This is a genomic window from Sphaerochaeta sp. (assembly GCA_022482495.1).
Lineage (GTDB): Bacteria > Spirochaetota > Spirochaetia > Sphaerochaetales > Sphaerochaetaceae > RUG023.
The window spans coordinates 172,039-228,764 of record JAKVPA010000004.1 but is presented as its reverse complement, the minus strand read 5'-3'; the positions used below and the strand labels follow the sequence as shown (position 1 = coordinate 228,764).

At 57.6% G+C, this 56,726-nt stretch carries 59 protein-coding genes and 4 pseudogenes (1 of these 63 running past the window's edge); 48 read left to right on the top strand and 15 right to left on the bottom strand.

Features of this window, described 5'->3' with window-relative positions:
• Both LKE28_06550 and LKE28_06545 read right to left on the bottom strand, forming a co-directional pair.
• A protein-coding gene (locus LKE28_06550; protein ID MCH3907897.1) for a branched-chain amino acid ABC transporter permease crosses the window boundary here: on the bottom strand, positions 1-126 show its start. Its footprint begins 750 nt before the window's first position; only the first 126 of its 876 coding nucleotides appear in the window; the start codon lies at positions 124-126; the stop codon falls past the left edge of the window.
• A gap of 135 nt (positions 127-261) precedes the next feature.
• Complete coding sequence (locus tag LKE28_06545; GenBank protein ID MCH3907896.1) at positions 262-1,278, bottom strand: ABC transporter substrate-binding protein; 1,017 nt, start codon at positions 1,276-1,278, stop codon at positions 262-264.
• 473 nt (positions 1,279-1,751) lie between these two features.
• Here LKE28_06545 and LKE28_06540 point away from each other — a divergent pair, with 473 nt between their 5' ends.
• The 20 genes and pseudogenes from LKE28_06540 to LKE28_06445 all read left to right on the top strand — a co-directional run bounded on the left by LKE28_06540 (position 1,752) and on the right by LKE28_06445 (position 17,217).
• On the top strand, positions 1,752-2,279 hold the full coding sequence (locus tag LKE28_06540; GenBank protein ID MCH3907895.1) for a GNAT family N-acetyltransferase: 528 nt from the start codon (positions 1,752-1,754) through the stop codon (positions 2,277-2,279).
• A gap of 82 nt (positions 2,280-2,361) precedes the next feature.
• Positions 2,362-2,616, top strand: a complete 255-nt coding sequence (locus LKE28_06535; protein MCH3907894.1) for an iron-only hydrogenase system regulator — start codon at positions 2,362-2,364, stop codon at positions 2,614-2,616.
• A 165-nt stretch (positions 2,617-2,781) separates the two neighbouring features.
• Positions 2,782-4,007, top strand: a pseudogene (gene hydF / locus LKE28_06530) ([FeFe] hydrogenase H-cluster maturation GTPase HydF).
• On the top strand, positions 3,991-5,262 hold the full coding sequence (locus LKE28_06525) for an aspartate ammonia-lyase (GenBank protein ID MCH3907893.1): 1,272 nt from the start codon (positions 3,991-3,993) through the stop codon (positions 5,260-5,262). Before hydF ends, LKE28_06525 begins: the two are co-directional and overlap by 17 nt.
• Entirely contained in the window at positions 5,259-5,750 is a 492-nt protein-coding gene (locus LKE28_06520) for a hypothetical protein (protein ID MCH3907892.1), read from the top strand. Before LKE28_06525 ends, LKE28_06520 begins: the two co-directional genes overlap by 4 nt.
• Entirely contained in the window at positions 5,686-5,946 is a 261-nt protein-coding gene (locus tag LKE28_06515) for a hypothetical protein (GenBank protein MCH3907891.1), read from the top strand. Before LKE28_06520 ends, LKE28_06515 begins: the two co-directional genes overlap by 65 nt.
• A complete protein-coding gene (locus LKE28_06510) occupies positions 5,943-6,323 on the top strand; it encodes a hypothetical protein (GenBank protein ID MCH3907890.1) in 381 nt (126 codons plus the stop codon). The genes LKE28_06515 and LKE28_06510 overlap by 4 nt, the downstream gene beginning before the upstream one ends.
• Entirely contained in the window at positions 6,317-7,081 is a 765-nt protein-coding gene (locus tag LKE28_06505) for a nitrogenase iron protein NifH (protein MCH3907889.1), read from the top strand. Before LKE28_06510 ends, LKE28_06505 begins: the two co-directional genes overlap by 7 nt.
• A complete protein-coding gene (locus LKE28_06500) occupies positions 7,075-8,127 on the top strand; it encodes a nitrogenase component 1 (GenBank protein MCH3907888.1) in 1,053 nt (350 codons plus the stop codon). Before LKE28_06505 ends, LKE28_06500 begins: the two co-directional genes overlap by 7 nt.
• On the top strand, positions 8,043-8,405 hold the full coding sequence (locus LKE28_06495; protein MCH3907887.1) for a hypothetical protein: 363 nt from the start codon (positions 8,043-8,045) through the stop codon (positions 8,403-8,405). The genes LKE28_06500 and LKE28_06495 overlap by 85 nt, the downstream gene beginning before the upstream one ends.
• Positions 8,402-9,556 carry a nitrogenase component 1 gene (locus LKE28_06490; protein ID MCH3907886.1) on the top strand — a complete coding sequence of 385 codons (1,155 nt, stop codon included), beginning with the start codon at positions 8,402-8,404 and terminating at the stop codon, positions 9,554-9,556. Before LKE28_06495 ends, LKE28_06490 begins: the two co-directional genes overlap by 4 nt.
• Positions 9,553-10,314: pseudogene (locus tag LKE28_06485) on the top strand (nitrogenase iron protein NifH). The gene LKE28_06490 and the pseudogene LKE28_06485 overlap by 4 nt, the downstream one beginning before the upstream one ends.
• The gene (locus LKE28_06480) at positions 10,307-11,578 is read left to right on the top strand and encodes a nitrogenase component 1 (protein ID MCH3907885.1); all 1,272 of its coding nucleotides are present in this window, start codon (positions 10,307-10,309) and stop codon (positions 11,576-11,578) included. Before LKE28_06485 ends, LKE28_06480 begins: the two are co-directional and overlap by 8 nt.
• A complete protein-coding gene (locus tag LKE28_06475) occupies positions 11,575-12,618 on the top strand; it encodes a hypothetical protein (protein ID MCH3907884.1) in 1,044 nt (347 codons plus the stop codon). Before LKE28_06480 ends, LKE28_06475 begins: the two co-directional genes overlap by 4 nt.
• A pseudogene (locus tag LKE28_06470) lies at positions 12,615-13,713 on the top strand (Sua5/YciO/YrdC/YwlC family protein). Before LKE28_06475 ends, LKE28_06470 begins: the two are co-directional and overlap by 4 nt.
• Positions 13,714-13,797: 84 nt before the next feature.
• Positions 13,798-14,934 carry a hypothetical protein gene (locus LKE28_06465; GenBank protein MCH3907883.1) on the top strand — a complete coding sequence of 379 codons (1,137 nt, stop codon included), beginning with the start codon at positions 13,798-13,800 and terminating at the stop codon, positions 14,932-14,934.
• A gap of 23 nt (positions 14,935-14,957) precedes the next feature.
• Entirely contained in the window at positions 14,958-15,167 is a 210-nt protein-coding gene (locus LKE28_06460) for a HypC/HybG/HupF family hydrogenase formation chaperone (protein ID MCH3907882.1), read from the top strand.
• Complete coding sequence (hypD, locus tag LKE28_06455; GenBank protein ID MCH3907881.1) at positions 15,164-16,219, top strand: hydrogenase formation protein HypD; 1,056 nt, start codon at positions 15,164-15,166, stop codon at positions 16,217-16,219. The genes LKE28_06460 and hypD overlap by 4 nt, the downstream gene beginning before the upstream one ends.
• Positions 16,212-17,114, top strand: a complete 903-nt coding sequence (hypE, locus tag LKE28_06450; protein ID MCH3907880.1) for a hydrogenase expression/formation protein HypE — start codon at positions 16,212-16,214, stop codon at positions 17,112-17,114. The genes hypD and hypE overlap by 8 nt, the downstream gene beginning before the upstream one ends.
• Positions 17,065-17,217: a hypothetical protein gene (locus LKE28_06445; GenBank protein MCH3907879.1), complete on the top strand. Its 153-nt coding sequence runs from the start codon at positions 17,065-17,067 to the stop codon at positions 17,215-17,217. Before hypE ends, LKE28_06445 begins: the two co-directional genes overlap by 50 nt.
• A 2-nt stretch (positions 17,218-17,219) precedes the next feature.
• Here the strand turns inward: LKE28_06445 and LKE28_06440 are convergent, their stop codons facing one another.
• Positions 17,220-17,564 (bottom strand): helix-turn-helix transcriptional regulator, encoded by a 345-nt coding sequence (locus LKE28_06440; protein ID MCH3907878.1) that lies wholly within the window; start codon positions 17,562-17,564, stop codon positions 17,220-17,222.
• A gap of 116 nt (positions 17,565-17,680) precedes the next feature.
• On the opposite strand from LKE28_06440, the gene LKE28_06435 reads away from it, so the two are divergent.
• A complete protein-coding gene (locus LKE28_06435; protein ID MCH3907877.1) occupies positions 17,681-18,316 on the top strand; it encodes an NAD(P)-dependent oxidoreductase in 636 nt (211 codons plus the stop codon).
• Here the strand turns inward: LKE28_06435 and LKE28_06430 are convergent.
• Complete coding sequence (locus LKE28_06430) at positions 18,297-18,896, bottom strand: DNA-3-methyladenine glycosylase I (GenBank protein ID MCH3907876.1); 600 nt, start codon at positions 18,894-18,896, stop codon at positions 18,297-18,299. The two genes, LKE28_06435 and LKE28_06430, sit on opposite strands and share 20 nt — an antisense overlap.
• 248 nt (positions 18,897-19,144) lie before the next feature.
• Between LKE28_06430 and LKE28_06425 the strand changes: the two genes are divergently transcribed.
• From LKE28_06425 to LKE28_06365, 13 genes and pseudogenes are all read left to right on the top strand, one after another.
• Entirely contained in the window at positions 19,145-19,924 is a 780-nt protein-coding gene (locus LKE28_06425) for a nitrogenase iron protein NifH (GenBank protein ID MCH3907875.1), read from the top strand.
• A gap of 77 nt (positions 19,925-20,001) precedes the next feature.
• The gene (locus LKE28_06420; protein MCH3907874.1) at positions 20,002-20,814 is read left to right on the top strand and encodes a nitrogenase component 1; all 813 of its coding nucleotides are present in this window, start codon (positions 20,002-20,004) and stop codon (positions 20,812-20,814) included.
• A gap of 22 nt (positions 20,815-20,836) precedes the next feature.
• A complete protein-coding gene (locus LKE28_06415) occupies positions 20,837-21,199 on the top strand; it encodes a hypothetical protein (GenBank protein MCH3907873.1) in 363 nt (120 codons plus the stop codon).
• Positions 21,196-21,411 carry a hypothetical protein gene (locus tag LKE28_06410; GenBank protein ID MCH3907872.1) on the top strand — a complete coding sequence of 72 codons (216 nt, stop codon included), beginning with the start codon at positions 21,196-21,198 and terminating at the stop codon, positions 21,409-21,411. Before LKE28_06415 ends, LKE28_06410 begins: the two co-directional genes overlap by 4 nt.
• On the top strand, positions 21,390-21,749 hold the full coding sequence (locus LKE28_06405) for a hypothetical protein (protein ID MCH3907871.1): 360 nt from the start codon (positions 21,390-21,392) through the stop codon (positions 21,747-21,749). The genes LKE28_06410 and LKE28_06405 overlap by 22 nt, the downstream gene beginning before the upstream one ends.
• A gap of 35 nt (positions 21,750-21,784) precedes the next feature.
• Positions 21,785-22,363, top strand: coding sequence for a hypothetical protein (locus LKE28_06400; GenBank protein MCH3907870.1), 579 nt, complete (start codon positions 21,785-21,787; stop codon positions 22,361-22,363).
• A gap of 35 nt (positions 22,364-22,398) precedes the next feature.
• Positions 22,399-23,193, top strand: a pseudogene (locus LKE28_06395) (iron ABC transporter permease).
• Positions 23,194-23,254: 61 nt separating this feature from the next.
• A complete protein-coding gene (locus LKE28_06390; protein ID MCH3907869.1) occupies positions 23,255-23,377 on the top strand; it encodes an iron chelate uptake ABC transporter family permease subunit in 123 nt (40 codons plus the stop codon).
• Positions 23,374-24,159: an ABC transporter ATP-binding protein gene (locus LKE28_06385; protein ID MCH3907868.1), complete on the top strand. Its 786-nt coding sequence runs from the start codon at positions 23,374-23,376 to the stop codon at positions 24,157-24,159. Before LKE28_06390 ends, LKE28_06385 begins: the two co-directional genes overlap by 4 nt.
• A gap of 212 nt (positions 24,160-24,371) precedes the next feature.
• The gene (locus tag LKE28_06380) at positions 24,372-24,809 is read left to right on the top strand and encodes a hypothetical protein (GenBank protein ID MCH3907867.1); all 438 of its coding nucleotides are present in this window, start codon (positions 24,372-24,374) and stop codon (positions 24,807-24,809) included.
• A complete protein-coding gene (locus tag LKE28_06375) occupies positions 24,751-25,365 on the top strand; it encodes an ABC transporter substrate-binding protein (GenBank protein ID MCH3907866.1) in 615 nt (204 codons plus the stop codon). The genes LKE28_06380 and LKE28_06375 overlap by 59 nt, the downstream gene beginning before the upstream one ends.
• Before the next feature lie 126 nt (positions 25,366-25,491).
• Positions 25,492-25,824, top strand: a complete 333-nt coding sequence (locus LKE28_06370) for a hypothetical protein (protein ID MCH3907865.1) — start codon at positions 25,492-25,494, stop codon at positions 25,822-25,824.
• Positions 25,818-26,450 (top strand): hypothetical protein, encoded by a 633-nt coding sequence (locus LKE28_06365; protein MCH3907864.1) that lies wholly within the window; start codon positions 25,818-25,820, stop codon positions 26,448-26,450. The genes LKE28_06370 and LKE28_06365 overlap by 7 nt, the downstream gene beginning before the upstream one ends.
• Here LKE28_06365 and pgmB read toward each other — a convergent pair whose 3' ends face one another.
• From pgmB to LKE28_06335, 6 genes are all read right to left on the bottom strand, one after another.
• The gene (gene pgmB / locus LKE28_06360) at positions 26,451-29,363 is read right to left on the bottom strand and encodes a beta-phosphoglucomutase (GenBank protein ID MCH3907863.1); all 2,913 of its coding nucleotides are present in this window, start codon (positions 29,361-29,363) and stop codon (positions 26,451-26,453) included.
• Positions 29,360-29,620 carry a hypothetical protein gene (locus tag LKE28_06355; GenBank protein MCH3907862.1) on the bottom strand — a complete coding sequence of 87 codons (261 nt, stop codon included), beginning with the start codon at positions 29,618-29,620 and terminating at the stop codon, positions 29,360-29,362. The genes pgmB and LKE28_06355 overlap by 4 nt, the downstream gene beginning before the upstream one ends.
• Positions 29,532-30,206 carry a carbohydrate ABC transporter permease gene (locus LKE28_06350; GenBank protein MCH3907861.1) on the bottom strand — a complete coding sequence of 225 codons (675 nt, stop codon included), beginning with the start codon at positions 30,204-30,206 and terminating at the stop codon, positions 29,532-29,534. Before LKE28_06350 ends, LKE28_06355 begins: the two co-directional genes overlap by 89 nt.
• Complete coding sequence (locus LKE28_06345; protein ID MCH3907860.1) at positions 30,203-31,084, bottom strand: sugar ABC transporter permease; 882 nt, start codon at positions 31,082-31,084, stop codon at positions 30,203-30,205. Before LKE28_06345 ends, LKE28_06350 begins: the two co-directional genes overlap by 4 nt.
• A gap of 64 nt (positions 31,085-31,148) precedes the next feature.
• Positions 31,149-32,375, bottom strand: coding sequence for an ABC transporter substrate-binding protein (locus tag LKE28_06340; GenBank protein MCH3907859.1), 1,227 nt, complete (start codon positions 32,373-32,375; stop codon positions 31,149-31,151).
• 155 nt (positions 32,376-32,530) lie between these two features.
• A complete protein-coding gene (locus LKE28_06335; protein ID MCH3907858.1) occupies positions 32,531-33,550 on the bottom strand; it encodes a LacI family transcriptional regulator in 1,020 nt (339 codons plus the stop codon).
• A gap of 329 nt (positions 33,551-33,879) precedes the next feature.
• Here LKE28_06335 and LKE28_06330 point away from each other — a divergent pair, with 329 nt between their 5' ends.
• Both LKE28_06330 and LKE28_06325 read left to right on the top strand, forming a co-directional pair.
• Entirely contained in the window at positions 33,880-34,797 is a 918-nt protein-coding gene (locus LKE28_06330) for an omptin family outer membrane protease (protein ID MCH3907857.1), read from the top strand.
• Between the two features lie 161 nt (positions 34,798-34,958).
• The gene (locus tag LKE28_06325; GenBank protein MCH3907856.1) at positions 34,959-35,630 is read left to right on the top strand and encodes a hemolysin III family protein; all 672 of its coding nucleotides are present in this window, start codon (positions 34,959-34,961) and stop codon (positions 35,628-35,630) included.
• Here the strand turns inward: LKE28_06325 and LKE28_06320 are convergent, their stop codons facing one another.
• Positions 35,631-36,140, bottom strand: a complete 510-nt coding sequence (locus tag LKE28_06320; GenBank protein MCH3907855.1) for a hypothetical protein — start codon at positions 36,138-36,140, stop codon at positions 35,631-35,633.
• 200 nt (positions 36,141-36,340) lie between these two features.
• Here LKE28_06320 and LKE28_06315 point away from each other — a divergent pair, with 200 nt between their 5' ends.
• Positions 36,341-38,119 carry a peptide ABC transporter substrate-binding protein gene (locus tag LKE28_06315; GenBank protein MCH3907854.1) on the top strand — a complete coding sequence of 593 codons (1,779 nt, stop codon included), beginning with the start codon at positions 36,341-36,343 and terminating at the stop codon, positions 38,117-38,119.
• A 92-nt stretch (positions 38,120-38,211) separates the two neighbouring features.
• The gene (locus LKE28_06310) at positions 38,212-38,802 is read left to right on the top strand and encodes a GDSL-type esterase/lipase family protein (protein ID MCH3907853.1); all 591 of its coding nucleotides are present in this window, start codon (positions 38,212-38,214) and stop codon (positions 38,800-38,802) included.
• Here LKE28_06310 and LKE28_06305 read toward each other — a convergent pair.
• Complete coding sequence (locus LKE28_06305; GenBank protein MCH3907852.1) at positions 38,744-40,051, bottom strand: purine/pyrimidine permease; 1,308 nt, start codon at positions 40,049-40,051, stop codon at positions 38,744-38,746. The genes LKE28_06310 and LKE28_06305 overlap by 59 nt on opposite strands.
• A 225-nt stretch (positions 40,052-40,276) precedes the next feature.
• Between LKE28_06305 and LKE28_06300 the strand changes: the two genes are divergently transcribed.
• The 10 genes from LKE28_06300 (at position 40,277) to LKE28_06255 (ending at position 50,111) form a co-directional block, all read left to right on the top strand.
• Positions 40,277-41,113 (top strand): BMP family ABC transporter substrate-binding protein, encoded by an 837-nt coding sequence (locus tag LKE28_06300; protein MCH3907851.1) that lies wholly within the window; start codon positions 40,277-40,279, stop codon positions 41,111-41,113.
• A 67-nt stretch (positions 41,114-41,180) separates the two neighbouring features.
• Positions 41,181-42,698, top strand: a complete 1,518-nt coding sequence (locus LKE28_06295; GenBank protein ID MCH3907850.1) for an ABC transporter ATP-binding protein — start codon at positions 41,181-41,183, stop codon at positions 42,696-42,698.
• A gap of 1 nt (position 42,699) precedes the next feature.
• Positions 42,700-43,788 (top strand): ABC transporter permease, encoded by a 1,089-nt coding sequence (locus LKE28_06290; GenBank protein MCH3907849.1) that lies wholly within the window; start codon positions 42,700-42,702, stop codon positions 43,786-43,788.
• Complete coding sequence (locus LKE28_06285; protein ID MCH3907848.1) at positions 43,785-44,729, top strand: ABC transporter permease; 945 nt, start codon at positions 43,785-43,787, stop codon at positions 44,727-44,729. Before LKE28_06290 ends, LKE28_06285 begins: the two co-directional genes overlap by 4 nt.
• A 73-nt stretch (positions 44,730-44,802) precedes the next feature.
• Positions 44,803-45,093, top strand: coding sequence for a DUF2188 domain-containing protein (locus LKE28_06280; GenBank protein MCH3907847.1), 291 nt, complete (start codon positions 44,803-44,805; stop codon positions 45,091-45,093).
• On the top strand, positions 45,090-46,088 hold the full coding sequence (locus tag LKE28_06275; protein MCH3907846.1) for an FAD:protein FMN transferase: 999 nt from the start codon (positions 45,090-45,092) through the stop codon (positions 46,086-46,088). Before LKE28_06280 ends, LKE28_06275 begins: the two co-directional genes overlap by 4 nt.
• Positions 46,089-46,216: 128 nt before the next feature.
• Positions 46,217-46,807: a hypothetical protein gene (locus tag LKE28_06270; protein ID MCH3907845.1), complete on the top strand. Its 591-nt coding sequence runs from the start codon at positions 46,217-46,219 to the stop codon at positions 46,805-46,807.
• Between the two features lie 28 nt (positions 46,808-46,835).
• Positions 46,836-48,098 (top strand): 3-phosphoshikimate 1-carboxyvinyltransferase, encoded by a 1,263-nt coding sequence (aroA, locus tag LKE28_06265; protein MCH3907844.1) that lies wholly within the window; start codon positions 46,836-46,838, stop codon positions 48,096-48,098.
• A gap of 1 nt (position 48,099) precedes the next feature.
• Positions 48,100-48,876 (top strand): EFR1 family ferrodoxin, encoded by a 777-nt coding sequence (locus LKE28_06260; protein ID MCH3907843.1) that lies wholly within the window; start codon positions 48,100-48,102, stop codon positions 48,874-48,876.
• Between the two features lie 2 nt (positions 48,877-48,878).
• A complete protein-coding gene (locus tag LKE28_06255; protein ID MCH3907842.1) occupies positions 48,879-50,111 on the top strand; it encodes an aminotransferase class I/II-fold pyridoxal phosphate-dependent enzyme in 1,233 nt (410 codons plus the stop codon).
• Positions 50,112-50,113: 2 nt separating this feature from the next.
• On the opposite strand, the gene LKE28_06250 is transcribed toward LKE28_06255, so the two are convergent.
• Genes LKE28_06250 through LKE28_06240 form a run of 3 tightly spaced genes read right to left on the bottom strand, consistent with a single transcriptional unit; the run spans position 50,114 to position 56,714 of the window.
• Complete coding sequence (locus LKE28_06250; GenBank protein MCH3907841.1) at positions 50,114-50,809, bottom strand: hypothetical protein; 696 nt, start codon at positions 50,807-50,809, stop codon at positions 50,114-50,116.
• Positions 50,806-54,138 carry a UvrD-helicase domain-containing protein gene (locus LKE28_06245; GenBank protein ID MCH3907840.1) on the bottom strand — a complete coding sequence of 1,111 codons (3,333 nt, stop codon included), beginning with the start codon at positions 54,136-54,138 and terminating at the stop codon, positions 50,806-50,808. The genes LKE28_06250 and LKE28_06245 overlap by 4 nt, the downstream gene beginning before the upstream one ends.
• The gene (locus LKE28_06240; protein ID MCH3907839.1) at positions 54,135-56,714 is read right to left on the bottom strand and encodes a PD-(D/E)XK nuclease family protein; all 2,580 of its coding nucleotides are present in this window, start codon (positions 56,712-56,714) and stop codon (positions 54,135-54,137) included. Before LKE28_06240 ends, LKE28_06245 begins: the two co-directional genes overlap by 4 nt.
• Positions 56,715-56,726 lie beyond the last annotated feature (12 nt).

The window sequence follows — 56,726 nt, the reverse complement described above, 5'->3', positions numbered from 1 at the left end:
AACGTCCCCATGGGCGAAGTTGATCAACCTCAGAATCCCGTATACCATCGTATACCCTATGGCGATCAGAGCGTACTGCCCTCCTACCGCCACACCTGAAATCAGAATGGAAATGAAAAAATCCATGCATTCCCCCCGACAGATGGTTTTCCGTTACAAATGAATACGCTTCCCTCAATCGAAGCGTATTCGTTTCTCCCAGAAACACAGAGGGACTCCTGACAGACTTCCGTCAGGAGTCCGTTACTCCAACAGAGAAACCTAGATGGTCTGCATCGTCTCGAATTCCCATGCGCCATTGTTGTTGGAACGCTTGATGTACGCCGTGTTCCGGATGGCGTCGCCGTTGACCTGGTCGAACGCGATCTTTCCGGATACGCCTTCATACGTGACGCCCCAAATGGCTTTCTTGATGGCAGCCGGATCCACGGAACCAGCCTTCTTGATGGCCTCGAGGGCCACATAGTAGGCATCGTAACCCATGGCGGTCACGGCGGCGATGATGTCGTTGCCACCGTTGGCGGTCAAGGCAGCGGAATCGGAATTGATGTACTTCTTGATGCCCGCGTCAAACTTCTCGTTGCCGCCTTCCTGGTAGAAGGTGGAGACGTACAGCTTGATGTTCGTGCCGGACGTGGCGTTGAGGACCATGTTGTCGTCCAGCGTGTCGGAACCGAGGAACGGAGCGGTGATGCCCAGAGACGCCGCCTGGCGGAGGATCTGGGTGGAATAGGCGATGGAAACCGGCGTGAAGATTACATCAGCGCCTTCATTCTTCGCTTTATTCAGATAGGAGGTGAAATCGGAGTTGTTGGTCGGGAACGAGTCGGTGATGACTTTTCCACCGGCAGCCTCGAACGCCTGCTTGAAGAAGGCGATCAACCCCTGGTCGTATTCGTTTCCCGCCTCACCAAGGCAGTACACGGTCTTCGCGTTGAACTTGTCAATGGCGAAGTGCGCCAGGACGGTGCCCTGGAACGGATCAAGGAAACAAATGCGGAAGTAGTAGTCGTTTCCCGCCGTGACGTTCGGGTTGGTGCAGGTGACACCGATGGCGGCCAGACCCGCATCATCAAATACCGGACCTCCCGCGATGGAAACGCCGGAACCATAGGAACCGAGCACAACGGCAACGCCTTCACTGACCAGCTGAGAAGCGGCGGAAGGAGCCTTGTCCGTCGAGGATCCATTGTCCGCAGCCACCAGCTGAACCTGATAGGTGGTCCCCGCCACATCTACCGTCGGAGTCTCTTTGTTGGCGTACTGCATGCCAAGCATTTCTTTCTTGCCACCGGATGCGGAATCGCCCGTGGACGGTTCAAAAATACCAATTTTGACGACTTTCGCGCTCGCCTGTTCTGTTGCGCCACCCGCAAACAGAGGAACAAAGGACACGAGCACAAGGATGACCAAGCAAAGTGATACAAGTCTCTTCATAACTCTTCGCCTCCCAGCGTGTTTGATTGGAAATGATAGCGTAAGTACATCCTGGTGCGCAAGAAATGTCAGTTGGAAAACGAGAGAAATGCAACAATTTTTGATAAAAGTAACAAATTGTTGCCGTGTTGCAACAGGATGTACAGACAGAAACAGAAGATTTGATGGCAAGGAGGACGAATCCCTTTCCCTATGCAACAAATCGCAACATCTCTTCTTTTGTTTGGTTTTTCTCTTTCCACCACCCATCCCACGCCATCCCCGTCTTGCATTGATTTCCTGATTCGAAGAGCATGGTTTGCAAGGAGAACAGGATGTGGGAACTGCAAACGGAACGGCTCATTCTCAGGGAAATGACGGAAACCGATCTCCCGGCTCTCTGTGCGATCATCCAGGACCCGCTGACGATGTACGCCTACGAGGGACCGATGAGTGATGAGGAGACACGGGGCTGGATGAAGAGACAGCAGGACCGCTACCACCGTGACGGATTTGGCCTGTGGGCGGTCGTTCAGAAGGAAAGCGGCAAAATGATCGGCCAGTGCGGCCTGAGTTGGCAGGAGACGGACACCGACCGGGTCCTTGAGATCGGGTACCTGTTCAACCGCTTGTTCTGGCACCAAGGATACGCCATTGAAGCGGCCGCCGCTTGCAAACGGTACGCGTTTGGCACGCTGCAGGCAAATGAGGTGTGCTCCCTCATCCGCGACACAAACCTGCCGTCGATGAATGTCGCCATCCGCAACGGAATGCTGGTACGAAGACGTTTCATCAAGTTCTACCGGGGCGTCTCCATGCCACATCTGGTCTTCTCCGTCCGGAACATTGCTTCCCATGCATGATTTCCTTCGCCATACCGATTTCAGGATTGCTTTTTCCCAAGGGACCTTTATAATGGAACGGTATGTACAAGGAGGAACCGAGATGGATACCAGAGTCGCCTTGATCGCCATCATCGCGAAAACCAATGATTGCGCCGATCGCATCAACGCACTGCTCCATGAGTACCGGGCCTACATCATCGGACGCCTGGGGCTTCCGTACCGCGAAAAAGGGATCAACATCATCACCGTCGCCATCGACGCCCCAGAGGACATCATCAACAGTCTTGCGGGAAAAATTGGCCGTATCGAGGGGGTGAACGCCAAGACCGTCTATTCCAACGAACTTGGCCACTGAGGCCAGGCTTCATACATACAACATCATCCTGACGTCGAAAACGCGTTTTGAGACGGAAGACATGAGAACACTTTCCACCGCATTCCATCGTGAGAAGCCGTATCGGTCGTCAGGATACGGCAGATTGAGGTCTTTCCCCTCGGGGGAAAAGGATGGATGCGGAATATGGGATTACAGGACACACCGGCGGCAAACCGGGTGCACATCGGATTCTTCGGACGACGGAACGCAGGAAAATCCAGCATCGTCAACGCGGTGACCGGACAGCAGCTCGCCGTGGTCTCCCCGATCAAGGGAACCACGACCGACCCGGTGTACAAATCAATGGAGTTGCTTCCCCTGGGTCCGGTGATGATCATCGACACCCCGGGATTCGATGACAGCGGGGAATTGGGAACGCTCCGGATCCAGAAAACACGCCAGGTGCTGAACAAAACAGACATCGCCGTGCTGGTGACCGACATCTCCGAACCACTTGGAGCCTGTGAACAGACGCTGGTCGACCTGTTCCACCAAAAGGACATCCCCTACCTCATCGTCCGCAACAAGTGTGATCTGACAAAGACACCCCCCGCCATCGGTCCGGATGAAGTGCTGACCAGCGCGACGGAGGGTATCGGCATCACCGAGCTGAAGGAGCGGATCGCCACTCTGGTTCCCACGGACGACGGGAAACTTCGCATCGTCGGAGATCTGATCCACCCGGACGATTTCGTCGTGTTGGTCGTCCCCATCGACAAGGCGGCTCCCAAAGGCCGTCTGATCCTCCCCCAGCAGCAGACCATCCGGGACATCCTGGAAGCGGACGCCACCGCCGTGGTCGTCAAGGAATACGAACTCCGCTCCACCCTTTCCCAGCTGGGAAAGAAACCGGCCCTGGTGATCACCGACAGCCAGGTGTTCGCCAAAGTGGCGGCTGACACCCCGCCGGACATCCCGATGACCTCGTTCTCCATTCTGATGGCCCGCTCCAAAGGCTTCCTCCGTACCGCCGTCCAAGGAGTCGCCGCCATCGACCGCCTTGAGGACGGTGAGACCGTGTTGATCGCCGAAGGATGCACCCATCACCGGCAGTGCGACGACATCGGGTCGGTGAAGATCCCCCGGTGGTTGAGAAACTACACAGGAAAAGACATCGCCATCAAGACGGTCTCCGGCATGGAATACCCCGATGACCTCACCCCGTACGCATTGGTGCTGCAGTGCGGCGGGCTGCATGCTTACCGAGCGGGAAGTCCGTTACCGGATGAAGTGCGCCGAGGACCAAGGGGATTCCGTTCACCAACTACGGCATCACCATCGCCGCCATGCAGGGAATCCTCAAGCGGTCCATCAGCATGTTCCCCGACCTGCTCTCAGAACTGGAGGCATCCCATGCCGCAGTACGGTGAAGAGACGCAACGGGCTGTAGGAAACTTTCCCCTCCACCACAAACGAACCGACCTCCGACTGATCTACGCCATCGCCGACGTGAAGAAGGCCGCAGCCCAGACCTACCGGGAACTGGGAATCAAACCCCAGGTGTACCAGGCCATCATCACCGTCTGCGACCGCATCACCGCCGGGGAGCTGGATGACTGCTTCCCCACCGAGGCGCTGCAAGGCGGAGCGGGAACCTCCACCCACATGAACGTCAACGAGGTGATCGCCGGCGAAGCGTCGCGATTGCTTGGATTCCCCGTCCACCCGATCGACGACGTGAACAAGGGACAGTCCACCAACGACGTCTACCCCACGGCACTGCGGATCGCCGCCATCCGGCTTCTTCGGAATCTCAGCGACGCCTGCGCCAAGCTGCAGGAAGCGTTGCAACGCAAAGAAAACGCATGGGAAGCGATCCCCAAGCTGGGACGCACCGAACTGATGGACGCCGTCCCCATCACGCTGGGTGAGGAATTCGGCGCCTATGCCCAGGCCATCGCCCGTGACCGGTGGCGCCTGTACAAGGTGGAGGAACGCCTCAGGCAGGTCAACATCGGCGGGACGGCCGTCGGGCGGTATGATACCGCCAGCCGGGCGTATCGGTTCCGTGTCATCGAGATCCTCCGCCAAAACACCGGCATCGGTCTGGCTGAAGCGGAATATCCGATGGACCTCACCCAGAACAACGACGTGTTCGTCGAGGTCTCCGGACTCCTCAAGGCACTTGCCGTCAACCTGATCAAGATCGCCGGGGACATCCGGCTGATGGCCTCCGGGCCGAAAGGGGGACTGGGAGAACTTCATCTTCCCGAACTGCAGAAAGGCAGCAGCATCATGCCGGGGAAGGTCAACCCGGTGATCCCCGAGATGGTGATCCAATGCGGGATCCGTGTCATCGCCAACGACACGGCCATCACGCTGGCCGCCGCCCACGGGGAATTCGAACTGAACGCGTTCCTTCCCTTGATCGCCGACAGCCTCCTGGAGAGCCTGTCGCTTCTGGAACGGGCTGTGACGCTGTTCCAGGAGAAATGCGTCGGCACGCTCCAGCCGGATCAGGCGCATTGCAAGGCGCTTTTGGACCAATCCTACGCCAAAGCGACATCGTACGTCCCCACGCTGGGGTATGACACCGTCGCAGCCATCGTGAAAGAAAATCCCGACGCCGTCCAAGCGCTGGCCAAGCTGGACGAGATGGTCCGACAAAAGGAGCAGAAGGCATGAAGAACAAACCGTTGATCGACCAACTGGAAAAGACCCACACGCTGGATCTTACCCAATGGGAAGCGCTGCTTTCCCAGTGGGACGATGAAGACCGCGCCTACGCTGCCGGGGTCGCCCGGCGTCTTTCCCAACAGCGCTTCGGCACCACCATCTACGTCCGTGGCGTGGTGGAATTCTCCAACTACTGCCGCAACGACTGTCTGTACTGCGGCATCCGGCATTCCAACGCCAACGCCATCCGCTACCGGATGACCAAGGAACAGATCCTATCCTGTTGCCAGGATGGCTACCAGCTGGGATTCCGAACCGTTTGTGCTGCAGAGCGGCGAGGATCCCTGGTTCACCACCGACCGGATGGCGGACATCGTCTCGTCCATCAAGAAACGGTTTCCCGACTGCGCCGTCACGCTCTCCATCGGAGAGATGGCGACACAAGCCTACCAAACGCTGTTCGACGCCGGGGCGGACCGGTACCTGTTGCGCCATGAGACGGCCGATCAAGCGCACTACCAGAAGCTCCACCCCTCCTGGCAGTCCTGGAACAACCGGATGCGATGCCTGAGGGATCTGAAGGCCATCGGCTACCAGACGGGATGCGGCTTCATGGTCGGCTCTCCGTACCAGAGCCCCCATTGTCTGGCAGAGGACATGGTATTCATCACGTGCGTTCCATCCCTCATATGATCGGCATCGGTCCGTTCATCCCCCACAAGGACACTCCGTTCGCAAAAGAGCCGGCCGGCTCTCTGGAGCTGACGTTGTACCTGCTCAGCCTGTGCAGGATCGCCTGCCCGGATGTACTCTTGCCTGCCACCACCGCGCTGGGGACGATCCACCCGGAAGGACGGGAGATGGGAGTGCTTGCCGGAGCCAATGTGATCATGCCCAACCTGACGCCCCACGATGTGCGGAAAAACTATCAGCTGTACGACCACATGCGCTCGGTGGACATCGGCACCAACCTGATGCAGTCCGATCTGGAAAAACGCATGGAGGCCATCGGATACCACCTGTCCATTTCCCGAGGGGATTATCACCAGGAAGGAGGGCAGGCATGTTGAAACTCGCAGTGTATGGCAAAGGGGGCATCGGAAAATCCACCACCGTCTCCAACCTCTCCGTGGCGCTCTCCGAACGGGGTCTGGTCGTCATGCAGATCGGCTGTGACCCCAAGGCGGACTCCACAAGCAGCCTGCACGGGGGAACCACCATCCCCACCGTGCTGGATCTGGTGCGCAAGGGCACGCCGTTCTCCCTCTCCGACATGGTCCACACCGGATACCACGGCGTGCTGTGCGTCGAAGCAGGCGGCCCGCTTCCCGGACGGGGATGCGCCGGGCGCGGCATCATCGCCGCGTTGGAGAAACTTGCCGAGAAAGGGGCGTATGACGTCTACAAGCCGGACGTGGTGATCTACGACGTCCTGGGGGATGTGGTCTGCGGGGGATTTTCCCTGCCGATGCGCTCAGGATACGCTGATATGGTGTACATCATCACCTCCGGGGAGCACATGTCCATCCATGCCGCGGCGAACATCGCCATGGCGGTGCAGGGATACCAGGGACGGGGGTACGCCACTCTGGGCGGACTGATCCTCAACCGGCGCAACGTTCCGAAGGAAGAGGAAAACGTCCAGGAACTGGCCGACGACTTCCACACCTCCATCGTCGGTCGTCTGGATTGGAGCGAAACGGTCCGGGAAGCGGAACCGCTGGGCAAGACGGTGCTTCAGGCATTCCCCCAGAGCCCCATGGCGGGCCAGTACCGGATCCTGGCCGACCAGATACTCGCCCGCTGTACGAAGGAGAAGGCATGCTGAACGTTATCACCAGAATGGAGGCGGTAAAAGCAATGACCATCCCCATCAAGGATGCGGCCTTTCCCGCGCCCTTCCCGTCGGTCCTGGAGTACAACGCTCCGGTCCGGGGTCCCTGGAACATCGTCAACACCGGCATGCTGGTCCCCCAGTCCCACCAGGTGTTCGTCTGCGCCCAAGGGTGTCTGAGAGGCGTGATCCTCACCGCGGCGGAGATGAACGCCATGGATCGGATGTCCTGGGTCACCGTAGACGAAGATGACCTGGTGGACGGAACGATGGAACAGGACATCGTTGACGGCACGGAGCGGATCCTCCGACGGATGGGAACATTACCCCGGGCCGTGCTGGTGTTCGTCAGTTGCGTCCACCTGTTCGCCGGATGTGACGTGGAGCATGCCATCAAGGAACTCGGAAAGCGTTTTCCTGAGGTGGACTTCCTGGAATGCTTCATGACCCCGACGATGCGTAAGAGCGGCCTCACCCCGGACCAGTTGACCCGCCGCCAGATGTATTGCCCGCTCCGGCCGGTGACCAAGGACCCCGGTTCCGTCAACATCATCGGCAACGACCTGTCCATCGCACCATCCAGCGAACTGCTCTCCCTGCTCCACAGCGCGTTCCACACCGTCCGTGACATCACCTGGTGCAGGAACTATGAGGAATTCCTCCAGATGGCCCAAAGCTCCGTCAACCTCACCACCCATCCGATGGCCATTCCCGCCGGAGAGGAACTGGAGCGACGGCTTGGACAGAAACATCTTCACCTGCCGTTGAGTTATGATCCCATGGAGATCATCGAAGGGTACCGGAAGCTCTGTGAACTGGCGGGGATATCCCTTCCCGATTTCACCCAAAACGCAGAAAAGGCGGAAGAGGCGCTCCGCGGGCAAAACAGATCATCGGCGACACGCCGATCGCCATCGACTACACCGCCACGCCCCGACCCCTTTCACTGGCGCGGATGCTCCTCTCCCACGACTTTTCCGTCACCGGCCTGTACACCGACACCTTCCTGGAAGAAGACAAAAACGATTACCAGTGGCTGAAGGAACATCACCCCAATCTTTCTGTCACGGCGACGGTGGCGCCATCGATGCGCTTCGCAGCGAAAGGATCCCATCAAGGGCAGCTACTGGCCATCGGCCAGAAAGCCGCCTACTTCAGCGGGACGCGACACTTCGTCAACATCGTCTCCGGTGGCGGAATGTATGGGTTTGACGGCATCGTTCGTCTTGCCCATGCCATGACCGACGCGCTCCGTGAGGAGAAGGACACCCGGCTGGTCATCCAGAGGAAAGCGCTGGGATGTGAGAGTTGCCTATGACCCATACGGCAAACCGCATTTCCATCTATGCCGCTGACACTTCGGGTGTCTGTTCGGCATTGTACGAGTTGGGAGGCCTTTCGGTGATCCACGACGCCTCCGGCTGCAACTCCACCTACACCACCTTTGACGAACCCCGGTGGTATGACTCGGAGAGCATGGTCTGCATCTCGGCGCTGACGGAAACGGACGCCATCATGGGCAACGACGAGAAGCTGGTCTCCGACATCACTGAGGCGGCACGGGAGCACTCACCCCGTTTCATCGCCCTGTGCGGCTCGCCGGTGGCGATGATGATCGGCACCGATTTTCCCGCCATCGCCCGGGAAGTGGAACAGAGGACCGGCATCCCATCGTTTTCCGTCTCCACCAACGGCATGCACTCCTATCTGGAAGGAGCCTCCCGTGCATGGGTGGCCCTGATCGACCGGTTCTGCAAAGCCGACGCCATCCGTACGCCGACACCCTCAGTCAACATTCTGGGAGCCACCCCGCTGGACTTTTCCTTGAACGGGACGATCCAGGCCATCGGCCAATGGCTCTCTGACAACGGTTTCTCCGTCATCTCCACCCTGGCCATGGGAAGCACGCTGGAACAGATATCCCATGCGGGAAGCGCATGGGTGAACCTGGTCATCTCGTACAGTGGCCTCGCTGTGGCACAGGAACTGAAACGCAGATTCGGAACTCCGTACGTCGTGGGGGTTTCCTATGGAACCACATTCGCCGAAACGCTGGGAATAGCGCTTCACCAGGCGGCAGAACAAAGGACAACGCTGTATCCGTGCGTCCAGAGACGGGCAACCACCCAAGAGCAGCCGCTTGTCGTCGTCGGGGAAAGCGTCGCCTCCGGTTCACTCGCATCAGCCATTTGGCAACAGACGGGGCAGCCGGTGCGGGTGCTCTGCCCGCTGGAAACAACCGACGCGCTTCTGGCCCCGGATGATGTCCGGATCCCTGATGAATCCACAATGGAAGCGCAGTTTCTCCTCGCTGGGGGCATCATCGCGGATCCTCTGTACCTTCCGCTCCGTCCAAAGGACGTACCGTTGTACCGACTCCCCCACGTGGCGTTCTCCGGCAGGTGTTTCCCAAAAGAGATTCCCAATCTGATCAACAAACCGATCCATCTGGAGGAAACGATATGGTGAAAATCGCCATCTATGGCAAAGGCGGCATCGGCAAATCCACCGTCACCAGCAATCTCAGCGCCGCCCTGGCGCTGTTGGGCAAGAAAGTCATCCAGATCGGCTGCGACCCCAAGGCGGACTCGACGATCAACCTGCTGGAAGGACAGCAGGTCATCCCGGTGATGGAGTATGTCCGTCAACATGACGCGGAACCGGATTCCATCGACGCCATCGCAAAAGAAGGGTTCGGGCACGTGCTGTGCATCGAAACCGGCGGGCCGACCCCAGGCCTGGGGTGTGCCGGACGGGGGATCATCACGACGTTCCACCTGCTGGAGGATCTGAACCTGTTTGAAACCTTCCAGCCGGATGTGGTGCTGTACGACGTCCTTGGGGATGTGGTCTGCGGGGGATTCGCCGCTCCGATCCGGGAAGGGTATGCCTCCCATGTGTTGATCGTCACCTCGGGGGAGAAAATGGCGCTGTACGCGGCGAACAACATCTTTACCGCCGTCCAGAATTTCGCCGACCGGGGATACGCCACCGTACGGGGCATCGTGTGCAACCGCCGGAACGTGGCGGGGGAAACGGAAAAAGTCCAGGCGTTCGCGACAAAGACGGGAATCCCCATCATCGCCGACATTCCCCGCAGCGATGACATCATCCGCTACGAGGACCAAGGGAAGACGGTCATCGAAGGGGATCCCACCCTGCCGGTAAGCCAGATCTTCCTGAACCTTGCCAAGACGTTGCTCAAGGAGGTGGAGGACCATGCCTGAACCGTACGGTATCACCGCCGAAGCGCTGGCCGCCAGAGGAAGGACGGACATCCCCAACGAACTGCGCTCCGCCACCCATTTGATCTACAGCTCCCCCGCCACGCTTTCATTCAACGCTCCCGGCGCCCAAGGAGTCGGGGTCAAACGGGCCGGCCTGGCTATTCCCGGGTCGGTGATGCTCCTTGTCTCTCCGGTCTGCTGCGGACGGAACACCGGAGGCGTAGGATACGATGAACGTTGCTTCTACCTGTCACTGGATGATACGGACATCGTCACCGGGCGGCATCTGTCCGCGCTGACCGACGCCGTACAGGAGGTATGCCAGCGCTGTCACCCAACCCCGACGGTGGTGATGATCTGCATCACCTGCGTGGACGCGCTTTTGGGAACGGATATGGAGCGGGTCTGCAGAAAAGCGGAAGCAGCCGTCGGGATCCCCGTCCGTCCCTGCTCCATGTACGCGCTGACACGGGAAGGAAGACTTCCCCCGATGGTCGCCGTACGACAGACCGTCTACTCACTGCTCACGCCAATGAAACGGAGACGGGATGCCGTCAACATCCTGGGATTCTTCTCGCCGCTCCAAGACGAGTGTGAACTGTACCGACTGCTATCCAAAAACGGAGTGCGCCAGATCCGGGAGATATCCCGGTGCAGGACGTTCCAGGAGTATCAGGAGATGGCACAGGCGAACTTCAACCTGGTGCTCAACCAGGAAGCCCGTCTGGCGGCGCAGGACATGGAACGGAATCTGGGAATCCCCAGCGTCGAACTGGTGCGCATGTACCAGCTGGACAAGATCCACAACCAGTATCGCCTGCTCGGCCAGGTCACCGGAATGGATATGGAGGACCAGGAAGACTACCAGGCGGCGGAAGAGGCCATCGAGCGTTTTCGCTCCCATCACCCCGAGGCTCGCTTTTCCGTCGGCGAGTGGGCAAACGCCGACCCCTTCGAACTCTCCCTGGCGCTGCTTCGCTACGGCTTCGTCGTTCCTGAAATCTTTGGCACGGTGGGGGACGCCAATTTCCCCTACCTTGCCAACATCGCCCGACTCAGTCCAGAAACAAACATTTACTCCAACCTGTCCCCTTCCATGTTGTACTACGATCCATCCCGCACCCCGGTGGACGTCGTCATCGGCAAGGACGCGGCATACTCCCATCCGGGCGTTCCCGCCGTTCCGTGGAACGAAGAACCCCAGCCGTTCGGGTATACCGGCGTGAAGGCATTGTTCGACGCGCTGGAAAGGAGCATGGCATGAAACGACACGTCTCATCGCTGCCTCCGTTCGCGCCGGACATGTCCGGTGCGGTCTCCGCCCTGTTCGGCATGGGTGGCTTGATCGTCATCTGTGATGCCGGTGGCTGTACCGGCAATGTCTGCGGCTTTGATGAACCGCGGTGGTTCACCCGAAAGAGCGCCATCTTCAGCGCCGGACTGCGTGACATGGACGCCATCCTGGGACGGGACGACCAGCTGGTGGGCAAGGTGCAGGATGCCATGAAGGTCATCGACGCCCCGTTCTCCGTTCTGGTCGGCACGCCGGTGCCGGCGGTCATCGGCACCGATTTTCGTGCCCTGAGAAAACTCCTCGAAACAAAGATCCACAGGCCGGCCCTGACCATCGAGACCACCGGAACCCAGTGGTACGACGTCGGAGAAGAGAAGGCCAACCTCGCCCTGTTCCAAACCTTCGCCACCAAGGCATTCCCCCAAAAGCCAGAGTCAGTGGGAATCCTGGGAGCCAGCCCGCTGGATTGTTCCTGTCTGACCATCGGGGAAACATGGAAGCGGCACTTTCGGAAGGAAGGCATACCAACCGTCGTCTGCTATGGGATGGATGATGGATTGGATGCGGTGAAACAGGCATCCGCCATCCAGCGGAACCTGGTCGTCTCCCCCTCCGGTCTTCCCGCGGCCCGATACCTCAGGGAGACATTCGGGACTCCGTACGACGTCGGGTTCCCGCTTTGCTCCGACACGCTGGACCAACAACTTGCCTCTCTTGTCGGCCTCCGTGTCCTGGTGATCCACCAACAGGTGCTTGCCAACGAAATCCGGAACACCATCCGGAAAAACGGGGATGCCGACGTGACGGTGGCAAGCTGGTTCCTTCTGGACGACGAGCTGAAGCAAGATGGTGATTTCATGCTCCACAACGAGGATGAGTTTGCACAAATCGTGCAGAAAGAACAGTATCAGGCCATTGTTTGTGACCGTGCGCTGTGGCGGGCCATCCCGTCGTTCGACGGAATCCTTGTCGATCTTCCCCATTTCGCCGTATCCGGGAGGCTGGTATGAGCGGGACGAATTCGGTGCGGGTGCGCGTCTACGGCATCGTCCAGGGCGTCGGCTTCCGGCCGTTCGTCAAGAGGATCGCCGACCGGTTCGGCATCATGGGAAGCGTGGCCAACAAAGGCTCGTACGTCGAAGTGCACGCCCAAGGAAAACAGGCGGTGCTTCAGATCTTCCTGAAGGCCCTCAAACAGGAAGCCCCGCCGCGGTCGGCCATCCTGAACATCGAAGTGACGCCGACGGAAGAAACGCCGGAGCGGGACTTCTCCATCATCACCAGTGAACGGGACGAAGGGGACATCTACGTCTCCCCGGACATCGCCACCTGTGATGCCTGCAAACAGGAGTTGTTCGACAAAACCAACCGCCGGTATCTCCACCCGTTCATCAACTGTACGGCGTGCGGTCCCCGGCTGACCATTCTGGAATCGATGCCGTACGACCGGGAGCGGACCACCATGAAAGAGTTCCCCATGTGCCCGTCCTGTGAAGCGGAGTACACCCATCCGGAAACACGACGGTACGACGCCCAACCGGTCTGCTGCAACGACTGCGGTCCGGAGGTGTACCTGTTGGGACGGAAGGAACGGGGGAAGGAGGCCATCACCGCGGCACGGAGGGCCATCATGCAGGGGGAAATCGTCGCCGTCAAAGGGATCGGGGGCTTCCACCTGTGCTGCGACGCCACCAACGAGGAAGCGGTCAAGAGGCTCCGCGTGCTGAAACATCGTCCGATGAAACCGTTCGCCGTGATGCTACAAGGATCTGCCCACCGTACACCGGGAATGTGTGGTGCTTCCCGGAGAACAGGAGATCCTGGACGGGCACCAGAAGCCGATCCTCCTTCTACGGAAACGAGCGGAAGGAAGACTCTGTCCGTCCATCGCGCCAGGCAACCCGACCGTCGGGGTGATGCTTCCCTACGCGCCGCTTCAGATGCTCCTGTTCACCTATGACGACGACCTGTCCATGACGGACGCTCTGGTGATGACCAGTGGCAACGTCTCCGGGGCTCCGATCTGCCGCAGTGACGAGGATGTCACCAAGGAGATCGCCGGCTACTGCGATCTGGTGCTGTCCCACAACCGGAAGATTCTGATCCGCGCCGATGACTCGGTGATGGATTTCTTTGAGGGAAAACCGTACATGATCCGCCGCTCCCGGGGGTACGCCCCCCTGCCGTTGATGCTCTCCTCCCCGCTCCACGGACAGGTAATCGGTATCGGGGGAGAACTGAAGAATACGTTCTGCATCGGCAAAGGGCATCTGATGTACCTCTCCCCATACGTGGGGGACATGGGGGACATCCGTACCGTAGCGGCGTTGAAGGAGACGGTGGGGCGATTGGAAGGCCTTCTGGAAGCAAAGCCCCAACTGGTGGCCTGCGACCTGCACCCCGCCTATCATACGGTGACGGTGGCGGAAGGACTGGGGCTCCCCGTGCTGAAAGTACAGCACCACTGGGCCCATATTCTCTCCTGCATGGCCGAGCATGACACCCAGGGGGATGTGATCGGCGTGGCGTTTGACGGGACGGGATATGGGACGGACGGGACGATCTGGGGCGGGGAGTTCCTGCGCTCCTCGTATCGGGGATTCCAGCGGCTCGGCATGATCCAACCGTTTCTGCAAATCGGAGGGGACGCTTCGGCCCGGGAGGGCTGGCGCATCGCCATCTCCCTGCTGTACGCCCACTACGGCAAGGACGCCCTAGCGATCATCCAACGGCTGGGACTGTGTGACGAACAGATGGCACGGGTGCAGATGACCATGGCGGAAAAGAGGATCAACTGTGTCCTCTCCACCAGCGCAGGACGTCTGTTTGACGGAGTGAGCGCCATTTTGGGCCTTTGCAGAAGCTCCACCTTTGAAGGGGAAGCGGCCATGACGCTGCAGTTCGCCGCCCAGAACGGGGAGGAACACCACGCCGACCAACACAAGCGCTCCCCCTTCTCCGGTCCCATCCGACGGAAGGATGACGCTCCGTTCCAGTTGGACACGGATGGTTTGGTAGGAAAGCTTACCGAAGCGGTTCTGGACGGAATGGATCGAAAGGAGCTGGCGTACCAGTTCCATGTGGCGCTCTCCGACCTGGTGGTCGCCGGATGTGAGGAAGCACGAAAACAGACAGGGCTTTCCCTCTGTGCATTGAGCGGTGGCGTGTTCCAGAACCAGCTGTTCACCCGTTTGTGCGCCACAGGACTCAGGGAGCATGGATTCACCGTATTGCTCCATTCGCTCGTTCCGCCCAATGACGGAGGCATCGCGCTGGGACAGGCGGTCGCTGCCATGTACCAGTTGGACCCACAGCTGCAGGAATAAAAAGGATATCAGGAGGTAACGATATGTGCGTAGGAATTTCAGGAAAAGTGGTCAGCATTGACAAGGGGACGGCGGTCATCGACATGTCTGGCGCCAAACGAGAAGTTTCGGTGGATCTGATTGAGGATCTGGAACCGGGGGATTACGTGATGGTGCATGCCGGCACCGCAATCGCGAAGATCACCGACACGGATGACCATGAGACGAACACCATCATGGGAAAGCTCTCATGAACCAGCAGGACATCGAGGCGAAGGAGGTGTTCACCTCCTACCAGGGAAAGCCGCTGAGGATCATGGAGGTGTGCGGCACGCACACCCATGAGATCTTCCGCCTGGGAATCCGGAACCTGCTTCCCTCATCCATCACGTTGATCTCCGGACCGGGGTGCCCGGTGTGCGTCACGCCGGTGGGATACATCGACGAGGCGCTGATGCTGGCGCTGGACCACCACGCGACGATCTGCACGTTCGGTGATTTGATCAAAGTGCCGGGGTCGGAGATGAGCATGGCCGGCTCCCGCGCACAGGGCGCGGTGATCAAAACGGTCTACGCGCCGATGGATGCCGTCACCTATGCAAAGGAGCACCCGGACGAGCAGGTGGTGTTCCTTGCCGTGGGCTTTGAGACCACCGTCCCGTCGGCATGCCTTGCCGTCAAGCGCGCCGAGGCCGAAGGGGTGAAGAACTTCACCATCCTCGGGGCGAACAAGACGATGCCAAACGCCTATCAGGCGCTGAAAGGCAGCGCCGACGCGTTCCTGTATCCCGGACACGTCAACGCCATCACCGGTACGGCGGTGTGTGAAGAACTGGTGAAACAAGGAGTTTCCGGCGTGGTGACCGGGTTTACGGCAAGCGAACTGCTTGCCGCGCTGGCCGTCATCATCCGGTTGTCAGAGAAAGGGGTGCCGTTCTTCCAGAACTGCTATTCCCGGGTGGTCAGGCCGGAAGGCAACGTCCCGGCGCAGAAATTGATGGCCGAAGTGATGGAAAGCTGTGACGCCGAATGGCGTGGTTTGGGGATGATCAAAGGATCCGGGCTGAAACTCAGGCCGAAATACCAGGCGTTTGACGCCAGGGTTCGGTTTCATCTGCCCCACATCACCGGCAGGAGCAACCCTGCCTGCCGGTGCGGGGATGTGCTGCAAGGCAAGTGCACGCCCTCCGAATGTCCGTTGTTCGGAAAGATATGCACGCCCCTGCATCCCATTGGGGCCTGCATGGTGTCCAGTGAAGGCGCATGTTCGGCATACTACCAATATGGAGGAAAAATCAATGGATAAGACAATCACGCTGGCCCATGGCGCCGGCGGTAAACAGACGGCTGAGTTGATCGACCAGGTGTTCAAAGCCCATTTCGCCAACCCGGATTTCACCGGGGATGACGCCGCGGTGCTCCCCCGGCCGGATGGGAAGATCGCTTTCACCACCGATGGGTTCATCGTCTCTCCGTATGAGTTTCCCGGCGGGAACATCGGGAAGCTCAGCATCTGCGGGACGGTGAACGACCTCTCCTGCATGGGGGCCAAGCCCAAATACCTTTCCTGTTCGTTTGTCATCGAGGAGGGATTCCCCATCGACAAGCTGGAGATGATCGCTTCCAGCATGGAGAAGACAGCAAAGGAAGCAGGTGTCCGGATTGTTGCGGGCGATACCAAGGTTGCCGGCAAAGGGCAGGTGGATCATATCTTCATCACCACCACCGGAATCGGTGAGGTGTTGCCTGGGATCCACACCTCCGGCACGCTTGCCCGTCCGGGGGACTCGGTGATCGTCACCGGAGATATCGGGAGGCACGGTGCGGCGATTCTCCTGGCCCGTGGCGAATTCGGCATCGACGCGGACATCAGCAGCGACTGCGCCCCGCTGTGGGGCACCGTATCGCGCATGCTGGACGCGTCAAAGAACATCCATGTGATACGGGACGCCACTCGTGGTGGAGTCGGCACGGTGCTGTATGAGATTGCCGGGCAAAGCCACGTGGGAATTCATCTGGATGCCCAGAGCATCCCGGTAAGCGGCCCGGTCTCCGGAGTGTGCGGCATGCTGGGATTGGAGCCGTTGTACTTGGCATGTGAGGGGACACTCGTCGTATTCATTCCGAAATCGGATGTGAGTAAGGTACTTGATGCGCTGCATGACAGTCCCGTACGCCACCCATGCCACGGTGATCGGTGAGGTGGTCGATGATATGCCGGGCTCCGTGGTGATGCGGACGGCCATCGGGTCGGAAACATTGCTTCCACAGCCAGGCGGCGAACTGCTTCCCCGGATCTGCTGACCTCAGTCCTGTTTCGGTTCCTGCACCATCTTCGCCTTGTAGGCAGTCCCCCAGGAGACCAGGACATCCAGAACCGGTTTGAGGCTCCGTCCGATCTCCGTCAGGGAATAATCCACCCGGGGAGGAACCTGGGCGTACACTTTCCGACAGACCAATCCTCGCGCTTCCATGGCGCGGAGATTGGCGGTCAACACTTTCTGGGAAACGGTTCCGATGGAACGTTTCAGTTCTCCGAACCGTTTCGTACCGGTCATCAGGTCACGGATGATCAAGACTTGCCATCGGTCACTGATCAACGAGAGCGTCACTTCCACCGGACAATCCGGCAGGGGTTTTACGGTTTGCATGTTCAATAGTATCCTTTTGGTTCCTAAGCTACCTGAAAGTACGTACTTTACGTTAAGGGAGGCATGAAGTAGGTTTACCATAGGACTTGCCGTCATGCAAGCCAGAGGAGAAAAGCATGCGTATCGCAATTATCGGAGCCACAGGACGCGCGGGAAGCCTGATGGCCAAGGAAGCGCTTTCCCGGGGCCACCACGTCACCGCCGTCGTCCGTGACCGTTCCCATATCACCAATACGGCCATCCATGCCATCGAAAAGGATCTGTTCGATCTCACCACCGATGATCTCAAAGCGTTTGACGTGGTGATCGACGCGTTCGGAGCGTGGAAGCCGGAGACCATTCCGCTTCACCAGACTTCATTGAAGCACCTTGCCGACATCCTGGCGGGGACGAAGGTCCGTCTCCTGGTGGTCGGCGGGGCGGGAAGCCTGTATGGGGACAACGGCCACACCAAGCGGGTGATGGACAGCCCCGATTTTCCCAAAGAGGCGTTGCCGCTGGTCTCCAGCATGGCCAAGGCGTTTGACGCGCTCCGGATCCGCAACGATGTCAACTGGACCTATTTCAGCCCGGCGTTGAACTTCATCGCCGACGGTCCGCGCACCGGTTCCTACCAGCTGGGCGATGACCAGCCGGTGATGGACGGCAAAGGGATCAGCGAGATCAGCTACGCCGATTACGCCATCGCCATGATCGACGAGGCCGAACGCGGGGCGCATGTCCGGAAGCGGTTCACCGCTGCGTGGAAATAAGATTGTTTGGGGAAGCGGCTTTGCACGCTTGATACCGGAAGCAGGAGCTCTCGTGGTCGTTGATGATTCCGGCCGCCTGCAGGTGCGAATAGACCGTCACCGGCCCAAGGAACGCAAAGCCGCGCTTCTTCAGATCCCCGCTGATCATCCGTGACAACGGGTTTTCCGCAATGACGACCGAGCCATCGGCGTGTCCCGGATATTCCATCTGTTTGCCATCGGTGAATGCCCAGAGATATGAAGAGAAGGAACCGGCTTCCTCCTGGATGCGGAGAAACGCCTGGGCGTTGGTGATCACCGCCCGGATTTTCTTCGGGGAGTGGATCATCCCCTGGGTTTCCATCGCCCGATCCACGTCAGCTTGTCCGAACCGAGCGACCTCGGTGGAATCAAAGCCGGCAAACACCGATCTGATTACATCCCGCTTTCTCAGGATGGTCATCCAGCTCAACCCGCACTGCATCACTTCCAAGCTGAGGAATTCGAACTGCCTCACGTCATCAAACAGGGGCACGCCCCACTCCGTATCATGATAGGCCTGAAGCAACGGATCACCCTCGGCCCATGCACAACGTTCCATCTCACACCTCTCATCCATCCTAAAAGAACCATCAGGAAAATGCCATGCCTCTCTATTGCGTTTGGAGCAACTCTCCTTTCCGTGAACGATTTTTCACATCTGTGGAATTTCTTCCCAGAAGACAAACAGGTTATTTTCCTCATTTCCCTTGACTCCCCTTTCCCAATTGTGATAAAAAATTGAACCGAAAAACAGCTAATAATTTTATGGTATGCAAAAAGTTAGGTTTACCTAACCAAGGAGAACGAATGTACAAAATCGCCATCTACGGAAAAGGCGGCATCGGAAAATCCACCACCGCATGCAACCTTTCCGCGGCACTCAGTGTGATGGGGTATCATGTGATCCAAATCGGTTGTGATCCGAAAAGTGATTCCGTCAAGAATCTGATGGAAGGGCAAAGGATACCCACCGTCCTTGACCAACTCAGAGAGAATGAAAACGCCGATCTGGAACTTTCCGACATCGTATTCCAAGGGTTCAACGGCGTCTGGTGCGTCGAGGCGGGAGGCCCCACCCCGGGTATCGGATGCGCGGGAAGAGGAATCATCACCGCATTCCAAAAACTGGACGAACTGCACGCAAAAGAAACCTACCATCCTGACGTCATCATCTATGACGTTCTTGGTGATGTCGTCTGTGGGGGATTCGCCATGCCTATCCGCAGTGGATATGCCCATGATGTCTTCATTGTCACCAGTGGGGAAATGATGGCGTTGTACGCAGCGGACAACATTGTCCACGCCATTCGGAACTTCGGCCCCAGGGGCTATGCCAAATTCTCGGGCGTCATCCTCAATCGCGAGGAACGTCGCCAACGAGCAGAGCATCGTCGGACAACGCGATGCGTGAGATGGGGGGTGCGATCATTCGCGACGGTTCCTCGTGATGGCATCGTCCAGCAAGCGGAGGGGCAGGGAAAAACCGTCATTGAGGCTTTCCCTGACTCCCCGATGGCGGATGTGTACCGGACATTGGCCAAAGAGATCCTCGCTCATGCAGAGGATATGGCCGAAGGAGACGCATAATGGATTGCGGTTGCGCTTGTTTTCCCAGAACACTTCGGTATGAATCCCCCGCTCATGGAGGTTGGGGCATCGTACGAATGGCCTCATTGGTTCCCGAAGCCTACATGTTGTTCGTCGTTCCTCCTGCCTGTGGCCGTCATGGAGCCCTGGGCGCCTTGATGAGCGGGTGCAAAGACAAGGTTTCCTATTTGTATCTTTCCGAAGAGGATATCGTCTCAGGATCCTACGAACACGCCATTCCTCCCGCCGTGGATGAACTCCTTGCCTTCCTGAATCCGAAACCCAAAATCCTGTTTTTGTTCGGGGGATGTATCGACGACCTGCTTTGCACCGATCATGAGGCGTTGCTTTCCCACCTTTCATCCCTGCATCCCGACCTGTTGTTCCGGTATTGTCATATGAATCCCATCCAGCTGGATACGCCAAATCCTCCGGGTGTCACCCTGTTCACCAACATCTACAGCCTTCTGCCAAAAAAAACGCATGATCCCTCTCAGATCAACTTGCTGGGGAACAACCTTGCCCTTGCCCTGGATTCAGAACTGTACGCCATTGCGGCATCTTTTGGAGTAAGGATAACGCAACTGCCCATGTGCAAGACCTTTGAGGATTTCATGGAGATGGGTTCAGCCAGTCTGAATCTTGTCTGTTCCCCCCGGTGCGTTCCCGCCGCGAAACAGATGGAAAAACGCCTTGGCATCCCGTATCTTCCTTGCTTCCCCACCTACGATCCCCTGCAGATCGCCTCATTCTACCAGCTCTTGACGGAACGCCTCGCGTCCCAGACGGGCCGTTCTTCTTCGTATGATTGGCACACGGAACAAAGAAAGGCGGAAGCTGCGCTGAGAAGAACGGCGAGAGGCTGCAGCGGAATTCCCGGTTTCTGTTGACTTCCAAGCGACGAACCGGCCATTGAGTCTGACCCGGACGTTGCTGAAGCATGGCTTCTCCATCGGTTTGGTGTCGGTGGATGGCGTTCCCCCGTTCGAGAAGGAAGCGTTCTCCTGGCTCCAGGAGCACGCGCCCTCGGTTGAGATCATCGATCCCATGCATCATGACGCGCCCAAAAACGCGTATCCCCAGTTCCACAATTCGATCAGTCTTGGCGTAGACAGTGCGTACGCCACCGGTACGGACCATATCGTGGATCTCCAGGAGGACAATGATCTGTTTGGATTCTACGGCATCGTCAGACTGATGGAAATCATCTCAAAAGCGGCCATGGAAACGGCTGACATCAAGGACAAGATCCGGGAGGCGAAACTCGTTATATGAGTACACTCAGCATTTTGCTGCCACCCTGCTCTCCTGATTATTCAGGGGTCGCGTCGGTGTTGTATGAATTGGGAGGCATGGTGGTACTCCACGACGCGTCCGGTTGCACCGGCAACTATCTGGGATATGACGAACCCCGATGGATCGATACCCGTTCGTTGGTCTACTGTTCCGGGCTGAGGACACATCGATGCCGTATTGGGACGGGATGACAAACTTGTTTCCCGCGTCGTCGCCGCAGCGGAGAGCTTCCATCCCGCTTTCATCGCCATCATCGGCTCTCCCCGTCCCCATGCTTGTCGGTACGGACTATCAGGGAATCGCCAGGGAAATCGAAGCAAAGACAGGAATCCCATCGTTCGGATTCGACACGACAGGGCTGGATTTCTATGACAAGGGAGTCGTCATGGCTACCAAGGAACTGCTCAAGCGGTTCGCCCCAAGGACAAACCACTACCAGCAGATCCCACATACCATCAACATCGTCGGAGCCACGCCGCTGGATTGGGGCAAAAACGGGAACGACACGGCATGCCGTTCCGTTCTTTAGCGCAAAACGGCATTCAGGTCACCTGCTGCCTTTCCATGTCATGCACGCTTGACGACATCAAACAAGCCCCGACCACCGCATTGAACGTTGCGGTCAGCGAAGCAGGCATCCAAATCGCCGAGTTCATGGAGAATGCATATCATATCCCGTATGTCGTCGGAATCCCGCTTGGGGACGGATCTCGCATGCTCCAGAAGGTGCGAACCTGTCTTGCGGGAAAACGATCAACTTCGGAATCTTCACCCAACGTCACAACCAGTCCACGGCGCATCCTGATCGTCGGAGAGCAGGTCCTCTCCTGTTCTCTCCGTGATGAAATCCTGCACCGATGGGGTATCCCCTGTACCGTCGCCGTGCTGTTCAACCACCGGAAGGAACTCCTGCAACCTGGGGATTTCCCGTTCGTCACGGAAAAAGACCTCAGGACGATCTTCGCCCATGAGGAGTTTACTGATGTCTTCGGCGATCCGTTGCTCGCCCAACTGGATCAAGGGAAAACGATCCGATTCCATTCGGTACCCACCATCGCGTTGAGCAGCAAGTTTCATGAAGCCCAAATCCGGCATTTTTTGGGAGATGACGGGGAAGCGTTGCTGCGCGAGGCGGTCTCATGATCATCCACACGCCTCGTGCCCGCCGCATCATGACGATGTTGTTGGTGATCGCGCCGTTCATCACCGCATTCGTCTGCCTGGCGATCGGCCGTTATTCGCTCTCCCTTTCCGAGACATTCCATGTGCTTTTCTCCGGTCCGACGAGCACGACCACCGGTGAAGTGGAACGCTCGGTGATTTTCAAAATCCGCCTTCCAAGAATTCTTCTCGCACTGTCCGTCGGAGCAGGATTGAGTGTCGCAGGCGCGGCATTCCAAGGACTGTTCACCAATCCTCTGGCAACCCCGGACACGTTGGGGGTCGCCAGCGGGGCGGCGTTTGGGGCCGCTCTTGCGATGCTCTGGCATGGGAACCTGGTGGTTGTACAGTTGTCCGCGCTCGCCTTCGGCCTGCTTTCCTGCGCCTTGGTAACCAATATCGGGAAACGGAACGGCAAAGGATCGGTGGTGATGATCGTCCTGGCAGGTATGGTGATCTCAGCATTGTTCCAGGCATTCGTTTCCTTGGTGAAATACGTTGCAGACCCACAGGACGAACTGCCTGCCATCACCTACTGGCTGATGGGTTCCATCGCTGGAGCCAACTATTCTTCACTTGCACTTGGACTGCCCTTCATCCTTATCGGTATCACCCTCATCGTCGCTCTTCGATGGCGGCTGAACATTCTTTCCCTCAGTGAAGAGGAAGCCAAATCCATGGGGATGAACATCCCGTTGCTCAGATTGACGATCATCGTTACCAGCTCGATGATCACCGCTTCCTCCGTCTCCATGTGCGGATCGGTGGGTTGGATCGGACTGCTTGTTCCTCATGCAGCACGCATGCTGGTGGGCAATGACAACCGGAGTGTGATCCCCGTCTCAGTGAGTCTGGGCGCGATCTTCTTGCTTGGTGATCGACACGTTCGCCCGGAGCGTCTCCGCCGCGGAAATCCCCATCTCCATTCTGACGGCCGTCATCGGCGCTCCATTCTTCATTGCGCTCTTGAAGCGGACAGGAGGTACGGCAACATGATTTTCTCCGTTCGGAACGGTTCATTCGGGTATCATACAAAAGATATCCTCAAGCATGTGTCGTTTTCCCTCCAGGAAGGGGAAGTCCTGTGCATCCTTGGCCCCAACGGCGTAGGGAAAACCACACTCCTGAAATGTACCATGGGATTTCTTCCCTGGAGGGAAGGAGCCACCTATCTGGATGACCGGCCACTGTCCTCGTATCCGGATCGTCAGTTGTGGCAACACATCGCCTACGTCCCCCAGGCACGCGGCAACGCATTTCCTCTGTCCGCGCTTGATATGGTGATGCTGGGCAGGTCGTCCCATCTGGGAGTATTTGCCCAGCCGAAGGAAGAAGACCGGTCGATCGCGCTCCGTGCGATGGAAGAGGCGGATATTCTGTCACTGAAGGACAAGCGGTGTGACGAAATGAGCGGTGGGGAGTTGCAGATGGTCTTGATCGCCCGGGCCCTTGCTGTCCAACCCCGCATGCTGGTGTTCGACGAACCGGAATCCAATCTTGATTTCCGCAACCAGCTGGTCATCCTGAACACCATCAGGGATTTGGCTGAGTCAAAACATCTGTCCATCATCGTCAACACCCATTATCCGGAACACGCCCTCCGCATCGCGGACCATGCGTTACTCCTGAACAAGGACGGAACCAATCTCTATGGGAAAGTCTGCGAAGTGGTCAACGAGCTGAACCTCAGGAAAACCTTCATGGTGCAGGTGCATATCAATGATTTTGTCTACCAGGAGAAACACTACCAGAACGTCGTACCGTTGAGCCTGCTTTAGCTTTTCATCGTTTCCCGCATGCAGATGATATCCAATCCCGTTGGAGTGGATTTCACATACAAGGAGTCAAGAATGAGAACATCCCATTCACGCGTATTGTTGGTGACGCTGGCGATCGCCTGCGTGCTCGCCCTCCCCTTATGGCCCAGGGGCAGTCGGAAAGTACTTCCACAACTGCGACACGGACCGTCGTTGATCACGATGGGGAGACGGTGACCATCCCCCAAGTGGTCAATCGTGTGGCCATCATCCAACCATGGCCGCTACCGTCCATTGCCACCGTATTTCTCGGAAGCCCGGAAAAGCTCGTCGGCATCCCTCCCGCAGCACTCGGCGCGGCAAAGGCGGGGCTGCTTGGGGAAATCTTCCCTGAGTATCTGAAAATCTCCACATCCTTCACCGATGGAAGTGACGTGAACATGGAGGAACTGCTCAAGCTGAAACCGGACGTCGTCTTTGTGATGGCAAAAAACGCAAAGCAGAAACAGATGGTGAAGGATGCCGGACTCCGGCCTGTCGCGTTCAGCTGTCAACAACTGGCAGTACGACAACCTGAAGACCTACGACGCATGGATCGATCTCCTTGGGCAGGTGTTCCCGGAATATGCGAAATCGGACAAGGTCAGCGCATACAGCAAACAGATGTATGACATGATCCAGTCTCGGGTGAAGGATATCCCCGATGCACAGCGCAAACGGGTATTATTCCTGTTCTCCTACAGTGACACCAGTATCGTGACCAGTGGAAAACTGTTCTTTGGACAAGCTTGGTGTGATGAGATCGGGGCAAAAAACGTCGCCGAGGAAGTGGCGGCGGAAAACTCAAACGCGGTGATCAACATGGAGCAAGTGTACACTTGGAATCCTGATGTGATCCTGATCACCAATTTCACTCCGACGGTGCCGGATGATCTGTACCACAATACCATCGGCAGCTATGACTGGTCGACGGTCAAAGCGGTGAAGGATGGGAATGTCTTCAAAATGCCATTAGGAACCTATCGGAGCTACACCCCCAGCGCAGACACCCCTGTCACTCTCCTTTGGATGGCACAGAAGGTGTATCCGGAACTGTTCCAGGATTATGATCTGGTGGCGGAAGTGAAACGATACTACGAACAGATGTATGGCATCTCCCTCACCGACGACCAAATTCAGCGGATGTACAACCAAACAGCGAAAGGCGCCGAAGGCACACGACGGTAATATCCTCACGAAAAAGAATTTCGCCCCCTGTTTTCGAGGGGGCGTTGTTCTTGTTCCGGTAGCCACAAATTCCATCCCTCGCTATCATAGGGAAAAGACATGCCATGATCCGAGGAGGCATAGAATATGAAAGTTCTCGCATTTTCGGTACGCTCTGAAGAACGTGCCTTGTTTGAAGCAACCGCAAAGGAACTGGGCATCTCCCTTGAGATCACCAGTGAGAACCCCACGTTGGACACGGTGGGCAAAGCGAAAGGCGCCGACGCCATCAGCATCATCACCACTCCCATGGGGGCGGATCTGATCGCCAAGCTGAAGGAATTGGGCGTGCGGTACATCTCCACCCGCACGGTGGGATTCGAGCACATCGATCTGGAAGCGGCCAAAAAGCTTGGGATCGGAGTGGGGAACGTAGGATACTCCCCCTACTCCTGTCTCCTGAATACGCCGTCATGCTGATGCTGATGTGCCTGAGGCACATGAAGGTGATCACCAGCAGGTCGGCCGCCCAGGACTACTCCCTGCCGGGTACCACCGGCACCGAGTTGCATACCAAGACGGTGGGCGTCATCGGTACCGGCCGGATGGGAAGGATGGTGATCTCCATCCTGCAGGGATTCGGCTGTTCCATTCTGGCAAACGACATCTACCAGAACCCCGAGGTCGCCAAAACGGTGCCGTACGTCTCCCTTGACGAGTTGCTGCAAAAGAGTGACATCATCACGCTCCACGTTCCGGCGACCAGCGATGACAGCCATCTGATCGGAGCCAAGGAATTCGCCATGATGAAAGACGGTGTGGTGCTGATCAACACGGCCCGCGGCTCGTTGATCGACCAGGCGGCGTTGATCGACGCCATCGAGCACGGGAAAGTGGGCGCGGCGGCGCTGGATGTGGTCCAGCGGGAAAAAGCGATCTATTACAACGATTGCAAAGGCAAGGTGCTCCCCGACCGTGAACTGGCCATCCTCCGCTCGTTCCCCAACGTCATCATCACGCCGCACATGGCATTCCACACGGAACAGGCCATCGCCGGCATGGTGCGCAATTCGCTGGAGGCGTGCAAGAAAGCCATCGAAGGGTGATCACCCCAACAGGAGCTTCGACAGTTCGGTAAACGTTTCGGCATGCCGGACGGACTGGGCCACCTGGCTGTCATGCAGGCGGTAGGCGACGGGGATGAACCCGCCCGCCTCTGCCGCCTGGATGCCCGCCACGGCATCCTCCACTACCACGGAATGGTGGGGGGAGACGCGAAGGAGTGACGCGCAACGGAGGAACACCTCGGGATTTGGCTTGCTGTGGGTGATCATCGAGCCATCGACGATGCCATCGAAATACGAGGTGATGCCCAGCCGCTGGAGGATCAACGGAGCGTTCTTGCTGGACGAGCCCAGTCCGACGAGCACCCCCTTCTGGTGCAGCTGCTCCAACGTCGGCACAACATCCGCTTCCAAATCGGAAGGCGTCATCGTCATCAACAGCGTCCGGTAGGTGCGGTTCTTGACATCCATCAGCGCCTGGCATTCCGCCTCTTCCAACTTCACGCCATTGGCGCGGAGGATGATGCCAAGGCTTTCCCGCCTGCTCACCCCCCTGAGCTGGTTGTTCAGCGCACGGTCGAACTTCCATCCATATTGGTCACACAACTCCTTCCACGCGCGGTAGTGGAATTCGTCAGTGTGGCAGATCACGCCATCAAGATCAAAGATACAGGCAAGAATCATCGCGTAATCCTCTGGAGGGTATCGGAAACCTCCACGTTCTTTCCATACACCCTCACGGCAAGAGGCACTTTCCCCCTCAGCCGTCAACGCGACCTGCTCCTTGGACACCGCCACATGCAAGACGGTTTTCCGGTACTGGATGGTGAAATGGTACCCCTTCCAGGAAGAGGGAAGACACGGATTCAGGCTCAGGCCATCTTCGTGGATCCTCAGGCCTCCGAAGCCGAACACCAAGGCGAGGTAACTGCCACCCATGTTGGCCGTGTGGATCCCGTCCTTGGTGTTGTGGTTCAGGTCGTTAAGGTCGATCTTGATGCTGTCGCCAAGGTAGGTGTACGCCTCCTCCACCAACCCGAGTTTCGCCGCTACGATGGAAAAGATGCACTTGGACAGCGACGAATCGTGCGTCGTGATCTTCTCATAGTAGCGGAACGACTTCAGGCGGGTCGTCTCATCCACCAACGGCTCGTACAGGAAGTGGGCCAGCACGGCATCGGCCTGCTTGCACACCTGGTAGCGGTACAGCGTAAGGGGATGATAATGCAGAAGAAGCGGGAACTTCTCCCTCGGCGTGGAGGAGAGATCCCACACTTTCTTCTGCAGGAAACTGTCATCCTGCGGGGTGATGCCCCGCTTCTCGTCATACGGCAGGTACATGGCGTCCGACGCGGCCTGGAACGCCGCAAGTTCCGCCTCCGTAATGCCCGTATGGGTCTTGGCGTTCTTCGCCTTACCTTTGGCGTCCAGTTCCCGGTAGTACCGGACCGCCCAGGCCAAGTCATACTTCGCCGAGGCGTTGGTGTAGTAGTTGTTGTCCACCAGGCAGGTGTACTCATCCGGTCCGGTGACGCAGTTCAGACGGAACAACCCGTCGACATACACCCCCAGATCCAGCCACAGCCGGGCGATCTCAAGGAGCATCTCAAGACCCATCGACTCCATGAAATCCTCATCACCGGTGACCTGGTAGTACTGCACCACGGCATAGGCGACCGCCCCGTCAATGTGGTACTGCGCCGTACCGGACAGGAAGAAGCCGGAACATTCCACCCCGTTGATCGTCCGCCACGGGTACAACGCCCCTTTGGCGTGCCCCAACAGGCGGGCGTTCTCCTTGGCCTTGGGCAAAATGGCGTACCGGTAGGAAAGCAGATTCCGGGACAGTTGGGGCATGGTCAGCGTGAAGAACGGCTGGACATAGATCTCCGTATCCCAGAACGAATGGCCCTCATACCCTTCTCCGGACAGCCCTTTTGCAGCCAAATGGCCAAAGCGGTCCCGTCCTGCCGACTGGAGCAGTTCGTACAGGTTGAACGCAAGATCCAGGGAGAGCTCGTCGTCACCATCGATGCCCACATCCACATGACGCCAGAAATCGGACAAATACCCACTCTGTTCCGCCTCCAATGTGGCAAACCCTGCGGTCATGGCGGAACGACAGGCCTCCTCCGCCGTTTTGACGGGATCGGCATTCCTCAAGCTGTCAGCGAAACCGACCATGCGGATGAATTCCACCTGTTCTCCCTTGCGCAGGGAGAAGGTGTACCGTCCCGTCACGCCAAACGCGTCGGCATGGCGTTCCACGCCGGAGGGAAGAAGGGACGCAGTTTCCCGGACCACCGTCGCCACGCGGATGCCGCTCTGCGACGTATGGGTAAGGATGGACGAACCCGCCTCCTGTTGGGTGACGGAATCCACCACAATGTGCCGTACGGCGGTGGATGCCACCCGGGGATCGTTGGGATCGAAGAAGTTCCATACATCGGCGTCATGGCGGCTTTCCACCACGATGGTCTCGTCGGTATCCGCCGTCACGACGAACCGGAGGGCGAAGATGGGAAGCCGGGTGAACGAAGCCATACGAGTGACGTGAAGGCGCGCCTTCCCCCCTTGCCCCCCTTCCCATTCCAAGATCCTCCGGGTAACCCCGTTTTCCATATCCAGGATACGTTCCCCAGTATGATGGCTTCCGGTGAACGGACTGGCAAGTTCCCCGTTGACGAACACCTTGATGGACTGTACTTCGGCGACGTTGACCATCGTCTGTTTCTTGTCCACCAGACCGTACAACGGTTCGGCCTGCGGCATCGGAACGATGTCATAGACCCCATTGAGATACGAGCCACGGACGGAAGGATATCCTTCGGGATACCCCTCCTCCAATGCGCCGCGGACGCCCAGATACCCGTTCGCGTTGTGCAGCAACGTCTCCTCCACAACAAGTCGGGAGGGGGCCAGGTCGCCATACGGCATCCGAATCTGCAACTTCATTTGACCGCCCCGGCGGTAACGCCTTTGATGATGTACTTCTGTGCGCAGAAGTAGAAGATGACGACCGGAATGATGGCCAGCGTCAAGCCTGCCATCGCCTGGTTCCATTGGATGGTGAACACCCCGAAGAACGAACTGGTCGACAACGGGATGGTCCTCAATGCCTTGTTATTCAAAACCAATGACGGAAGCAGGTAGTCGTTCCAGATCCAAATAATGTCCAGGATGATCACCGTCATCGTCGTCGGCGTCAGCATGGGGAACACCACCCGCCAGAACACGCCCCAGACGGAGCAACCGTCCAACGGTCGCCGCCTCCTCAAGGGAGAGCGGAATGCTCTTGACGAATCCACTGAACAGGAAGACGGCCATCGACATGCCGAAGCCGATGTACAGGAAGATGATCCCCTGGTAGGTGTTCAGCACGGGAATGCCCAGTATCTGCCGGGACCACTTCATCATCTGGACCAACGGCATCATCAGCGTCTGGAACGGGATGAGCATCGTGGCCACGAACAGAAAGTAGATGTTTTTGCTCTTCCTGTCCCCGGTACGGGTGATCATCCAGGCGCACATCGACGAGAAAAAGAGGATCAACACCACCGAGATGGCGGTGATGAACAACGAGTTTCCGAAGGCGCGGAGAAAACTCATCTTCTCCATCGCCTGGGAATAATTCGACCAGATCGGCGTGGTGGGCAACGCCACAGGATCGGCATACAATTGGGCGCGGTTCTTCAGCGAGTTGACCACCATGATGTACAGAGGGAACAGGAAACAGAGGCCCAGGGCGAGGATCAACACCGAGGCGATGATCCGTCCGGCTCTTCGTTTTGCCGTCATAGCTGCACCTCCTTCCGTTTGGTCATGGCCACCTGGGACAGGCTGACGATGGCGACCAGCAGGAAGAAGATGATCGCCTTTGCCTGTCCATAGCCGTAATTGTTGTATGAGAAGATTTCGTTATAGATGTTCATGGCGAACATCTCCGTCGAGATGCCAGGGCCGCCTCCGGTCAACGACAGGTTGATGTCGTAGATCTTGAAGCAGTTGGACAGCGAATAGAACGTGCAGATCGTCACCGACGGCATGATCAAAGGCAGTTCGATGGTGAAGAACCGCTTCCAACCGGTGGCACCGTCGATCACGGCAGCCTCCATCACCTCGTCCGGGACCGCCTGGATTCCGGTGATGTAGATGATCATCACGTACCCGGCCATCTGCCAGGTGATGACCACCACCAGGGAGAACAGCGCAGCCTTGGGATCAAGCAGCCAGTTGAAGAATACGCTGGTCATTCCGGTCTTCTCCCCGATGGCCTTGAACGCGTCAGAGAGGATGAACCGCCAGATGTATCCCAGAATCAGACCGCCGATCAGGTTGGGCATGAAGAACATCGTCCGCGCGATGGAATTGATCTTCAATGTGGAGGTGACCATCAACGCCAACAGCAATCCCAGAATGTTGATGGCCAGCACCGCCATGATGGTGAACAGCACGGTATGCCATGCAGACTGTCCAAAGCGCGCGTCATGGAACAGCTTTGCGTAGTTGCTCAAACCGGCAAACTGTGGCTTGTTCACCGCCAGTCCGTCCCACGAGACGAACGAATAGCCGATGCCGATGACAAACGGCACCAATACGACGATGGCGAAGATGATCAGGGCAGGAAGCACGAACAGACAGAACCATCCGTTCCCCGCCTTTTTGCTGGTTACCATGGGCTCCTCCTTGAAAAAAAAGCCCGCCGGGGTCACCCTACGGCGGGCCGGTACAACCGCTGTGTTACTTCTTCAGACGAGCCTGATAGGCATCATCCAATTTGTTGACGAAATCAATTCCGCTCATCGACGGCGTGGTGAAGAACTCCTGCGCGATCGGCGCGAAATCGGTATCGATGATGTTCATCGGCCAGGCATTGAACGTCCACGGCAACGTGTTGCCGCTGCCGGCAGCCTTGGCGACATCGGCGGAAAGCGGATCCAGCGTCGTGGTCGGGATGTTGCTCTCGGCAGGAACGAATCCGAACTTGTTGACGATGTAGTCCATACCTTTCTCCGAGGTGTACAGCCAGTCAAGGAACTTGATGGCATTGGCCTGCTGTCCGCTGGTCGCCTGGGAGTTGACCACCCAGTAGTACGGCACGGAAACCGCGATCTTCTGGTTGCCAAGAAGCGGAAGCGGCCGCATCTTCATGGTGAAGGTCGGGTTGTAATCCTTGAACATTCCGTAGCACCAGTTGCCCTGATGGATCATCGCCGTCTTTCCGGTGGCGAAGTCACCGCAGGAACGATCGTAGTTGATCTCCAGCGGGTTGGTGCTGTTGGCGCGAATCTGCTCCATCAACTGGGCGAACGCCTGGAACTCTTTCTGGTCGGCAAGACGCACCCCACCTTTCTCGTAGGTGGCGATGAACCCGTCAGGATCATCCATGATGGCGAACGGAGTGTTGAGGATGTGTCCGATCAGGAAGTAGGATTCCTGGCTCAGGCCAAACGGATTGACACCTTTGCCGGCAAGCCGTTTGATGGCCGCGAAGAACGCGTCCTGGCTGGCGAAATCCGCATCGGTGACCATCGATTCATCGGTGACCAGGCCGAAGCCTTCCACGCTGTACGGAACACCGACGCTCTTGCCGTCCATCTTCAGGGCGACGCCGTCATCGATGTACTGCTGCACCGAGCCGGAACTGATGTCGGCAAGGTACGACTTGAACATGTTCGCCTCGGCGCCTTTGCTCACCGAGAAGATCGTCGGGACTTCATCACCGGCCAGCTTCATTTTCAGCTGGGCGCGGTAATCATCACCGGTCGTTTCCCAAATCTCAACAGGAATGCCGGTTTCCGCCGTAAAGTCCTGAGCGGCTTTGGACAGCTGATCGGTAATTTCCACCTTGGACTGGAAGATGATCACTTTTTCCTGTTTCGCCGTACCGGTTTCCTTGGTGCCATTGGCAAAGACCAAGCACGCCATGGAAAGTACGACCAAAAGGGTAGTCATAACTTTTTTCATATGGTATCTCCTTTAGTAAATCGTTTAATTCTTTCTTACCACCGGTTTTCCAGAACTGTCAACAAAAACTTTTATATTAACCGTATTTATGAAAAATTTATCCATTTTTCATATAAATCTATGGATTTATAAAAGGATTTATTAGTAAATATATTTTACTTTTCGTTGAAAACTGACATCGCAGCAACAGGACTGTCTTCCGAGAGCGGATGTTCGGCGACACTGGTGCGCTGGATGATTTTCGCGCTGATGCGGAACGTGTCATGGTTCATCGCACCTTCAATGTTCCCCACCAAGGCCTGCGCGGCCAGATACCCCCGTTCGTAATCAGGGATGTCGATCGTCGTGATGCCGTGGTACTCTGCGATGGAATTGTTGTCGAATCCGGTGACGGAGATGTCGCGCCCCACCACCACGTCATTGGCGTTGAACGTCTTGATGGCCCCCAACGCCATGTTGTCGTTGGCGCACACCAACACCTGCGGGCGATTCTGGGTGAGCAACAGGATGTGGGCGGCGCGCACGCCGCTGGCCTCATGCCAGTCGCCGGCGATGTAGCGGTCCATGCTGAACGGCAGGTTGTTCTTCCGCAGAGCGTCGCAGAACGCCTGGTACCGTTCCTTGTTGTCCGTCGATTCCTCCACGCCCCCGAGGAAGGCGAAACGGGTGAATCCCTTCTGGGCAAGGCCGTCGACCAGATGGAACATCGGCTCGTAGTTGTTCACCAGAATGCTCTTCACGTAGGGACTGTCCACGATCCGGTCCAGCGAGATGATCGGATAGTCGGCGGTCGCCTTGCTGCGGAGGAGTTCCGTGGGAAGCTTCCCGTCCAGAGCGATGCACCCGCTGCTCATGCTGGGGTGCATGTACTTGGCACACATCCCGCCGGTGCAGATCAACAGGTCGTAGGCATGCGCCTCGGCGAAGTCATGGATGCCATGGATCACCTCAAGATAAAAGGAGCGGTCGAAATCACTGAACGTGAACAGGATCGTTTTGCTGCGACCCGTCTTCAGGCTCCGTCCGGCGATGTTTGGGTCGTACCCCTGCTGCCGGCAGATCTCCAAAATCATCTTCCGTTTCTCTTCTCCGACGTTGCTCTTTCCATTGAGCGCGTTGGATACCGTCGCCGGGGAGACCCCGGCCAACCTCGCGATTTCCTTGACTCCGATCATACCCCCAGTATGTCGCGTTTTATGGAAAATGCAATGGGATTTACCAAGGTTTTATGTAAAATCAGACCGTTCTGTCTCAAAAACCTTTTCCATCCCGTAACTGTGTTTTGGCAGAAAAATAGCGTACCGTTCCGTAAGCACATCAACCAAAGATACCTTCAGGCAACAGAAAATTCTGTTGCCTGTCCCTTTCAACAACATCCCCTTTTCCTTCAGACAAACAAAACTTCCATCACCTTTTTCATCGCTTCCCCCATCCTTTTCGAAAACTACGCGTACACTCCATGAAAGTAAAAACATTCCACACAGAATGATGCCATACTTTTTTGATGAAACGTTTGTACCTTACGTTATGCATATCGCTTCTGACTGGAGCGCTTCCCTCTCTTTTTGCCACCCAACCAGATTTTGATATCGGTGTATCCTTCGGCATCAAGAGCGGCACCATCAATGAATTGCTGATGGAAACTGATGGCACCCTTGTCAGCAAACTCACATGGAACCAACAGTTTTCCCCTACCATTGGGGCACATGCCTCGGTTTCTTTGCATCATTTCTCTCTTACAGGCTCGGTCCTGATGGCTGTTCCCACCCAAACGGGAACAATGCAGGATTATGATTACCAGAGCGATGGAACTACAATTGCGTATTTCTCAAGCCATGAAAACCATCTTCTCAAGGATTTTACCGCCACATTGAAAGCATCTGGGGACATCCCCTTGGAAATGGTGACGGTCACTCCATTTTTCGCATACACATGGCAGAACCGCATGTTCGCCGCAGTGAACGGTTATACCCAGTATCCCTCCTCTGGCTTTTGGACGGAAAACGACCCCAAAACATATCTCACCGGCATTGGATTGACCTACGAACAATGGCTGAGTTTCCCGGAAATTGGGATGCAGGTTACGCGACAGCTCACCCATCCGGCGATGACTGTCTATTTCTTAGGATCATGGTACCCATATATGACAATCACAGCCATGGATCATCACTTTCTCCGTTCCCTGTTGTTCACCGACGAAATGACCGGATATGGGGGAAAGGCGACCATTGGCGCACAATGGGAAAAGGCTTTTCATGGTACAACCGATGTCCGTGTGGAAATCTCTTATGAAGGAATCCATGCCGAAGGAAACACCTATGAACAATATATTGGTGAAAATTCGGTAAAAACACTTCTTGCGGGATATCAAGGCGGAACGACAACTTCCCTCTTCTCCCTTATGATTTCATTCGCTTTCTGAAATTGCAAACTTTTTAAATAAGTTCCCTGGAACGCTTCCAGATCACGACCAAACAAACAGATAGATAGTAGATTTGTACCATGGCATACCGACCTGACTAGCAGAAAAAAGGGCACGCCATCCGCTTGCCCATGCTTCCCATCCCTTGGTACGGTGAATGCATGCAAACGGAAACCCAAACGTGGCTGGAACGCCACATCACGCTTCACAACTACGATGACGCCAAAGCGGAACGGGAAAACTTCCTGACGCATGCCGTCGGCGCCGTGTTGGCCTTGGCCGCTCTGGTGGCCATTCTCATCAGGAATCAGACGCTCACCAACTCCCACCTACGCTGGGGAATGATCATCTATGGCTGTTCAATGCTGCTGTTGTACACCGCATCGGCATTGTACCATCGCCTGCCCAAATGTGACGCCAAACGGGTCTGCAGGATCCTGGACCATACCAATATCTATATTCTGATCGCCGGAACCTACACCCCGATCCTCACCTACGTGGACACGCCACTGGCGCTGAACCTGCTGGCCGCCATCTGGGTGACGGTGGCCGTCGGGGTCACCTTCACGCTGGTCTTTTGGGGAAAGCTACGCCCGCTCCACGTCATTTTGTACCTGGTGATGGGTTGGGTGATCGTCTTCTTCTGGAACAGCGTCGTCCCGTATCTTCCCGCAGGACTGTCGGGATACATTCTTGCCGCCGGCATCGTCTACAGCCTCGGCGTGATCTTCTACGCCATCAAGACGATCCCCCACTACCACGCCATCTGGCACCTGTTCTGCATTGGAGGATCGGCGCTGTTCTTCATCGGGTTTGAGCGGTTTCTGTACTGATCAACGGAACGAGTGGAGATCCTCCCGGGTGATCGTCGTATCCATATCACGGGGACGATCCACAAAGAGCGCCAGACCGCTGACGGCGGCGATCATCTGGGCAGCGCTTTCCGTCCGGCCCAGACTGGTATGCTCCGGAATGATTTCAATGGTACGCTCCTCGTTGTTGGCAAGACGTATGGCGAACACCACCATCGGCTTTTGGCGCTTCCGCCCCGGTTTGGCGTTCTTGTCCTCCGTATCCTTGACAAAGTGGGTGATCTCCAGCCGCTCGATCTCCCCATAGGGAATCGTCTCCCGTTTGACAAACGGACCGAAGCCGAACAGGGATTCCACCTTTTTCTGGGAGGGAAGGAACCGCCACGCCTCCCGGTAGGTCAATCCGAGCAACGCGATGAATGCCATGACGATCGGAGCGACCATCGTTCGTGGGGAATCACCTTCAGAAAGGTTCAAAATGATTCCCCAGAGCAAAAACGCCAAGACGGCGGCAAAAACGATCCGTCTCACTCTTCCTACCGTATAGACAATCCCCGAGCTTGTTTTCCGTGTCCCCAAACGTACCATGCCGGCTCCTTCTCAGAGAAAACCAAGATGATTTCTTTTTAAAAAAGCATTTCAACCATGTTTTCTCTTGAATGGTATTGGGATATACTCTATGCTAATTTAGGATTTTTGCATACCATAATGTTCATGAAGGAGATAAGTCTATGAAAAAGTTTATGACTATCGCGCTTTGCGTCCTTCTCGTTGGTGCGCTGTTTGTTTCCTGCGGAAAGAAAGCAGCCACTACGGAAACCCAAGCCGCGACTACACCTACAGCAACAACTACTCCGGCAGCAACCGCGGCACCCGCGGCTGAACCTGCCAAGGCCGCTGAGCCCGCCAAAGCTGCGGAACCCGCAAAAGCTGCAGCGCCTGCTGCAGCACCCGCTGCGGCTCCTGCCGCTGCTGCGCCTGCCACCACACCGGCGAAATCCGAAGTGGTGTTCCGCATCGGCAATGGCGCTGAGCCTGAATCCCTTGATCCCCATTTGATCCAGGGTGTGCCTGAGCACCGCATCTACGAAGCCCTGTTCGAAGGGCTTGTCGCCACCAACCCGAAGGATGCGTCCGCTGTTCCGGGCGTCGCCGAGAGCTGGTCGAGCAACGAGGACGGAACCGTCTGGACGTTCAAGCTCCGCAAGGACGCCAAGTGGTCCGACGGTGTGCCCATCACGGCCAACGACGTTGTCTACTCTTGGCTGCGCGAGCTGGATCCGGCAACCGCATCCCCGTACGCCTGGTTCCCCTGCATGTTCATCAAGGGTGCCGACGAGTACAACTCAGGAAAGGCTGGCAAGGAAGCCGTGGGCATCAAGGCGCTTGATGACTACACCTTCCAGATGGAGCTGCTTGGGCCGCTTCCCTACGCCATCGGCGCTCTGACCCACTACTCCTTCGCCATCGTCCCACAGCATGCCATTGAGAAATACGGCACGGCGTGGACTGATCCGAAGAACTTCGTCGGCAACGGCCCGTTCGTCCTGACCGAGCATGTCGCCCAGGACCACGTGACCGTCAGCAAGAACCCCCAGTACTGGGATGCCGCCAACGTCAAGCTGGACAAGGTGATCTTCTACGCCTCTGACTCCGACTCGACGAACTACAAGATGTACAAGAACGGCGAGCTTGACTGGGACACCAACGTTCCTCTTGACAGCCTTGCCGAAGCCTCGATGAGAGACGACTACCACAACAGCGTGCAGCTGGCCACCTACTACTACCTCTTCCAGACGGAGAAGGCGCCGGTCAATGACGCTCGTGTGCGCCGCGCGCTCTCTCTGGCCGTCGACCGCCAGGCGCTGGTTGATGGCGTGACCAAGGCCGGACAGATTCCTGCCTGGGGCATCGTGCCTGAGATGGCCGGTTACACCGCGCTTCCGTTCCCCAACGGGGATGACCATGACGCGGACATCGTCGAGGCGCAGAAACTGCTCGCCGATGCGGGATATCCCAACGGCGTTGGATTCCCCTCCGTCTCCATCCTGTACAACACCAGCGAAGGCCACAAGAAGATCGCTGAGTTCATCCAGCAGGAATGGAAGAATAACCTGGGCATCAACGTAACGCTTGAGAACCAGGAATGGCAGACCTACCTGTCCAACCGGAACGCTGGTAACTTCACCATCGCTCGTGCCGGATGGGTCGGTGACTACCAGGATCCGAACACCTTCCTTGATATGTTCATCACCGGTGCCGGTATGAACGGCGGACGGTACTCCAATGACACCTACGACCTGCTGATCAACGAGGCTGCGCGCATGGCGGACGGACCGGATCGGTTCGGAGCCCTGCAGACCGCAGAAGACATCATGATCAACCAGGATCAGGCGATCATGCCGCTGTACTACTACGTCACGCTGAACCTGATCGACACCAATGTCTGGGGTGGCTGGTACACCAACACGATGGACTACCATCCGGTCAAGGACATCTTCAAGAAGTAACAGGTCTTTCCACCTGCAAAGCCATCCTCGAAAGGGGATGGCTTTTTTGTTGCTCCCTTGAGTGGATGGGCAAGGTACGGTACGATGGGACCATGCCCATCACCAGCATCGCCTGCGTCGGAGACAGCATCACCTATGGCTATGGTCTGGACCACCGGGAAACGACCTGCTATCCATCCCGCTTGGGAGAACTTCTGGGACGGTCATGCGTCGTCGGTAATTTCGGATTAACCGGAGCGGTCGTCCAACCAGACCGAATGAAGTCTTACGACAGTTCACTTCCCTATCAGGAAAGCATCCGATTCCAACCGGATATTGTCGTGGTGCTGCTGGGAACCAACGACACCAAACCGTGGTACTGGCGCGGGGAGGAAATCTACCGCACTTCCATGCAGGCATTGTTGACGACATACCAAAAGCTCCCGTCTCATCCCAAGGTATATACCTTGTTGGTCCCCGCATCGCGCCCAAACCGGTTTTGCGTACGAAACAGCATGACGATACGGGAGCGGACGGTGCTCCGGACCCTTCCCTTCCCTTGCATCCCGCTTCCTGACAATCTCGCGGGTGACGATGGCGTCCACCCCGGCGAAGCAGGGGCAGAGGCCATCGCGAAAGCCGTCTTCAGCTTTCTTTTCCCGGAAGCAAAATCTGCAGGGTCACCGCAACCAACGTCGCGATGACGACAGGGCTCTTGGCGAAGATGATCTGGAACCACTGGGGGAACGACGCCACCGCGGCGGAAGACTGGGAGATGCCCATGCCCAAGGCCGCCGCAAGTCCGACGATCGAGGTGTTGCGGTAGTTCATCGGCTGGGAGACGACCAGCTTCATTCCCGTCATGGCGATGGATGCGAACACCGTCACCGTCGCGCCTCCCAACACACATTGCGGGATGGTGGTCAGCATGGCGGAGAATTTGGGAAGCAGCCCCGCAAGAAGCAGGATGCCCGCACCCAATCCCAACGTGAACCGGTTGATCACCTTGGTGGTCGTCACGATGCCGACATTCTGGCTGTACGTCGCCGTGGGAAGTCCGCCGAAACAGGCTCCCAGCATGTTGGATACTCCGTAGCAGATGATGCCGGACTGCAGTTCCTTGTCCGTCGGTTGCCGATCCATTCCACCGACTGTCGTCGCGGTGAAATCCCCGATGGCCTGGATGGAGTTGATGGCGAACAAGATACCCAGGGCGAAACAGGAAGAGATTTCGAACTTGATGCCGAAATGCATCGGAATGGGCAGGGCGAACAGACCAGCCGAACCAACCGGAGAGAAATTGACCAGGCCGAACGGTATGGCCAGAATGTATCCGACAATGATGCCGATCAAAATGGAAGCAAGTTTCCAGATTCCCTTCCCGTAATGGTTGAAGACGGTGACGACCGCCAGGGTGACGATGGACACCAGCCAGTTCTGCCAGGAACCATACAGTGGGGAGCCGGTTCCGCCAGCCATGTAGTTGATCGCCGTCGGATACAAGGAAAGTCCGATGGTGAACACCACCGTACCAGTGATGAGCGGCGGAAACAGCACGCGCAACTTCTTGACGAAAACCCCGACAAGAACGGCGACCACCCCGCCTACCAACTCCGCGCCAAAGATCGTAGCGAGGTCATACCCTTGGGCGATGGCTTGCATGGATGGCAGGTAGGCAAAGCTCACTCCCAACATCACTGGCAGGCCGCTTCCCAGCCAGGAAAACGGAGGAAAGAGCTGCAGAAACGTGGAGACTGCGGCGATGACCAGCGACCCCTGGACCAGCAAAATGCTGTCCGCAGAGGAAAGATGAGTGCTGGAAGCGATGATCAACGCCGGGGTAACACATCCGACGATCATCGCAACGACATGCTGGATGGCAAGCGGGAACGCCTGCTTGAGGCGTGGGATGCCGTTCAATTGGAACAATGTGGTGTCTTGGGCATGCATCATACGTACCACTGTATCACGAAAAGAGCGAAATACATAAATATTGTCTTTCTTTTTCTTTGCTTTCATCGGTTTTTATAGATGAAATTGGAGGAGATGGCAACCATCCATCACAAGGAAACAGCTTATTTCCACACCCCCGATATCAAAAAAGTTACGATTTCGGCAAATTGTCATGGCCAAGGCTCTTTGACAGTCCCGAACCGGAACATCTATACTTGGGGCGTCATGTTTGCCCCGTGCGGCAGAAGACAAAGGAGCTACAGCGAGAAGATGGCTCCGGTCGATGCCGGTTCCGCCGCCCGCCAGTATGCCGCGCAGGGATATGACATCATCATCTGCCATGGCGCCCAGTACAAGAACCTGGTGCTGGAAATGGCTGATGAATACCCCAACATCTCCTTTGCGTTCGGAACCAGCGCTGAGGTGGGACCGAAGAACGTCTTCACCTACATGCCGCAGTCCGAAGAGACCGGATACCTTTCCGGCATCATCGCAGGCATGACGACGAAGAGCAACATCATCGGTCTGGTCGGACCGGTTGATGGTGGTGACGCCGCCCGGTACAACCGTGGCTTCGTCCTCGGCGTACAGTCCGTCAATCCCAAGGCGAAGATCATGGTCGCCCACACCGGTTCGTTCAGTGATTTCGTCAAAGCGGGCGACTTCGCCCAGACGCAGATCAAGAGCGGCGCCGACGTGCTGACCGGCTCTTCCCAGCAGGCGCTCGGAGCGCTTCGCGCCGTCGCCGAATACAAGGACAAGGACATCTGGTGGGTTGGCCAGGATATGGCTCAGCTGACCATTCCGGAAGGGTACAAGTGCATTGCCGCCTCTTCCTACAACTATGCGGCGGTCATCGTCGGCATGGTGGAGAAGCTGGATGCCGGTATCCGCGGAGGAGAATGCATCCCGATGAACTTCCACAACGGCGGATTCGTCTTCGGCTGGAACGACTCGCTGAAGAAACCGGAAGTCGCCGCGAAGGTTGACGAGGCGCTGGCCAAGTTCAAGGCGGCTCCGGATACGATCAACTGGCAGTCCGTCGATTATTCCAAACTGTAACGCATCATCATCCAATCATCCCGCAGGATCCTGCGGGATGATTTGGTAAAAAAAGGAAGTTTTTCTCATGGATCCGAACACCAAGATCACCAGTCTCAGGATGGAACACATCACCAAGCGGTTTCCGGGTGTGCTGGCAAGTGATGATATTTCCCTATCCGTCGGAGAGGGGGAAGTACTCGCCTTGGTCGGAGAAAACGGAGCGGGCAAAACGACGTTGATGAACATCCTGATGGGTTTGTACCAGCCGGATGAGGGAAAGATGTTCATCAATGAAAAGGAAGTACACTTCCACTCCCCCAACGACGCGTTCGCCGCAGGCCTTGGGATGGTACACCAGCAGTACATGCTCGTCCCCAACATGACGGTCACCGAAAACATCGCTCTGGGCTACAAAAAAGCATGGAAGGGATGGAAGTTGGATATGAAGATGGTCCGCGACCGCATCGAGGAAGTCTCTCAGACCTACGGCCTGGCCGTAGATCCTGACGCGTTTGTCTGGCAACTGTCCGTCGGGGAGCAGCAACGGGTCGAATTGGTCAAGACGCTCTGCCTGGGAGCCCGCTTCCTGATCCTGGACGAACCGACCAGCGCGCTGACCCCGCAGGAGACCGACGAGTTGATCGTCCTCCTTCGGAAAATGACCGCCAACTTGTCCATCATCTTCATCAGCCATAAACTGCAGGAAGTGTCCGACCTTTCCGACAAAGTGACGATTCTTCGTCACGGAGCGGTCGTGTTCAATGGAAACACCAAAGAGCATTCCTCCGCGGAGATTGCTTCCTTGATGACCGGACGTGAGATCATCATGCCGGAAAACAAGGAAACCGAATGCTCCAACATCCACGCGCTGGAGATCCAGCATGTGAACGCCCGCAGTGACCGCGGGTACCTTGCGTTGAACGACCTGAACCTGACCATCCACAGCGGGGAGATCGTCGGCCTTGCCGGCGTGTCCGGCAATGGGCAGCGGGAACTCGCCGAGGTGATCAACGGCCTCAGACCGGTGGAGAGCGGGACCATCACGTTCTTCGGAAAAGACATCACCAACAAGAGTACGGAAGAAATCATCAAGGAAGGGATGGGGTACATCCCGGAAGAGCGGAACACCGAAGGCATCGTCCCTCCGTTCTCGTTGAAAGAGAATTTCATCCTGAAGGATTCCACCGCAAAGCGGTTCACCAACGGAATCTTCCAGAACAGGGCGTCCATCGCCCAGAACGCGACCACGCTGAAAAAAGACTTCGATATCCGCTGTCCCAACACGGATACCGCAGCGGGAACGCTCTCCGGCGGCAACATCCAGAAGGTGATCCTGGCGCGGGAGATCACCCGGAAGCCGAAGTTCCTGGTGGCCGTCTATCCGATCCGCGGCTTGGATCTGGGAGCAGCCCAGTTCATCCATGAACAGTTGCTCGCCAAACGGAAGGAAGGACTGGGGATCCTGTTGATCAGCGAGGAACTGGATGAGATCCTCGCCCTCTCCGACCGGGTCGCCGTCATTTTCAAAGGACATATCCAGCAGGTTCTTCCCCGCGCCGACGCGGACAGCAGAAAGCTGGGCATGCTGATGGCAGGAGTGTGAGATGACCAACCAATTCAAAATCCTTTACAAAATCTGCATCGTACTGCTTGCCGTCCTGGCCACCATGGCGATGGGTGCGGTCATTTTGATCGCCATCGGGGCTCCGGTGATGAAGACGTACGCCGTCATCATCTTCCAACCACTTCAGAATATCGGCTTGATCAGCGAAGTGTTGATCCGTACCATCCCGCTGACGATTATCGCGCTGGGCATCGCCGTCGCCTACCGCAGCGGCATCATCAACATCGGCGCAGAGGGACAGATGGCGATGGGAATCCTTGCCACCACGGCGGTGGCCCTGGCCGTCCCCACCCTTCCCAAAGTGATCTTACTCCCGTTGGTGCTCCTTGCAGGTATTGCCGGTGGCGCGCTCTGGGGCGCCATCCCCGGCCTGCTGAAGGCGAAACTCCAGGTAAGCGAGCTTCTGTCCACCGTCATGCTGAACTACATCGCCGAGCAGTTCTACACGTTCTGCCTTCGCAAACCGATGCTGGATCCCGCCGAAATGACCACGGGAAGCGGCACTCCGCAATCCATGCGGCTGACAAAGAACATCTGGCTGACCCGGTTCATTCCGGGCACCCGCCTGCATACCGGCATCTTCATCGCCATCGGCTTTGCGATTTTGATCTACCTGCTGTTGTGGAAGACCCCGTTCGGCTACAAGATGCGGGCGGCTGGTTCCAGCGAGCGGGCCGCACGGTACGGAGGCATCAACGTGGCCAAGTACCTGGTCATCGCAATGCTGTTCAGCGGCGGTTTCGCAGGTCTTGCCGGAGCGGTGGAGATCTGTGGCGTGCATCATAGGGCCATCCAGGGAATCACCAGCGGCTATGGGTTCTCCGGCATCGTCGTGGCGCTCTTCGGAGGGCTGCATCCCGCCGGCATCATCCCCGCCGCGTTCTTCTTCGGACTGCTCCTTGTCGGCGGCAACATGACGCAGAACGCCGTGGGAGTGCCCGCCAACATGGTGCAGGTGCTCCAGGGTGTGATCATCCTCGTCATCGTCGCCACGCAGATGGTGCTCTCCAACGCCTATTTGATGGAACGGGTCTGGAAAAAGACCCGGAGAAAGGAGGTCGCAGCATGAACGTCATCGTCACCGTACTTTCCTTGGCCATCACCTCGTCCGTCGCGTTGCTCCTTGCCTCGCTGGGGGAGATGATCAACCAACGGGCTGGCATCTTCAACCTGGGCTGTGAAGGCATCATGTCGATGGGCGCGTTCCTCGGCATGCTGCTCCCCTATGCCATCGGGCATGGACAAGCCACGTCCCAGGTGTACAACGTTCTCGGACTGCTTTCCGCCACGGTGATGGGAGCGCTTCTCGGGATGTTCTTCGGCCTGGTCGTCATCACATTCCGGGCCCCGCAGGGAATCGCCGGCATCGGACTGCAGATGTTCGGAACCGGTGCAGCCGGCACGCTGTTCCGCCACTTCGTAGGCGGCACGCAGAGCATTCCCGGCATCACCACACCACCCATCCCGCTTCTCTCCCGCATTCCGGTCATCGGCCCAATCTTTTTCTCCCAGAACATTCTGGTATATGTGGCGTTCCTGTTGGTGCCGCTCAGCGGGTACGTCCTGTTCAAGACCCCATGGGGACTGGCGGTCCGCGCCGTAGGCACCCATCCCCGCGCGGCCGATTCCATCGGCATCAATGTCACCCGGATACGCTACCAGTCATTGGCCGTGGGAGGCGCGCTTGCCGGCCTTGCCGGAGCCTACCTCTCCCTCTGCCAGGCGAAGATGTTCAGCGATTCCATCGTCAGCGGCCGCGGCTTCATCGCCGTCGCCCTGGTCTACTTCGGACACTGGCAGCCGGTGAAGATCATGTGGGGGGCGTTGCTGTTCTCCCTTGCCCAGACCTTCCAGACGGTCATCCAGAGTTACGGCATCAACTTCCCGTACGAATTCGCCGTCATGCTGCCGTACGTGCTGGTCATCGTCGTCCTTGCGTTCGACCGGGAAAGCCAACGCCTCGGGCCAACCTCACTGGGAATCCCATTCAATCGGGAAATCAGGACGTAACGCTCTCTGGGAACTGGAAAAAAATCTCCCTGCAGTGGTATAGTTGACACATACCACGTGCAAGGAGTCTGTGATGGCAACCAACAAAGAAAAACCGGTAGCCCCCTCCGAAGAAAAGAAAGAAGCGAGGGACGTGCATGAACTGTCATTCGTCCAGGGAAAAGGCTGGGCGGTCAAACGCCAGGGCAGCGACAAGGTGATCAAATACTTCAAGACGAAGATTGAAGCCACCGAATACATCGTCCAAGTCAGCGGCAACCAGAAGACCTCCGTCGTCATCAAGCTGAAGAACGGCAAGTTCCAGAAGTTTGACAACGCAGTGCGTGCCTTGAACTACGCCAAGACAGCGAAGGAAGACGAGTGAGCGGCACACGCCGCATCCATCGCGCCGGTATTCTGCTCCTCCTGTGCACCCTGTTGCTCGTGACAGGATGTGACCGGAAAACCAATGGGGAACGTCAGAGTTTCCTCTCATTGGGGACGGTCTGTGCCGTGACGCTTCCCGCGGGAACAAGCCAGTCGGTGTACGATGAGATCAAACAGGAAATTCTCAGGATCAACGACGTCTTCAGCCGAACGGCGGAAGGCAGTGAGCTGTACGCGCTGAACCGAGACAAAACCATCATCGCCAGCGAAGAGTTTTATGCATTGGTGGAAAAGGCGGTCTCCATGGCGAAGCTGTCCGACGGGGCGTTCGATCCCGCCATCGGTGGCATCACCGCACTGTGGAACATCGCCACTGACCATCCCCGCGTCCCCAGCCAGGAAGAGATTGACCAGGTGGACCGCTCCTGGCAGGAAATCGTGATGGATCCCGCAAAGCGGCGCATCACCATCCCGAAAAACATGGACGTCGACCTGGGCGGCATCGCCAAAGGATACGCCGCGGACCGGGCCCATGAGATCATGGAGAAGCGGGGTGTGGTCCGGGGAATCATCAACCTGGGCGGCAACGTCTACGCCATCGGATCCAAAGAGAACGGAGATCTGTGGAAGATCGGGCTGCGCGACCCCAATGGGGAGGAAGGCAGCGTGTTCATCGTCGTCCACCTGGCAGACCGCGCGGTGGTCACCAGCGGTGGCTATGAACGGTTCTTCGTCCAGGATGGCAAGACGTACCAGCACATCCTCGATCCCAAAACAGGATGGCCTGCGGAAAGCGACTTGCTCTCCTCCTCCATCATCGGTACGGACAGTACCGTCTGCGACGCGCTTTCCACCGCGGTGTATGTGCTGGGAAGTGAAAAAGGGCTTGCGTTGATCAACAGCCTGGACGGATTCGACTGCGTGCTGATGAAAACAGACGGCACCATTCTGTTCTCCGACAACTTCCCGTACACCACCAATTATCTGACATAAGTTAAAATTATTTTATTATTTATATATAAAGTACTTATTTTCTACTATCTATCGATCTGCTTTCTTTCATTTGGCACTCTTGCCACTCGCTTGACACAAGTATGCCGCTCCGCTATTGTAGAGGTACTATGAAACGCAACCTGATCATCCTCATCTGCCTGTTGCTGGCATCCCTCTCCCCCATCATGGCGGGAGACGATACGTCAGCGACACTTACCTTGCGTTTCACCGCGCCTTCGACCAGCTCTGATTCTGTATTGATCGGGTTCACCTCCAAAGACATCTCCACGATGAAAGATTCCCTGATGTCTCGCGGTGGAAACATCAAGGATGGCCTGAAAGCGGCCTTTGCCGATCTCACGGCCTTCTCGTTGACGGAAGAAACCACCAAGGATGATGTCAAAGGGTATTTCTCCTACTATTCCACCACCCCTTCAGCATACACCATCAACGTCTCCGCGCAACCGCTTGCCTCCGCGGAGAACGCAAAGGCCAATTCCTATACGATCAACTACGTCCTGACCATCGGCGACAAAACCTACGACACGGCATCCACCACCTCAACGCCCATCAGCTTCACCATTACCGCGGGTGGTTCGGAAGCGAACCCAAAGTACGGCAGTTATGCCGTTTCGTTCGGCCCAGACGCTGAGGCATTGGCCAATGCGCCGAAAGACGACTACACCGGCAAGATTTCCGTCTCTCTCTCGCTTAACTAGCATCCCGTTTTCCGGTATAGTCTTTGCTATGGACAGAACTTTTCACCCATGTGTACCACGGGGCCGCGTATTGGTTCCCGGCTCCAAAAGCCAGACGATCAGGGCATACCTCATTGCAACCTTCTCTCAAGGCATCAGCACGGTGACCGGTGCGTTGGAAAGCAACGACACGCTGGCCTGCCGCCAGATCTGCGAAACGTTGGGGGCCGAATTCTCCTCCCACGGAGAGCGTCTGACCATCGACAGCACCCATCTCCATCCCCAGGAAGGAATGGTGCTTGACGCCCAGAACAGCGGCACCACCCTGTACCTGGCAACCGGACTGGTTGCGTCTCTGGGAGTACGTATGACGATCACCGGAGACGAGCAATTGAAAAAACGGCCGGTCGGACCACTGCTTGATGCCTACGAAAGCCTTGGGGCGACGATCACCCGGCAGAACGGAGCGTATCCGCCTTTTTCCATCAAAGGGCCGCTGACAGGTGGATCCTGTTCCATCTCCTGCCCGACCAGCCAGTATCTGTCCAGCCTGCTCCTCTCCTGTCCGCTCGCCCAGGGCGAGAGCATGATCGACGTCCCGCTCCTGTACGAGAAGCCGTACGTCGGCCTCACATTGGGCTGGTTGGAACACCAGGGCATCAAACTGTCCATCCGCACCGACTGGCAACACGCCGTCATTCCCGGCGGCCAGCGGTTCATTCCCCTGGTGGGTGCTTCCATCCCGGGAGACTGGAGCAGCGCGTCATTCTTCCTCTGCATGGCGGCCATCGCAGGCGGCCCCATCACGGTGGATGGCTTGGATCCCAACGACATCCAGGGTGACAAACGGATCCTGGATATCCTCTCCCAGATGGGATGCGCCATCCAATGGAACCAACACGCCGTGACGGTCAGCAGAAAAGGACCGCTTGCAGGGGGCGTCTTCGACCTGAATGACATGCCCGACGCACTTCCTGTCCTTGCGGTTACGGCATGCTACGCATCCGAAGATGTGACCTTCTCCAACGTCGCCCAGGCAAGAATCAAGGAGACCGACCGGATCGCCGTGATGCGGGAGGAGCTGGAAAAGCTTGGCGCCTCCATCACGGAGAGGCCGGATGGCATGACGATCCATCACGGGCATCCGCTTCACGGAGGAATTTGTGACGGACACGGGGATCATCGCGTGATCATGGCGCTCGCCGTCTGCAGCATCGGCGTTCCGGAAGCGGTGACCATCAGGGGGACCGACGCCGCCGGCGTCACATTCCCCACGTTCTTCACCCTGATGGACTCCCTGAAGGAGGCGTGAGATGCAGACCACCTTGTTCGTCTACAGCGCAACGGGAAACAGCTACTACGTCGCCAGGAAGATCGCCGACGCATTGGGGGAGACCACCATCGTCCTGCTTCCCCATTCCGGCCCGGTGGAGATCACCGAACGGATCGGCATCATCAGCCCGATCTACTCCTGGGTCACCCCGCGGGTGACCAGCGAGTTCATCACCAGCCAGCTTTCCCAGACCAACCTTAAGGATATCGGATACCTCTTTTGCATTCACACCTACGGAGGACTCTCCGGCTATGCCCCGATGGGCACGGAGATGCTCCTGCAGAACATCGGATGCCTGTCCAGCTACCAGAACACCGTCAAGCTCCCTGACACGTACGTCCCACTGTTCTCCATCGCCACAGGAGCGAAGTATGAGGCCATCTACGACAAGGCGGACCGGAAGATCCAGCGGATCATCCAGGACATCAAAGCAGAGAAGATCCGACCATCGATGAAACTGCCGTTGGGCAAATCCCTCAAGAATGTACTGGCCCACATCTCCTACGAGGAATACCGTTCTTATGGAGAACGTCTTTCGGCAAGTGACGCTTGCATCAGGTGCGGCAAGTGCGTACGATTATGCCCGAACAAGAACATCACCCAGACGGATGGAGGGAAGCCCCAGTTCGGACCGGATTGTCTGGCCTGTTTCGCCTGTCTTCTTGGTTGTCCGGTATCCGCCATCGGATACGGACCGCACCACAAGACGGCAAGCTATCCCAACCCACGCAGCGGGTTTGATGCCATCAGGAAGTGAACATGTATGATTTTGATCAAGCAGTGAACCGGAAAGGCACGCTTTCCGTCAAATGGAACGAGGACGCCATCGCGTCCATCGCGGGGAACCGAAACGCGGAACCCTTCTGGGTGGCAGACATGGATTTCCGTGTCGCGCCGGAGATCCAGCAGGAAATGGTCAAGGCGGCGGAAAGCGGCACCTACGGATACCCCCACTTCGATGGGAACCGTGAGACCTTCTGCGCCTGGGCCCAGCGGCGTCACGGCTGGACCGTTCCACAAGAAGAGGTGGTCATCTGCCAGGGAATGCTGACCAGCATCGCCATGATGGTGGAGACGCTGACCCAGCCGGGAGACGGAGTCATCGTGCCGATGCCCGCCTACCAGCCGTTCATCCGCATCGTGAAGAATCTGGAGCGCACCCTCGTCGGCTGGCCGTTGACCTATGATTCCCCCACCCACCGGTTCTCCTTGGATTGGGAGGCGTTGGACCTTCTTTGCCAGAATGCCAAGATGATCATCTTCTGCAACCCACAGAATCCCTCCGGCGTGGACTTTCCCGAAGCGGATCTCCAGAGGCTCTGCGAGATCGCCAAGAAGCACCACACGATGATCATCTGTGACGAGATCCACGCAGACCTGGCCTTTGGGCACCACGTTCCGCTTCTGGAAGTGGCGGACAACTATGATGTGCGCGCCGTCACCTGCATGGCGCCATCCAAGACGTTCAACATCGCCGGCGAGCATTTCTCCGTCGTCGTGACCCATGACGAGATGATCCGCAAGACACTCCGGAGAAGGATGTCCCAGCTGTTCAGCGGCGAGACTTCGTTCTTCTCCACCACAGCCGCCATCGCCGCCTATCGTTCCGGCTATCCCTGGCTGATGGAGTTGATCCCTTACCTGGAAGGCAACTGCGATACCATCGAATCGTACTTCCGCCAGCACCTTCCCTCTCTGACGTTCATCCGCCCCCAGGCATCGTTCATCGGATTCATTGACTGCGCGCCAATCCTTCCGATGGTCGAGCAGGACGCCATGGCAAACCCCGACCTGTACGATCCCGAGAAATCCCCGGCGGGAGGTCTTCTCAGCCGGTTCTTCGGACAACGAGCTTCGGTGGCCGTCAATGACGGAACCTGGTTTGGCGGAAACTCCTACCGGCAGTTCGTCCGGTTCAACTACGGAGTACGGAGAGAGAACATCATCGGAGCCTTGAAACGGATGGAACGGGCCGTGAAGGCCCTTGGCTGAAATCAGATTCTTCGGAACACTCCGCAGATATCCCGCATCATCCGTTTGGGATCCCCCAAGGGAATCCGTACCACACCTGATGGTGCGGTATGGTCTTCCTCTCCCATCAGAGAGAATGTGATTCCTCCGCACAGCTCCATCATCGAAGGGAGATCGGCATCGACAGGGGATCCATGCCGGACCACGAAGTCGGCGCCACCCGTCTGGGATGCAAGCCAGTCGACCAACGCCCCATCATCCGGATGGGCAAGCGACACGGTGATGCACGCCTCCTCGTTCAACGAGAAAGAAAGCTCCTGGGAACCCTCTCCGACCAGAACCAGAAACGCTCCCATCTCGTGCAGAAGCCGGACAAGTGTTGCAGGACACCCGAACAAAATGGCCACCTTGTCCCGCACCACGTCTTCCATCGCGTCGCTGGGAGGAAGATCAAAGATTGAGGAGACGCCCAGAGCGGAACACGCCTCATCGTAGTTGGTCCCCAGTGAAAAGGCTGATCCATCAGAGAACCCCACCGTGGCGGGATACAACAGGCTCTGGGAACAGCGTGATGCCATCTCCTCGTGCCATAAGGGAACGGAGGAACGATTGAGCGGACGATCGGAGAGAACCATCTCCGCCTTCCCATCCCATTGATGGACGACCAGCCCGCCACAGACACCCCGGAGCAGACACGCCTCCACCGCCTGCTTGGTCATTCCGCCTCTCCTTCGATCCACCGGGGGGATGCGGAATCCCTGAGGTACACGATTGCGGTACGCACCTTCTGGTGATACACCCGCTCCATCGCCCTCCGGTACAACCCTAATTGCCCGGCATGGACAACCGCGTCATCCAACCGGTCCGTTTTGAAATCCAGCACCAGCAGATGGTCCGGCCGATGCACCAGTACATCCACCGCGCCCTCCACCACCACAGCCTCCCCATCCATCGTTTCATGGGAGAAGAACCGCACCTCCGTCTCCACCGGATACGGCGCGACCTCAGACAGATACCACGGTTGGGCAAGGAACGCTCCACAGAGCCGCTCCCCATCGGAGACCAAGAGGTTCCATGACTTCTCATCCAACTCCGCAAGACCGGGAGGCAATAACGGAAGTGCAGGAGCGGAAGGGTCCCGCATCCGCGCCTCCACCAGATTATGGACGAATGTCCCCCACAACGTGATGGCATCGGGATGCCGCTCCAACGCATCCTGCAGGACGCTATCGCTTGCCAACGGCGGGAACGGCACGGCGGATGCCGTATGGGGGGCTTCCGGCGCGAACTGGGTCGCCGCGACGTACTGGCGGGCGGGAACGAGATCCGGATGCGATCCTTGGTAGAACGCCGCAATCTCCGGACGCAAAGGCGCTACGTTCCGGTCGACGAACAACTGCTGCGGGGTCACCGGGGAGATCACCTGGACGTTCACCCCGGAGGTTGCGCACCGATAGGCCTTGGCCTGTTCATCGTAGGTGATGCCGTATCCCGCTTCCAACCACTCCAACGTGTTTCCTTTCTGTGCCCGGTTCCCATGAAAACCACTGCAGACCAGATGATACTCGGCACGAGTCATCGCCACGTACAGGATACGCTTGGTCTCCGCGGTCCGCTCCGCTTCTTCCTGCTCCTTGTCCCGGAACAGCGTCCCCACACCTTCATACCGCTCCGGAATGGCATCATAGTACGGCACACATTCCGATCCCACGGTAAAGTAATCCCCCTCCTTCCGATTGGCGCCATCGGAGAAACAGGAGACGAAGACGATGGGGAATTCCAGTCCCTTCGCCCCGTGGACCGTCATGATCTGGACTCCTTCCTTCCCCTCGGTGAGCACCTCGCTGCCATCCGTATTCATCGCGTCAGACGTCCCCAAAAACGGCCTGAGATCATCCAGGAACGTCGCCAGCGACTCTCCGTTGGCCTGAGCCTGTTCCGCAAGACGGTACAGATAGTCGTAATGATCCAGATAGGCGTGGTAGCCAGGATGCTCCAGATAGTAGGATCGATAGCCGAGATCGAACCACAGATGCTGGATCAACGCGGGAAGCGTCGAAGATCGGGCGAACTCCTTTGTTTCCTGGTACCGCCGGCAACACTCCTGGTAGCCCGGGTTGTCCGGCAGGACCGTCGCGTCGAACGCCATCTTCGGATCATCCATCACCTGGAACACCTCATGATCGGAAAGCGGGCAGAACGGGCTGCGGAGCACGGAGAGGAACGCGATGCGGTCCTCCGGATAGACGAGACACTGCAGCAATGCATACATGTCATTGGACGGCGCCTCCAACATCAACGAACGGGACACCTTGGACATGGTGTACGGAATGTTCCATGCCTTGAACGCCCGCTCGAAACTCATCTGGTGGGTGCCGGTCCGAAGCAGCAGGGCGATGTCATGGGGAAGCGGACGCCGAACACCTCCGTTCCCATCAGGGATCAAGGCAAGGTCGGTAGTGAGCATCTGGTGGATCCGCTCTGCCACGGCATACGCCTCACAGTCAGCGTTCTGCGCTTCCTCGTCATCATTCTTCTCTCCCGAATCCTCCGGTTTGATCATCACGGTAAGGCTTCCCTGCACCCCTGGCGTCGGAGCTCTTCCCTTCAGGGAGGAGAAGGCCGCCTCATACAGGTTTTCACTGGGACGCATCACCTGGGAGAACAATGTGGAGAACAGGTCGATCAACCCTGGCTCGGTGCGGTAGTTGGTGGACAATTGGATGGCCGGTCCCGACCCGAGTTCCTCGGACAATCGCTTGAACACCGCCACATCGGCGCCCCGGAACTGGTAGATGGACTGCTTCTCATCCCCGACGAAGAACAAGCGGTCGTCCAGAATATCCGCCGCGGAGGGAATCCCCACCCCGTCGAACGAGTCTTTCGCGGAGAGCAGGTACAACAACTGTTTCTGCTGTTCGTTGTCATCCTGGAACTCATCGATCATGATGGCCTTGAACCGGTGGACGTAGGAACGCCGCAACGCCGGTTGGGTCGTGAGCAGTTCGATGGCAAGGGCTGCGACATCCCGGAACGTCAGCACTCCCGTACTCCGCTTGGTGCGTTGGAACGCCTCTTCGTAGCGGGAAAGGAAATCCACCATCATCTCAAGATCGGCTTGATGCTGCAACCCTTCTCCTGCGGTAAGGAATTGGGCGCACGCCGTCCGGAATTCCGTGTACGCTTCCCCGATTTCCTGGTTTGCGCCTTTTCCGGAGGGCTTGCGAGGCCAGGAGACCTGCCTGAGGATTTGCTCCCATGCCGCGTCGTCCCCAGATGCTTCCCGCTTTTTCTCCAGATCCTGCATCAGGGAAATGACATCGGAAGCGGTCTTGCCCACGGCAGCCCCTTCTTCCGCAATCTTCACGATTTGGGACGACGCCTGATCCATCTGCCGCCGGGCATCATCCCGCATTCCTTCAACGGCAGTTTTGACCTGGAGCGTCAAGTCTTGTGGGATACGGTGGGGAAGATGGAACGAGCGGAGCGCCAACGTAACCAACAGGTCAACCGCGGCCTGCGGCTTGTATCGTGAGGCAAACAGGCGCGCCCCGGCATCCGTGGCGACGGCAGAGAGCATCGAGCGGGCCAGAAGCCGCGCTTCCTGTTCGTTCTGTCCTCCCCATTCCGCCTCCGGAACGTAGTCCGCCGTCAAGCCATAGCGATACGGGTCGCTGCGAAGGATCTTTGAAGAGAACCCGTCCAGCGTGGAAATGGACGCTTTGGGAAAATGGTCGTTCCATTCCGTCAGAAACAGGCGGCGGGTCTCTTCGTCCAACCGCGTATCCGTACTGAACCGTTTGACCAAGGCCCCGATGCGGCTCTGCATCTCCAACGTCGCCTTCTCGGTAAACGTCAACGCCAGGATCTCATCGGCATGGACGCCATGCAACAACAAATTCAAGTATCGGAACGACAGGACGGTGGTCTTCCCCGAACCGGCGCCGGCGCTGACCACCAGGTTCCCCCCCAAGGTGGTGACGGCGCGCATCTGGTCGGGGTCCAGTCGTTTGCCGATCAAACCGGCAAGTTCCTCAATGGTGTTCATTGGGCGGAAAACCTCCTTCGGCACACCGGGCGGTAGGCACACTGCTTGCACGCGTCATCACTGGGGGTGGCGGGAAAGGAACGGTGACGCAACGCATCGCGGAACGCCTGGAGCTCGTTTTCCAGTCGTTTGGAACCGGCCTCCTTGGCCGGATCATCCCCGCCGCTCCAGATGGCGACATATTTCCCATCCTGGATGACATAGTATCCCGCCCAGGACACATCCTTGCCCAGCGACTGTTCGATCAACGCGCGGTACAGGGGAAGCTGCAGCGTGGTGAACTTCTCTGGGAGGCTTTCCGGTTTGTTTCGGGCGGTAGCGGATATGGAAAGCGGAGCCTTGCTTTTCTTGTAGTCGATCACCGCCATCGTCCCGTCCCCCATGTCGACCACCCGGTCGATCCGTCCGGACAAGGAAATTCCGTCTTCCCAGGATATCTTGTGGGAACCCTCCGTCTCGACGGTTGTCTTTCCGTCAAACAGTTCCGCTTCCTTTTCCAGAATACCGACGGCGGCGTCCCGGAACCGGGTGACGATCCAGGCGCGTCCCGCGGGATCAGGCCCCTCCTCCTTGTACGTTTCCACCATGCTCTCGTCGAAACACGTCTCCAGCCGGGTGCGATACTGGGGGATGTTCCTGCGATCGAACCGACCCACCGAAGAAAAGAACTTGCGGTAGGCCAGGTGGAGCATCGACCCGATCGTCCCCTCGTCGACCAGATTGACCAAAAACCGCATCTCCGTCACGCCGAACAGATACTGGCAACACCAGGCGAACGGACACTTGACGAACTGGTCCAGCGCGGTGGGCGAGACGTTCCAATGATCCACGTTGAGGGAGGCAAGATCATCAGGGAACGGATTGCCTTCCAGACTAAAACGGGCTGCATGGGGATCCTTGGAAAGATACGCATTTCGGGAAGCCTGCTGGTACATGCTTCCCTTCATGGGGACCGTCTCCCCTTCCCACAGGCTGAGTTCCGCCTTCCATACATCGGGCAGAACCGGAGGCTCCAGTTCCCGGGAGAAAGCTGAGGGCGCGCGATGATCACCTCCGTAATCCCGGCGGTTGTAGCTGATCACCGCGCCATCCATCGCCACCAGCCGGATATTGGCGTCCGTCAGGTTCTCTTCCTGCCGCGCTTCTTCCGCGATGGTATCGGGAAGACAGTCCAACGGTTTGTCCACCACCTGGGTTCCCTTCCAATCCATGGCAAGATAGAACGCATGGGGGACATCCAACGCGTTGGCATCCGTCCAACGGTACACGTGGACCCCTTCCTCACCGGAAGATTGCGCCACGTACCGCCTCTTGCCCAGCACGGACACCAACAGAGACAGCATCCCCGGATGCGTTTCCACCCCGCACGCCTGCATCGAGTCCCCGATCGCTTCCAGCGTATCCATGCAGAACGTGTACCGTTCCTCCCCGGGGAACCCTTTCCACCCACCCGGTCGGAAATAGCGGTCCTGGAAACCGTGGAGAAGACGGGTAAGCCGGTCGACGGTATCCGCGTCGTTCAGTTCCTTGAGATCCGTCTTGAACTTCTTGTACCATGCCACCAGCGAGGAATCCTTCAGGTTTTTGATCCACAGGTCATCCGTTCCGGTCGACCCCCGGTCGACGGAATCCTCCACCGCCTGGGCGAGAAACCGATGGAAAACGGCAAGCTGTTCATCCGACCACGGAAGCGCGGGATCGAGGAGCAGCCCTTTCAGATCGTCCAGCAGGAACTGGCTGGTGTACACCTGTCCCAACGAGAGAAGGAACCGTCCTGCCGGATGCTCCAGCGGGTTCTGTCCGTAGCGGAGGGAAAGTGGTACGTCAAACTGAGGCGCCTGCAGCTGGAGCACCGGCATCATCTGGGAAGAGTTGGCCGTGGCGATGATGATGGAATCCACCGGAACTCCCTCGTCCAGCAACGCGCGGACGGCGCGAAGCGTACTCCGGATTTCCTGGACATGGTTGTCATACACGACAATCCCTTCCGGTTTCCCTGGAGGGGACGGAATGACCCGTACGGATCCCTCCGGTTGCACGCCACAGAGGATGCGGCTCGCTCCGGGAAGGCAATCGGCGAACAAGACGCGATACCGCAGGCCTGTCTGGTTGACCGGCTTCTGGTAGGATGGTTCATACATCCCTTTCTCCTGAAGGAACGCCACATACCCTTGATGCAACGACCGGAGATCCTGCTGCATGGCCGGGTCAAGCTGAAGGAACGCCTCACTTGCAGTGACATCAGCCAGTTGGGGAAGAATGGTGGCGAGGTATCGTTCCAGCCGGGGCAAAGACTCCTCCGCGCCCGCATGATAGTAGGAAAACGCATGGGCTTTCCCCCACAGCTCGACGAACAGGAGACGAACCAGATCATCGGCCTCTTTCCTGCCCTGAGGATCACTTTGAAGCAGACTGACAAACGTATCCCAGCTGATCGCATGGTCAGAGCGCAAGGCGCCATCCTCCGTCTGGAGCACGTACTGCTGCGCCCAGTACCGCGCGGCAACCTCGCTGGGGAAGACGCAGACATCTCCGCTCTTCAGGTTTCCAAACACATACGATCGTTTTTCCGTCATCTTCCCCATCAT

Excerpts from the sequence above, each read along its gene's own strand:
- hypD (MCH3907881.1), top strand. The coding sequence starts at position 15,164 with ATGAACCAGCAGGACATCGAGGCGAAGGAGGTGTTCACCTCCTACCAG.
- LKE28_06370 (MCH3907865.1), top strand. The coding sequence starts at position 25,492 with ATGAAAGTTCTCGCATTTTCGGTACGCTCTGAAGAACGTGCCTTGTTT.
- LKE28_06520 (MCH3907892.1), top strand. The coding sequence starts at position 5,259 with ATGAAGAACAAACCGTTGATCGACCAACTGGAAAAGACCCACACGCTG.
- LKE28_06400 (MCH3907870.1), top strand. The coding sequence starts at position 21,785 with ATGTCATGCACGCTTGACGACATCAAACAAGCCCCGACCACCGCATTG.
- pgmB (MCH3907863.1), bottom strand. The coding sequence starts at position 29,363 with ATGAAGTTGCAGATTCGGATGCCGTATGGCGACCTGGCCCCCTCCCGA.
- LKE28_06260 (MCH3907843.1), top strand. The coding sequence starts at position 48,100 with ATGCAGACCACCTTGTTCGTCTACAGCGCAACGGGAAACAGCTACTAC.
- LKE28_06475 (MCH3907884.1), top strand. The coding sequence starts at position 11,575 with ATGAAACGACACGTCTCATCGCTGCCTCCGTTCGCGCCGGACATGTCC.
- LKE28_06365 (MCH3907864.1), top strand. The coding sequence starts at position 25,818 with ATGCTGATGCTGATGTGCCTGAGGCACATGAAGGTGATCACCAGCAGG.
- LKE28_06325 (MCH3907856.1), top strand. The coding sequence starts at position 34,959 with ATGCAAACGGAAACCCAAACGTGGCTGGAACGCCACATCACGCTTCAC.
- LKE28_06245 (MCH3907840.1), bottom strand. The coding sequence starts at position 54,138 with ATGAACACCATTGAGGAACTTGCCGGTTTGATCGGCAAACGACTGGAC.
- LKE28_06350 (MCH3907861.1), bottom strand. The coding sequence starts at position 30,206 with ATGACGGCAAAACGAAGAGCCGGACGGATCATCGCCTCGGTGTTGATC.
- LKE28_06330 (MCH3907857.1), top strand. The coding sequence starts at position 33,880 with ATGAAACGTTTGTACCTTACGTTATGCATATCGCTTCTGACTGGAGCG.
- LKE28_06500 (MCH3907888.1), top strand. The coding sequence starts at position 7,075 with ATGCTGAACGTTATCACCAGAATGGAGGCGGTAAAAGCAATGACCATC.
- LKE28_06465 (MCH3907883.1), top strand. The coding sequence starts at position 13,798 with ATGCTCTCCTCCCCGCTCCACGGACAGGTAATCGGTATCGGGGGAGAA.
- LKE28_06300 (MCH3907851.1), top strand. The coding sequence starts at position 40,277 with ATGTTTGCCCCGTGCGGCAGAAGACAAAGGAGCTACAGCGAGAAGATG.
- LKE28_06535 (MCH3907894.1), top strand. The coding sequence starts at position 2,362 with ATGGATACCAGAGTCGCCTTGATCGCCATCATCGCGAAAACCAATGAT.
- LKE28_06270 (MCH3907845.1), top strand. The coding sequence starts at position 46,217 with ATGAAACGCAACCTGATCATCCTCATCTGCCTGTTGCTGGCATCCCTC.
- LKE28_06490 (MCH3907886.1), top strand. The coding sequence starts at position 8,402 with ATGACCCATACGGCAAACCGCATTTCCATCTATGCCGCTGACACTTCG.
- LKE28_06255 (MCH3907842.1), top strand. The coding sequence starts at position 48,879 with ATGTATGATTTTGATCAAGCAGTGAACCGGAAAGGCACGCTTTCCGTC.
- LKE28_06335 (MCH3907858.1), bottom strand. The coding sequence starts at position 33,550 with ATGATCGGAGTCAAGGAAATCGCGAGGTTGGCCGGGGTCTCCCCGGCG.
- LKE28_06280 (MCH3907847.1), top strand. The coding sequence starts at position 44,803 with ATGGCAACCAACAAAGAAAAACCGGTAGCCCCCTCCGAAGAAAAGAAA.
- LKE28_06505 (MCH3907889.1), top strand. The coding sequence starts at position 6,317 with ATGTTGAAACTCGCAGTGTATGGCAAAGGGGGCATCGGAAAATCCACC.
- LKE28_06495 (MCH3907887.1), top strand. The coding sequence starts at position 8,043 with ATGCTCCTCTCCCACGACTTTTCCGTCACCGGCCTGTACACCGACACC.
- LKE28_06445 (MCH3907879.1), top strand. The coding sequence starts at position 17,065 with ATGCGCTGCATGACAGTCCCGTACGCCACCCATGCCACGGTGATCGGT.
- LKE28_06425 (MCH3907875.1), top strand. The coding sequence starts at position 19,145 with ATGTACAAAATCGCCATCTACGGAAAAGGCGGCATCGGAAAATCCACC.
- LKE28_06480 (MCH3907885.1), top strand. The coding sequence starts at position 10,307 with ATGCCTGAACCGTACGGTATCACCGCCGAAGCGCTGGCCGCCAGAGGA.
- LKE28_06510 (MCH3907890.1), top strand. The coding sequence starts at position 5,943 with ATGATCGGCATCGGTCCGTTCATCCCCCACAAGGACACTCCGTTCGCA.
- aroA (MCH3907844.1), top strand. The coding sequence starts at position 46,836 with ATGGACAGAACTTTTCACCCATGTGTACCACGGGGCCGCGTATTGGTT.
- LKE28_06420 (MCH3907874.1), top strand. The coding sequence starts at position 20,002 with ATGGCCTCATTGGTTCCCGAAGCCTACATGTTGTTCGTCGTTCCTCCT.
- LKE28_06340 (MCH3907859.1), bottom strand. The coding sequence starts at position 32,375 with ATGAAAAAAGTTATGACTACCCTTTTGGTCGTACTTTCCATGGCGTGC.
- LKE28_06540 (MCH3907895.1), top strand. The coding sequence starts at position 1,752 with ATGTGGGAACTGCAAACGGAACGGCTCATTCTCAGGGAAATGACGGAA.
- LKE28_06290 (MCH3907849.1), top strand. The coding sequence starts at position 42,700 with ATGACCAACCAATTCAAAATCCTTTACAAAATCTGCATCGTACTGCTT.
- LKE28_06310 (MCH3907853.1), top strand. The coding sequence starts at position 38,212 with ATGCCCATCACCAGCATCGCCTGCGTCGGAGACAGCATCACCTATGGC.
- LKE28_06355 (MCH3907862.1), bottom strand. The coding sequence starts at position 29,620 with ATGCTGACGCCGACGACGATGACGGTGATCATCCTGGACATTATTTGG.
- LKE28_06440 (MCH3907878.1), bottom strand. The coding sequence starts at position 17,564 with ATGCAAACCGTAAAACCCCTGCCGGATTGTCCGGTGGAAGTGACGCTC.
- hypE (MCH3907880.1), top strand. The coding sequence starts at position 16,212 with ATGGATAAGACAATCACGCTGGCCCATGGCGCCGGCGGTAAACAGACG.
- LKE28_06315 (MCH3907854.1), top strand. The coding sequence starts at position 36,341 with ATGAAAAAGTTTATGACTATCGCGCTTTGCGTCCTTCTCGTTGGTGCG.
- LKE28_06515 (MCH3907891.1), top strand. The coding sequence starts at position 5,686 with ATGGCGACACAAGCCTACCAAACGCTGTTCGACGCCGGGGCGGACCGG.
- LKE28_06385 (MCH3907868.1), top strand. The coding sequence starts at position 23,374 with ATGATTTTCTCCGTTCGGAACGGTTCATTCGGGTATCATACAAAAGAT.
- LKE28_06345 (MCH3907860.1), bottom strand. The coding sequence starts at position 31,084 with ATGGTAACCAGCAAAAAGGCGGGGAACGGATGGTTCTGTCTGTTCGTG.
- LKE28_06305 (MCH3907852.1), bottom strand. The coding sequence starts at position 40,051 with ATGATGCATGCCCAAGACACCACATTGTTCCAATTGAACGGCATCCCA.
- LKE28_06405 (MCH3907871.1), top strand. The coding sequence starts at position 21,390 with ATGCCGTATTGGGACGGGATGACAAACTTGTTTCCCGCGTCGTCGCCG.
- LKE28_06460 (MCH3907882.1), top strand. The coding sequence starts at position 14,958 with ATGTGCGTAGGAATTTCAGGAAAAGTGGTCAGCATTGACAAGGGGACG.
- LKE28_06430 (MCH3907876.1), bottom strand. The coding sequence starts at position 18,896 with ATGGAACGTTGTGCATGGGCCGAGGGTGATCCGTTGCTTCAGGCCTAT.
- LKE28_06410 (MCH3907872.1), top strand. The coding sequence starts at position 21,196 with ATGAGTACACTCAGCATTTTGCTGCCACCCTGCTCTCCTGATTATTCA.
- LKE28_06545 (MCH3907896.1), bottom strand. The coding sequence starts at position 1,278 with ATGCTTGGCATGCAGTACGCCAACAAAGAGACTCCGACGGTAGATGTG.
- LKE28_06525 (MCH3907893.1), top strand. The coding sequence starts at position 3,991 with ATGCCGCAGTACGGTGAAGAGACGCAACGGGCTGTAGGAAACTTTCCC.
- LKE28_06240 (MCH3907839.1), bottom strand. The coding sequence starts at position 56,714 with ATGACGGAAAAACGATCGTATGTGTTTGGAAACCTGAAGAGCGGAGAT.
- LKE28_06285 (MCH3907848.1), top strand. The coding sequence starts at position 43,785 with ATGAACGTCATCGTCACCGTACTTTCCTTGGCCATCACCTCGTCCGTC.
- LKE28_06295 (MCH3907850.1), top strand. The coding sequence starts at position 41,181 with ATGGATCCGAACACCAAGATCACCAGTCTCAGGATGGAACACATCACC.
- LKE28_06435 (MCH3907877.1), top strand. The coding sequence starts at position 17,681 with ATGCGTATCGCAATTATCGGAGCCACAGGACGCGCGGGAAGCCTGATG.
- LKE28_06250 (MCH3907841.1), bottom strand. The coding sequence starts at position 50,809 with ATGACCAAGCAGGCGGTGGAGGCGTGTCTGCTCCGGGGTGTCTGTGGC.